Origin of the sequence: Bradyrhizobium sp. LHD-71 (assembly GCF_031157255.1) — a bacterium.
In the GTDB taxonomy this organism is placed as follows: Bacteria; Pseudomonadota; Alphaproteobacteria; order Rhizobiales; family Xanthobacteraceae; genus P52-10.
Map to the genome: position 1 here is coordinate 111,083 of NZ_JAVIFX010000017.1, position 56,721 is coordinate 167,803.

Below are 56,721 nucleotides of genomic sequence, written 5' to 3' on the forward strand. Positions count from 1 at the left end.
CGCACGGAAAACGGAACGAAATTCTGTACGCATGCTGGCCTCCTTTGCCGCTTAAAATTGACAATTCATACAAAACGGAATTATATTCCAATTTATGGCGCGCTGTCGAGCGCGCCCAGGCGAGCACCAGGTCGAATTTTCAATCGCAGGGGGCGAACGCCCTCATTTCATTCGCGGGAGCGCACACATGGCCTCAGCAATCGAGACCGACGAACTGACACGGGTTGGCCCCGGGACGATCATGGGCGATTTGATGCGCCAGTATTGGATCCCCGCCGCCAAATCGAGCGAGGTGAAGGCTGGAGGCGAACCGCTGAAGCTCTTGCTGCTCGGCGAGAAACTGGTCGCCTTCCGTGACGAAACCACGGGCCGCGTCGGCGTCATGGACCAGCGCTGTCCGCATCGCTGCGCGTCGCTGTTCCTCGGCCGCAACGAGCCTGGAGGGCTTCGCTGCATCTATCATGGCTGGAAGTTCGACGTGGACGGCAATTGTCTGGAGATGCCCAACGTCGCGCCGGCACAGCGCTTCGAGGACAAGGTCAAGGCGAAAGCCTACAAGGTGAACGAACGCGGCGGACTCATCTGGGTCTACATGGGGGCGCGCGCGGAAGCGCCGCCGATGCCGATGATCGAGGCGACGCTGCTGCCGGAAGAGGAGATCAACGCGCAGTTCGTGCAGCGCGAATGCAACTGGATGCAGGCGCTCGAAGGCGACATCGACACCTCGCACTTCAGCTTCCTGCACATCGGCAGCGTCACGGCCGACCAGGTGCCCGAAGACAGCATGCTGAAGTATCAGATCGCCTGCCGTTCGCCGGAATATCACGTGGCCGACACCGAGTGGGGCACAATGTACGCCGCCTATCGGCCGACCGAGGATGAGCGCATCTACTGGCGCTTCGCCCAGTTCGGCTTCCCGTTCTGGGCGCAAGTGCCGCAGGGCAACATCATCGACCGCGTTTCCGCGCGCGCATGGGTGCCGATGGACGATCACCACACCATGTCGGTCACACTGAACTGGACCAAGATGTCGCGCGCAACATCGTCGCTGAAGGACGGCAAGCCGATACCCGGCGCGATGCCGCAACTGGACATGCTGCCGAACGAAAATGAGTGGTACGGCCGCTTCCGCCCCAACGCGAACGACCGCAACAACTACTTCATCGACCGGGAAGCGCAGCGCAACGGCACCATCTACTCGGGCATCACCCACATCCACATGCAGGATCAGGCGGTGACCGAGAGCATGGGACCGATCACCGACCACGATTTCGAACATCTTGCGCCGTCCGACCAGATGATCGCCCGCACGCGACGTCGTCTCGTGCACGCCGCCCGCGCTCTGCGTGAGAAGGGTACCGTTCCGCCGGCCGTCGATAATCCGGAAGTGTTCCTGCGCGCCCGCTCGGGCGAATGCTTGGTGGCGACCAGCGACTGGCGCGAAGCCTATGCTGCGAAGCTGCAGGAGATCGTGCGTCCTGCCTATGCGGTCGCGGCCGAATAGGACGACGTGCATCGGCTCTCTTCTCGCTCTGCCCGCGATCGCTGTTGCGGGCAGGCTGAGAAGCACCCCTGACAAAGAACAAGAGGAAACGACAATGGCGAAGATCGTCCTGGGCATGGCCACCTCGCATGGACCCCTTCTGTCAACGCCGCCGGAACAGTGGGGCGAGCGCGTCAAGGCCGACCGGACCAATCCAGCGCTCTGGTTTCGGGGCACGCCCTACAAATTCGATGCGCTCGAGACGCTGCGTTCGGCGGAAAAGCTCGATCAGAAATCCGAGCTGGCTGAGCGCCAGACCCGCTACGCGCGCTGCCGCAAGGCGCTCGATGCTCTGGCGGCCACGTTCGAGACGGCCAATCCGGACGTCGTCGTGATTGTCGGTAACGACCAGCAGGAGATCTTCTGCGACAAGAACATGCCGGCATTCTCGGTCTACTGGGGCGAAAGCGTCACCAACCGTCCGCCGACCGAGGAGCAGATGGCGAAAATGCCGCCGGGCTCCTCGCTTGCAACCTTCGCGCACCGACCCGAGAAGGAGACGCATTATCCGTGCGCGCCGGACCTTGGACGCCACATCATTCAGACGATGATGGACAAGGAGTTCGACGTCGGCACCTCAAAGGCGTTGCCGAGCGACGGGCTCGAATGGTCACGAGACTCGTTGCCGCATGCGTTCGGTTTTATCCTGCGGCAGATCATGAAGGATCGGCCTGTTCCGCACGTGCCGGTCATGATCAACACCTTCTATCCGCCGAACCAGCCGACGGCGCAACGCTGCCACCGCTTCGGCCTCGCACTGAAAGAGGCGATCGAAGGCTTTCCCAAAGACGCGCGCGTCGCGGTGATCGCCTCGGGCGGCCTGTCGCATTTCGTCGTCGACGAGGATCTTGACCAGAAATTCCTCGGCTTTCTCAAGAAGGGCGACGTCAAGGGCATGACCACTATGCCCGAGACGTTTCTGCAGTCGGGCACGTCGGAGTTCAAGAACTGGATTCCCGTCGGCGCCATCGCCCACGGCGCCGGCCTCGCCATGGACGTGGTCGATTACGTTCCTTGTTACCGCTCGTCGGCGGGCACGGGCAACGCTATGGGGTTCGTCCGTTGGACGTGAGCACGCTGTCCACCGCGCGGAGCGAAGAAACGATGTCGGACAGGTCTGAGGACTTTCGACAGTCGGTACGCGCCGTGGCGCTCGCGCGGGCCGAGCGCGACCGCGAGACCGGGATCAGCCCTCCGGACGCGATGCTGCCGCGCCAGCGCCACTGGCAGGAGTTGCACCGCCTGTCGCGCAAGTTCGACATGGAGACGCGGCAGCTGATCGAGCAGGTGGTGGCAGCCGCCAACATCGAGCTCGGCCCGCACGGATTTCGTATCCAGCCCACGCGCATCATGCGTCGGCTGCCAGGCGAGGTGAACGGCGCCGCCTGGCTGATCGCGTCCGAGACCGGCATTGAGCCGAGCGGCACGCTGACGTTCAAGTTGCGCGATACGGGCCGGCTTTGCATCGAAGCGGAAGGCTTGCCGCTCGCGATCCGCTTCGACGGCGCCGATCGCAAGGAGCTCGAAATGCCGCTCGACGAGCTCACCCGCGCGCACGTGGAGGCGGCGTTCCTAAGCTTTATTCGCGAAGTCCTTGGCGGCGCCCAGCACGCGTTTGCGGACGATTGAAACGCACTGGTGCTCGATCTCGGGACTTCGATGCAACGGGGGGCCGGGGATGAGATCGGGTGCAATGATCCTCGCAGCATTGCTGTCGATGGGGACGACGGGCTCGTCGGCGGAGGAATATCCCACTCGGCCGATTACCATCATTGTGTCGGCCGGGGCGGGCACGACCGGCGACAACGGCATAAGAATTCTTGCACGTTTCATGGCCGCAAGGCTTGGGCAGCCGGTCGTCGTCGAGAATAAGCCGGGCGCTGCCGGAATTGTCGGAACAGAGGCCGGAGCCCGCGCGAAGCCGGATGGGTATACGCTGACTTTCACTTACTCGACGGCGATGGCCGTTTACCCGTGGCTGCACAAGAAGCTGACATACGATCCGGTCAAGTCGTTTGCTCCGGTGCATACGACCTCCCAAAGTGGGCTTGTGATGCTGGTCAATCCGCAAAGGCCGTACAAGTCCTTGTCCGAGCTGATCGAGTTTGGAAAAAACAATCCCGGCAAGATCAATTACGGGTCACTCGGTATCGGGACAGGTGCTCACCTGACTGCAGAACTGCTGCAGCTGCGCACCGGAATCAAGATGGAGCACATCGTCTACAAGCTGGGGACCGCTATGTTGGCGGACCTTTTGGCTGGCGTCATTGACGCTGCATTCGATCAACCGAATACACCTCGCCCACACATCGAGTCGGGGAGGTTGAGGGCGATTGCAATGACACACAAAGAGCGACTTCCGACGTTCCCCGATATTCCGACATTCGCCGAATTGGGATTACCGGACATAGACATGACCAATTGGGGAGTCATCGTCGCTCCGGCGGGCACGCCCCGTCACATTGTCGAGAAGCTCAGCGCTGTGATCGCCGACGCCAAGAAGGAGCGGGAGGTCGTTGATTACTATAAGCTCGGAGATTCCACGGTCATCGACTTGGATTACAATGCATTTCCGGCGTTTCACGCGGCTGAGCTGAAGAGCTACAAGGAGCTCATCGAAAAGGCCGGCATCACCCTTGACGGCCATTGAGCCCAAGCATGAACACCTGAGTTGGCCGATGCCCCTAGAACCGATCTTCGATGTCGCCCATCTTGGCCATGTCGAACTCCTGAGCGACAAGCCGGAAGCGAGCCTCCACTTCTTCGTCAATGTGCTGGGTCTCACCGAGAGCGGGCGCGAGGGCGACAGCGTCTATCTTCGCGCCTACGACGACTACGAGTTTCACACGCTGAAGCTGACCGCCTCAAACAGCACCGGCATGCGCCATGTCGGCTATCGCGCAGCCAGTCCGCAGGCGCTGGAGCGGCGCGTGAAGGCGATCGAACGGCTCGGCTGCGGTATCGGCTGGAGCGACGGCGACCTCGGCCACGGCCCGGCCTACCAGTTCCACGATCCGGACGATCACGTGTTCGAAATCTATTACGAGACCCGCCGCTACGAGGCACCGGAGGACCAGAAGCCCGCGCTGAAAAACCAACCGCAGCGTTTTCCTGCGCGCGGCGTCGCGACGCGGCGGCTCGACCATTTCAACCTGCTGGCGGTTGATGTCGATGCCATCCGCGATTTCCTGCCGAAAGCGCTCGGCAGCCGCGTCACCGAGCAGATCGTGCTGAACGACGGGTCGGTGGGCGGCTGCTGGTTCACGGTCAACAACAAGTCCTATGACGTCGCCTATACGCGCGATGCCACCGGCACGCGCGGACGCTTCCATCACATCACCTACGCGGTGGATCAGCGCGAGCACATCCTGCAGGCGGCCGACATCTTTCTCGAAAACGGCGTGCACATCGAGACCGGACCGCACAAGCACGCCATTCAGCAGACGTTCTTCCTCTATGTGTACGAGCCCGCCGGCAACCGCGTGGAAGTCGCCAATGCCGGCGCCCGGCTGATCCTCGCCCCCGACTGGCAAACGGTCACCTGGGGCGAGGAGGAACGCAAGAAGGGGCAGGCGTGGGGTTTGAAAACGATCGAGTCCTTTCACACCCACGGCACGCCGCCGGCAAAGCCGGGCTGACTGGTGCCGGGTCAACGAAGACCGGCCAACGTCTCAGTTGGACATCAACCTGTCGAAAACCGGATCGGGGTCGTCGACCTCGACCAGGCGTTTGCCCGTGATCACCCAGATCCGTGTTGCCAAAGCGCGCACAAAAGCACGGTCATGGCTGACCATGAGGCAAGCCGCACCATGCTCGATCAGCTCGCTCTGCAGCATGTCCTGCCCCTCGATATCGAGATGATTGGTCGGCTCGTCCAGCAGATAGAAATTCGGCTGTGCCAGCCGCAACAGCAGCATCGCCAGCCGCGCTCGCTGTCCTCCCGAAAGGCCAGCAATCGGCGCAGCCTGAGCATCGATGGCGATTCCCGCGCCGGCGAGCTGGGCGCGAGCATGATGCTCTGTCAGATCGCTTGACCGCGTAACCGCGTCCAGAGGCGTCGCAAAGCCATCAAGCTGGGATAGTGCCTGGTCGGAATGGCCGAGCCTGAGGCTGGCTGCGCCGCGGATATCCGGCTCCGATCCCGCAAGGGCCGCCTGCAGCCGCTTGACGAGCCGTGTCTTGCCGGCGCCGTTGGCCCCGAGCACGGCCAACCGATCCCCTTTCTCGATCCAGAAGCGCCCGGTGCGAAATAGAAGCCGCCCGTCCGGCGTCGTGATCGCTGCGTCATCGATTGTCACCAGCGCCTTCGCATGAGTGCCGCTATTGGTCAGGCGGATCGCACCGGCCGACCGCTCCTGATGCGCGGGTCGCGCCCGCTGTTCGAGCTTGTCGGCTCGCGCGGAAAGCTGTCTGGTCTTCACCACCAGCAGATCCGATCCGGAATTGATGCCGATGTTCTTGAGCTTCGCCGCCTGCTGTCGCAGCGCCTTCACCTTGCGCATGTCGTTGTCGAATTGCCTGTCCCGGGCGGCGTCCTGTTCTTCCAAGGCCCGCAGGGCGGGGGAGTAAGGCAGCGAGAAATCCGAGCTTTGCTCCGGGCGCAGGAACATGGTGCGGTTGGTGACATCGTCGAGAAAGGCGCGATCATGACTCGCTGCGATCACCGCGCAATCCCGCGGCAAGGCGGCGAGAAACCTCTGCAGCGCGCCGATCCGGCCGATATCGAGATGATTGGTCGGCTCGTCGAGCAGGAGCAAATCAGGTTCGACCACCGCGGCCCTCGCCAGAAGCATCGTCCGTTGCCAGCCTCCGGAGAGATTCTGAACGGCAGCGCCCCGTAAGGGCTCGTCCACGGCGAGATCATCGAGCAGGACATCGACCCGCCAGCCTTCGGTTGCAGCAACCTCCGGCGCGAGAGCGTCGCGCACAGCATCATGGAAGCTCAGGGACTGCAGACGTTCGGGCGGGTCCTGCGGGGCGAGCGCGACCACCAGCCCGCGCGCGCGGGTGATGCGTCCCGCCGTGGCTTCTTCCTCTCCCGCCATGACGCGCAACAGAGAAGACTTGCCCCGCCCATTGGCGGCCACAAGGCCGAGGCGGTCCCCTTTGGCGATTGCGAAGCTGAGCCCGGCAAAGAGGGGCTCGCGACGAGTGAGGGAAAGATCTTTGATGGCGATCAGGGACATTGCAGTCTCATCGAGTCAGGAAGGCGCTGCGATGCGCGCCGGAAAGGCTGACGATGAGACGGCGATGTGGTCCCTATGTCAGCCCCGCGAGATGAAGCGCGGGGCGGAGACAGGTCCGCGGGTTCGATTGTGGAAGCGATGACCGAGCACCGGCTTCCTCCTCTGGTTCAACTTGAAGATAAGGAATCTTATCAAGACCAATTCGTGCGGGCAAGGCTGCGGCTCTGTCGGCATTGCGAGCCTGTCGCATTCGAAGTTTCAGGACGAATGCCGTACAGCAAGTAGCTGACGTGCATGGCACGCACAGCGACCTTGCGAGCTTCCGCAATTCTCGGCGCTTCTGGTTCGCCGTCAGGCCGCGCACGGTCGTGCGCGGCCGTCTTGCGCTTGTCGGCCGGCCTTACGAACAGCCCGTCGTGCTTCCGCAGGTGTCGCACTTCATGCAGGTGCCATTTCGCACCAGCGTGAAGTTTCCGCACTCGCCGCACATTTCGCCCTCGTAGCCTTTGGCCTTCGCCTCCGCGCGACGTTCGGCTTTCGACGGCTGGGCTTGCGGCTTGCTCCAGTTCAGCGTCTCGATTTTCTCCGTCGGCGACAGCTCGGTGTCGGGCTCAGCTTTCCGCGCAGTTGCGCCTTCCACCGTGTCGCTGCCGCGACCGCCGGCGAGGGCGGTGACACGGGCGCCGCCGCCTTGCGCGCCGCTTTCTGCTGCGGACGGCGAGGGCGAAGCCACGCCGCGCATGACCACAAGATTATCGGTGCGCGAGCGGGTGAGGCCCTTCGACAGATACTTGGTTGCGGTCGTGCCGTCCGGGGTCTTGCCTTCCTCGACGCCCTTGCCGAGCGCATCGAAGTTCGACTCGGTCGGGTCGACATGGGCGAGGTCGAACCTCGACATGTAGGAGACGGCGAGCTCCCGGAACACGTAGTCCAGGATCGAGGTGGCGTATTTGATCGAGTCGTTGCCTTGCACGGGGCCTGCAGGTTCGAAGCGGGTGAAGGTGAAGGCGTCGACATACTCTTCCAGCGGCACGCCGTACTGCAGGCCGAGCGAGACGGCGATCGCGAAGTTGTTGATGAAGGAGCGGAGTGCCGCGCCCTCCTTGTGCATGTCGATGAAGATCTCGCCGAGCCGGCCGTCGTCGTATTCGCCGGTGCGGAGATAGACCTTGTGGCCGCCGACGACTGCCTTCTGGGTGTAGCCCTTGCGGCGGTCCGGCATCTTTTCGCGCTCGCGCAGCACCGTGACACGCTCGACGATCTTCTCGACCACACGCTCGGTGAGCTGGGTTGCACGCGCCGCCATCGGTTTCTCGAGGAACGCCTCGACGTCGTCCTCGTCATCCTCGTCGGCGATCAGTTGCGAATTCAGCGGCTGCGAGAGTTTGGAGCCGTCGCGATAGAGCGCGTTGGCCTTCAGTGCCAGCTTCCACGACAGCAGGTAGGCGGACTTGCAGTCCTCCACCGTGGCGTCGTTCGGCATGTTGATGGTCTTGGAGATCGCACCCGAGATGAACGGCTGCGACGCCGCCATCATGCGGATGTGGCTCTCCACCGACAGGTAGCGCTTGCCGATCTTGCCGCAGGGGTTGGCGCAGTCGAACACCGCGTAGTGCTCAGGCTTCATGTGGGGGGCACCTTCCACCGTCATCGCGCCGCAGACGTGCACGTTGGCGGCCTCGATCTCACGCTTGGTGAAGCCGAGCGCTGCAAGCAGGTCGAAGTTCGGCGCGGACGAAACGTCAGGCCCGATGCCGAGCGTATTCTGGATCACGTCCTCGCCGAGCGTCCACTTGTTGAAGGCGAACTTGATGTCGAACGCGGTCGGCAGCGCCTGTTCGACCTTGGCGATCAACTCGTCGGTGAAGCCTTTGGCCTTCAGCGTCGCGTGATTGATGCCGGGCGCGTTGGCGAGTGAGCCGTGGCCGACGGCATACGCCTCGATCTCGGCGATCTCGCTCTCGCGATAGCCGAGTCGGCGGAGCGCTTCGGGCACGGCGCGGTTGATGATCTTCCAGTAGCCGCCGCCGGCAAGCTTCTTGAACTTTACCAGCGCGAAGTCCGGCTCGATACCAGTGGTGTCGCAATCCATCACCAGGCCGATGGTGCCGGTCGGCGCGACGACGGTCGTCTGCGCGTTGCGGTAGCCGTTGCTCTGGCCGAGTTCCAGCGCCTTGTCCCAGGCTGCCTTTGCATGGGCGATCAGGTCTGGCTGCGGGCAGCTTGCGTGGTCGAGGGGCACCGGATTGACGGACAGCGCCTCATAACCCGTGAGGTGGCCATGCGCCGCCCTGCGGTGGTTACGGATCACGCGCAGCATGTGCTGGGCGTTCTTCTTGTGACCAGGGAAGGGGCCAAGCTCCTTCGCCATCTCGGCCGACGTGGCATAAGCGGTGCCGGTCATGATCGCGGTCAACGCGCCGCAAAGCGCGCGGCCTTCCTTGGAGTCGTAGGGGAGCCCCATGGTCATCAGGAGGCCGCCGATATTGGCGTAACCGAGACCGAGCGTGCGAAACTCATAGGAGAGCTCGGCGATCGCCTTCGACGGGAACTGCGCCATCATGACCGAGATCTCGAGGACGATGGTCCAGAGCCGGCAGAGGTGCTCATAGGCATCGACGTCGAACCGGCGCGAGGCCGTGTCGTAGAAGTTGAGCAGGTTGGCCGATGCCAGGTTGCATGCGGTATCGTCGAGGAACATGTACTCCGAGCAAGGGTTCGATGCGCGGATGTCGCCGGACGCCTTGCAGGTGTGCCAGTCGTTCATCGCCGTGTTGAAGTGCAGGCCGGGGTCGGCGGACGCCCAGGCGGCGTAGCCGATCTTGTCCCACAGGTCGCGGGCCTTCAGCGTCTTGGCGATCTTCTTGTTGGTGCGGTTGACGAGATTCCAGTCGCCGTCCGTTTCCACCGCGCGCAGGAAATCGTCGCGCAGCGACACCGAGTTGTTGGAGTTCTGGCCCGAGACAGTCAGATAGGCCTCGGAATCCCAATCGGTATCGTAGGTCGGGAAATCGATTTCCTTGTAGCCTTGCCTGGCGAACTGGATCACCCGCTTGATCATGTTGTCGCTGACGAGTGCCCGGCGCGCCAGCTTGATCTCGCGGCGCAGGGCCGGGTTCTTTTCGGGGTCGAAGCAGTCGTCGCCCGAGCCTTCGCAGTTCACGCAGGCCTTCAGGATCGCCTTCAGGTGCTTCTGGTTCAGTTTTGAGCCGGTGACGAGGGCCGCGACCTTCTGCTCCTCCTTCACCTTCCAGTCGATGTAGGTCTCGATGTCCGGGTGGTCGGCATCGACGACCACCATCTTGGCCGCCCGGCGGGTGGTGCCGCCGGACTTGATCGCGCCCGCGGCGCGGTCGCCGATCTTCAGGAAGCTCATCAGCCCGGACGAGCGGCCGCCGCCGGAGAGCCGCTCGCCCTCGCCACGCAGGCGCGAGAAGTTTGAGCCGGTGCCGGAGCCATACTTGAACAGCCGCGCCTCGCGTACCCAGAGGTCCATGATGCCGCCCTCGTTGACGAGGTCGTCTTCGATACCCTGGATGAAGCAGGCGTGCGGCTGCGGATGCTCGTAAGCCGACTTCGACTTGGTGAGTTTCCCGGTCTTGTAGTCGACGTAATAGTGGCCCTGGCCCGGGCCATCGACGCCATAGGCCCAATGCAGACCGGTGTTGAACCACTGCGGCGAATTCGGCGCGACCATCTGGTGGGCGAGCATGTAGCGCAATTCGTCATAGAAGGCGAAGGCGTCGTCTTCCGACGAGAAGTAGCCACCCTTCCAACCCCAGTAGGTCCAACAGCCGGCGAGCCGATCGAACACCTGCTTGGCGGAGCGCTCGCTGCCGAAACGCTCAGTCTCCGGCAGCGTCGCAAGCGCGTCGGTGTCGGCTACCGATCGCCACAGGAAGGAGGGGACGGTCTCCTCTTCGACTTTCTTCAGCGCCGCCGGCACTCCGGCCTTGCGGAAATACTTCTGCGCCAGCACGTCGGAGGCAACCTGCGACCAGAAATCCGGCACCTCGACATTGTCGAGATGAAACACGATCGAGCCGTCCGGATTCTTGATCTCGCTGGTGGCCAGCCGAAATTGAGTTCCGGCGTAAGGTGATTCCCCTGCCTTGGTGTAGCGCCGTTCAATCCGCATCGAAGTCGTGCCCCGTCCTTGCATCTGGCAATCCGTCCCGAGGGCGGACAACCGGCTATTTTCATTTACGACCCGTGTGCCGCTCGCTTCACGCCAGCCGGCAACGGGATCGTGGCTCTGCCGGTGGCCCGGCCTGTCCTTCGCAGGGCTTGATTGGCAAAAGCGGAAGCCGCTTTGCCAAAGGCCTTGCTCCGTCAACGCCCCTTAACTGTTTTTTGCGCCCTGAGAGCTTGCCGGTTCCGCATCCGAAAAGCCGTCGGGCCAACTCAGCGCACACCGGGAGCCCGGGTCTGAAAGAGGCAGACAAACCCTCATCCGCTGCCTCAACGGGCTCGGCGGAGTGGGTGGGTGCAGACCCGTTTCAGGAGAGCGCCCGGCGAACCTCAAAACCACTCGCGCCGAACAGGCCGAACCTACGACTATCCGTTTGCGCCCGTCAAGCAGTAGTGCGATTTCCTGAATCAAATACTAAATATGGTGGAACTTGGGGAAAACCAGGGGGCAAACCGCGTCCTGATTGGAGCCAAGTATCAGTGAGTCCTCATGGATTCGGAAGCGCAAAAATTGTTTGGATGCGATCCTTCCTTCGACTGCTCCCGCTCTTCACAGGCAAAGTTTTTATTGTTGGTGAGGGGTTGTCTTGGGGAGACTCAGGCGTGCTCCCGGCGCCACTGCCGCTGGGAGCTGTCTTTGCTTTCGGTGACCTCCGGGATCGCATCGTAAAGGCGCGGGCCCATCTGCATGTCTGCGCGTTCTTTGGGCAGAGCCTCCGGCATTTCGGAGCGCAGGAAGGCCACCAGTTTCTCGCGCACCTCGCAGCGCAAGTCCCAGGACCGCGAGGAATTGCGGGCGCTGGCCAGTGCCCTGAGCTCCATCGTTCGTGAATTCGTATCGGTGACCTGCAGGTTGACGACGATGCAGCTTCGATTCGCGCAGGATCTGCTTCAGCCGTTCGCGAATCTTTTCCACATCGGCGGAGTAGTCCACATGCAGGATGACGGAGCCGATCAGCGAGGTGCTCTCGCGAGTCCAGTTCTGAAACGGCTTTTCGATGAAATAGGCGAGGGGCACCACCATCCGCCGCCAATCCCAAAGCCGGATGACCACATAGGTTGAGGTGATTTCCTCGACCCAGCCCCACTCGTTCTCGACGATGACCGCATCTTCGATGCGGATCGGCTGGGTGACAGCGATCTGCACGCCGGCGATGAGGTTGCTCAGCACCGAGCGAGCGGCGAGACCGACGATGACACCCGCCGCGCCAGCCGATGCGAACAGGCTGAGGCCGTATTGCCGGACGGAATCGAACGTCATCAGTGCCGTCGCCACCGCAATGATGACGATCAGCGAGTCGGCCACGCGCTTGAACACGCGCACCTGTGTGACGTGCTTACGGGCCAGAAGGTTGTCATCGACGTCGACGCGATAGCGCTGCAGATACCGTCCGGCCCCCATGTCGACGGCGCGCGTCGCAATCCAGCCGACCAGCGCGATGCAGATCACGACCATCAACTGGATGAGACCGTTGCGGATTTGATCGTCGAGCGGCGCCAGCGGCAACACCATTGCCGCCGCCGCGACGCCCATGGCGATGCGGCTCGGCTCGCGTGTCCGCTCAAGAATCGTCAACCACAACGAGCGGCGCGGGCCGATAACTCGTCGCACAAAAGTGACGACGACATGATGCACGACCAGTGCCAGGCAGACGGCGAATGCGACCAGTCCGAGACCAACGATCCAGTGGGGAATCCAACTCAAGGCCCATTCGACATCCTCCAGCACATCCACCATCCGCAGTTCCGCTCGCTTGACAGTTCAACAAGCGGACGTAACGCCGTGCGCTGCAAAAGGATCGTGCGCGTCTTTGCAAGTCGTCGTTGCATGCACTGCGAAGCAGCGGACGTCGACACCCTTGTGGCAGACAGCGACGTGGGTTCGGGTGTGGCGCTCGTGACCACGCCGCTGCATGAGGGTCTTCGTTCAAGCGATTGAATTTATTGCGTTAAGCTCTTCATCCATTTGCCGATGGTCGAATGCCGAAATTGCGGTCATTGTAATTGCCGATTCTCACCCATTGTCCTCGCGAGTCGGGGATCAGTCTTCCGGAGCATCAGCGCTGATCCGCAAACGCTGCGGTCTCTGGATGTGTGGCTGTTTCGCGGCGGTCAGCGATGAACAATAAGATCTCCGCAAGCGGCCTTGCGTTCCTGCTCGTGACGTCGATCGGCTGGGGCGTGAACTGGCCGATCATGAAATACGTGCTGGCACAGTGGCCGCCGCTGTCGGCGCGCGGATGGACTGGCGTCGCGGGTGCGGTGGCTTTGGCGCTCTACGCGTTTGCACGGGGCATCTCCTTGCGGGTCCCGCGAGACCAGTGGCTGTGGCTCGTGATCTCCGCCGTGCTCAACGTGTCGCTGTGGATGGCGGTGATGGGCTATGCGCTCGTCTTCGTGACGGCGAGCGAAGGCGCCGTCATCGCCTACACCATGCCCGTGTGGACTGCGCTGCTGGCCTGGCCTTTGCTCGGTGAGCGGCTGACATGGACGCGCGTGATCGCGCTTGCGATGGCGTTCGCCGGTCTGGTATCGCTGCTGGGCGGCAACGAGATGTCGGCCGGCATCGCCAAGCTGCCCGGCGTGCTGCTGGCGCTGGGCGGCGCCATCGGATTTGCGCTCGGCACGATCCTGCTGAAGAAACGGCCTCTGCGATTGCCCGGGGCGACTGCCGCGGCTTGGCAGATTGGCATCGGCTGCGCGCCGGTAGCTCTCGCCGGGTTGATCTTTGAGCGTCCCGAGGCTTCGACGTTGACGAGCGGCGGCTGGGCCGCGCTGGCCTACATGACGTTCGGGCAGTTCTGTATCGCCTACGTCTGCTGGTTTGCAGCCCTTGAACGTCTGCCTGTGTCAATCGCGGCAATCGGTACGACGCTGGTGCCGGTGATCGGCGTCCTCGTGTCTGCCGTGGCTCTGCATGAGCCGCTCGGCCCGGCGCAGATCGCGGCGCTGTTGCTCACGGTGGGCGGCGTGGCGCTGGCGGCGCGGTCTTGATGACCAGAAATCAATTATGATGTTTTTGACATCAGTATGAGTGTCTTATATATGCATAATCACGTGAGGAAGGTAAGTTCTGCATGATTACGGCCGCCCAGATGCGAGCTGCCCGCGCGCTTCTCGGTATCGATCAAAAGAAGTTGGCCGAGCTTTCCGGCGTATCGCTGCCAACCATCCAGAGAATGGAGGCCAGCGAAGGCAATGTCCGCGGTGTGATCGACTCGCTCATCAAGGTGGTGGGGGCGCTCGAAGCCAGCGGGATCGAGCTCATCGGAGACAATGCCCGCAGCGAAGGCGGTGGGCGCGGGGTCAGGTTGAAGCAGGCGGCACCGCCCACTGAGAGCGCTCCGCCGGCGAAATGAGTGAACGATAGGCGGCACCAGGACGGTGGGTCAGAGATGGACGGCGTAGTTAGAAAGCAGGCCCTCGCCCCGACGTTCGGAGAACTCTTTGCGCCGAAGCTCCTCACCGTTCTGAAAGAAGGCTACGCGCGTTCGGATCTGCGCTCGGACATCGTCGCTGGGCTGACAGTTGCGATTGTCGCTTTGCCGCTCTCGATGGCGATCGCGATCGCGTCGGGAACGACGCCGGACCGTGGGCTGTACACGGCCATCGTCGGCGGTTTCCTGGTGTCCGCGCTTGGCGGAAGCCGTTTTCAGATCGGCGGACCCGCGGGTGCCTTCATCGTGCTGGTGTCGGCGACAGTTGCCCGCCACGGCATCGACGGGCTGATCCTCGCAACGATGCTGTCAGGGATCATCCTGATTGCAACCGGATATCTTCGGCTCGGCACCTACATCAAATTCATTCCGTATCCGGTGACGGTCGGCTTCACGGCGGGGATCGCAGTCATCATTTTTGCGAGCCAGCTTCGCGACCTGCTTGGCCTGACACTCAGCGGCAAGGAGCCCGGGGAACTGCTGCCGAAGCTTGTCGCGCTGACGCACGCATGGCCGACGATCAACATCGCTGCTGTCGCTGTCGCCGTCGCGACCGTTGCGATCATTCAGGGCTTCAAGAAGTTCCGGCCCGGATGGCCAGGCATGCTTATCGCGGTTGCCGTGGCAGCACTGGCGACCGCGCTCCTCAACTTGCCGGTTGAGACCATCGGAACACGTTTCGGCGGGATTCCGCGGACGCTGCCGGTGCCGATGCTGCCGGACATATCGCTGGCGAAGGTTCAGGCCGTACTGCCCGATGCAATCGCGTTCGCGCTGCTGGGTGCCATCGAGTCGCTCCTGTCGGCTGTTGTCGCGGACGGCATGACCGGGCGGCGCCATCGCTCGAACTGCGAGCTTGTCGGCCAGGGCTTTGCCAATATTGGCTCGGCGTTGTTCGGCGGCATCTGCGTCACCGGGACGATCGCGCGAACGGCCACCAACGTGCGCGCAGGCGCGCGCGGGCCGATGGCCGGCATGTTGCATTCGCTGTTTCTGCTGCTGTTCATGCTGGTGGCGGCACCCTTGGCCGGCTACATCCCGCTGGCGGCGCTCGCCGCGGTGCTGGCCGTCGTCGCCTGGAACATGGCCGAGCGGCGTGAGTTTGCTGTCCTGCTGCGCTCGTCGTGGGGCGACGCCGTCGTCTTGCTGTCGACCTTTCTGCTGACGATCTTCCGCGACCTGACCGAAGGCATTCTTGTCGGCTTTGCGCTCGGCGCGGTGCTTTTCATCAACCGGATGGCGCAGGCAACCAGCATCGAAGCTCACGCGCCGCTGGTGGCGGAGGACAAGCCGGACCTGCAGAACGGTGATCGTACCAACTATGATCCTTCGCTCGCGACAAATCCGGACGTTGTCGTCTATCGGATCACGGGCGCGTTCTTCTTTGGCGCGGCTTCGACCGTCGGCGCGGTGCTGGATCGCATCGCCGACCATCGAAGATCATTCGTCCTGGACTTCTCGGCGGTGCCTTTCCTGGATTCGACTGCGGCCAAGACGATTTTCGGTATGGCGCAATCGGCAAAGCGCCACGGCATGCGCGTCACGATCAGCGGCGCGAGCGTCGCCGTGCGACGCGAGCTCATCAACCATGGGGTAAAGCGTCCTCTGGTCACTTATGCGGCGAGCATCACGCATGCGATGAAGGATCTGCAGCCGCCGCAAGGTAGGGAAGACAAGTGACGTCAGAACAGGCCCACCTCTTTCCGATCGATTGACATGCGCTCGCGCAAAAAGAGGCCGGCGCCTTTCGGCGCCGGCGTGTCTTAATCGAAATCCCGGTTACGATTTACGGGCAGGGGTGACGCTGTCCGTCGTACCCTAGGAAAGTCCGGGTGCGGACATCGTACGAGCGATAGCGCTGCTGGCAGTACGCGATATCGTTGCCCGCAGGGGCCGCGGTGACCACGTAGTCCTCGTCGTCGTCATAGTAGTAGGGGTCGCTATAGCCGTAATAGTACGGGGAAGCCGCATAGCTGCCGAGCGCGAAGCCTGTGCCGAAACCGATGCCCGGACCCCACCATCGCCGGTGGTGATGCCGCCAGCCAGGTCGGCCGCCCCAGCCGGGCCGGCCGTTCCAACCAGGCCGCCCGCTCCAGCCGGGTCCGCCGGCAATAGGTCCGGGCGTGTCCGGGCGAGCCGCCACGCCGCCACCAAGTGCGCCGCCGTAACCGCCGCGGCCGCCACCAAGCATTGCGCCGCCACCACCGATCGGGCCACCGCCGCCGCCGCGGAAGGCGCCACCGCCGCCCATGGCTCCGCCGCCGCCACCGCCCATCGCACCGCCGAAACCTCCGCCACCGCCACCGATGGCGCCACCTCCACCACCGCCCGCAGGGGCCGCCGCGGCTCCGCCACCGCCACCGCCACCGCCCATGGCGCCGCCGTAACCTTGGGCGTCCGCGGTCACGGCCGTCATTAGGGGAACGGCGGCGGCAACGATGGCCGCTGCAGCGGTCAATCCGATCTTGTTCATGAGAGTCTCCCGCGATTTCGTCTGCCCCTCAAACCGCGAGAGGTCCGAGTGTTCCATCCTCTCACAGGCTTGTCATCCTGCTCAAAAACATAAGTTCCAGCGCATGTATATCAACTGAACGAATTGCGTCACAGGCGCGGACGGATTTAGCCGGTTTCAGGGCAGGACCGCGTTGGGCGGGCCGCTGGACAATGGCAGCCGCGGATGCCATCACCGTGAGCGGTTCGGCAAGCCTGGATTCCCGTGCACATGAAGCAGTTTTTCCTGAAAGTCTTCACTTGGTGGAACGGTCAGACGTTCGGCACGCAACTCTGGACGGCGCTTTACGGCGAGTTCGTGGGCGAGGATGAGGGCGGCAACCGCTACTACCGGACCAAAGGGGGCAAGATCGATCCATCGCTCGGCTTCGAGCGCCGTTGGGTCATCTACAATGGCTATGCGGAGGCCTCGCGGGTGCCGTCGTCTTGGCACGGCTGGCTGCATCATACCGTCGATGTGCCGCCGACCGAGGAGAACTACCAGCCGCGCCCATGGGAGAAGCCGCACCGGCCAAACATGACCGGCACCGCCGGCGCGTACCGTCCGTCCGGCTCGACGCTTGCCGCCGGCCGCCGCCCGAAGGCCACCGGCGACTACCAGGCCTGGACGCCAGGGCAGTAGGCTTCCCTGTTCTGGGCGGCTGGCGCACGCACGAACAGCGCCGCCGCCACCTTCAACTTCGCAAGATTTGCAAAGCCGTTTTGTGGTTGGGTGGTGTCACGTCCAACAGCACGAACGGCACGCCATGAACAAGGTCAAGGAGCGCATCGACTATCAGGCGCGGTTGAACCGGGTGATCGGTTTCATTCACGATCATCTCGATGAGGAGATTGATCTCAATCGCCTGGCCGATGTCGCATGCCTTTCGCCATATCATTGGCATCGCATCTATCATGCGATGCACGGCGAAACGATTGCAGCAACTGTCCGCCGTCTGCGGCTGCATCGCGCCGCCGGCCTTCTCGCCAACACGGTGATGCCGATCGAGATGGTGGCAGAGAAATCCGGCTATGCGAGTACCGCGGCATTCACGCGCGCCTTCAGTCTCGACTATGGCATGCCGCCGGCCCAGTATCGCAGGGAAGGCGGGCACGCAAAATTTCTCGCACAAAGTGGCGCCGGCGACGGCGCGGCGTTCGACGTGACGATCAAGACCATACCGTCCTTGCGTCTGGCCGCGATCTATCATCTCGGTTCGTACATGCAGATCGGCAAGGCGTTTGAACAGCTCTATGGCTGGTTCGCCGTGCGCGGGCTCTTAGGGACCGCAACACGCTCCATCGGCGTCTATTATGACGATCCGTTCTCGGTCGACGAGGATGCGCTACGTTCACGCGCAGGTTTGGTGGTCGATCCTGGGTTTGCTGTCCAAGCGCCGCTGATCGAGACCATGATTCCTGGCGGCCGGCATGCGGTGCTGCGTCACAAGGGGCCTTACGCGACAATGCGTGCGGCTTACCAATGGCTCTACGGCACCTGGCTTACGCAACACGACGAGGAGCCGGCCGATGCGCCGGTGTTCGAGGAGTACTTCAACAACCCGCGTGACACCGCACCGGCGGATCTTTTGACCGATATCTGTCTGCCGTTGCGATAATCGCGGGCAGCATTTTTGGGAACAAGACAATGCCCAAAACCTGGACGGAGAAGTTCAACTCGCCGTCAACGCATCAGATAAAGTCTGTGCCGGTCGATATCGCCGGCATGAAGAAAGGCGAGGTCATGCTGATCCCGACGCCGAAGATCATCGACGCCTTCATCGCAGGAATCCCGCGCGGTATCTGTTTGGACGTCAAGACGCTCCGCGCGAGGCTTGCGAAGAAATATAAGGCGGAGGTGACTTGCCCGATCACTACCGGTTTTCACCTGCGTGCCGTCGCCGAAGTGGCAATCGAAAAACTCAAGCGTGGCGCGAAGCCCTGCGAGGTCACGCCGTTTTGGCGCGTGCTCGATGAAAACGCGCCGACCACGGCGAAGCTGTCATGCGGCGCCGCCTTCGTGCAGAAGCAGCGCAAGGCGGAAGGGATCTAGCGGCGCAGTGGCAAACGGCGAGCAGGGTACAGTCACCCCGCGTTCCCTGTTCGCCATTCGTTCGTTACGTTGTCGCTTTGACGCGATGCGCTGCCTGGGCGACCTGCGCCTCCCGATCGCTGCCCGCGGCGCTCGCATAGCGCGTCCGTAATCGCTCCAGGACTTCCGCCGGCGCAGTCTCCGGCGATCCGGCGTTGAACGGTGGGGCCGGATTGTATTCGAGCATCAGCTGGATCATTTGCGCGGTGGTACGGTCGGACAGCTTTTCAGCGAGCGTCAGGCCGAAATCGATGCCGGCCGTTACGCCGCCGCCAGTGATGCGATTGCGATCGGTGCAGACCCGGGTCTTTTCAGGGATTGCGCCGAGGGCGCCGAGGTGGCCTATGGCCGACCAGTGCGTCGTCGCACGATAGCCCTGCAGCAATCCCGCAGCGGCCAACACCAGCGCGCCGGTGCAGACTGAGGTGACATAGCGCGCAGCTTCGGCCTGCTTGCGCAGGAAGCCGAGCGTCTCCTCGTCGTTCAGCAACGCGTCTGTGCCGAACCCGCCGGGCACGCAGATCACGTCGAGTTGCGGACAGGCGGCAAAGGTCGTCGTCGGGACGATCGTCAATACGGTGTCGCTCGCAAGCGGCTCCATGGTTTTTGCAACCAGATGGGTCTTTGCGCCGGGCACACGGCCCAGCACCTGCAGCGGGCCGGTGAAGTCGAGTTGAGTCACTTTCGGGAAAATCAGGAAGCCGATGTTGATGGTCTCAGTCATGCGACGCTCCTCGTGCTTGACGGCAATTGGATCGCATGTTTGGCTGAAGGCGCAAATGACATATTTCCCTCGATTTAAGACATCCGGGGTCAGGCGATGATCGGCGTTCTGGTGTTTCCCGATTTTCAGCTGCTCGACGCGACCGGGCCGATCTCAGCTTTCGAGATCGCGCATCGCCTGCAAGGCAGGCGCGCCCCGATCAGCGTGCTGGCGCTGAAGGCCGGTGCAGTGCGTTCGTCGTCGGGTGTGGAGCTGAACGCGCGCAGCTTCCGCAAGGCCTTGCCGGACACGCTGATTGTCGCCGGCGGCGAAGGGGTTCGCGCGGCGGCCGACTGCAAGGCGACGCTCGCATTCGTGCGCGCCGTCGCCCGTCGCGAGCAGCGCGTCGCCAGCGTATGCTCGGGCACTTTCATTCTCGCTGCGGCCGGCTTGCTCGATGGCAGGCGTGCCACCACGCACTGGCGCCAGACGCGCGATTTCATCGCCCGCTTTCCCAAGGTACGGCTCGAGGCGGACCGGATCCATGTACAGGACGGCAACATCTGGAGCTCCGCAGGGATCACGGCGGGCATCGATCTGGCGCTGGCGATGATCGCCGACGATTTTGGTGAGGACATCGCGCAGGCAACCGCACGACAGCTTGTCGTCTATCATCGCCGTTCCGGCGGCCAGTCGCAGTTTTCCGCACTGCTCGAGCTGAAATCGCCAAGCGGCCGTTTCAAGTCGCTGCTAGCCTGGGCGCGCGAGCATCTCGATCAGGATCTGACGGTGGAGCGTCTCGCTGAGAAAGCCAACATGAGCGCACGGCATTTCTCACGCAGCTTCACCGCGGAGACCGGCATCTCGCCATCGAAGGCCGTGGAGCGGCTCAGGATCGAGGTCGCGCAGGCCCGCGTGCAATCGGGCAGCGAGCCGATCGAGGCGATCGCCAAAGTGTCGGGCTTTGGTGACGCCGAGCGGATGCGCCGCGCCTTCATGCGGACCTTCGGTCACCCGCCACAGGCGTTGCGACGCGCCGCGAAGCAGCACGAGCATGGAATCGCGGGTTGACCTGAGTTCCGTTCGTCGCAGCAGCTCGTTTTCGCCGGCCTGACCGTGTGAGGGCTGCTACAGCGTCCTCTGCGTCAGGCTCTTGCTTTCAGCCACTGCGCCACTTCGCTGGTCAGCCGGTTCGCTTCCGGGATCAACTTCCCCATCGTCCAGAAGCCGTGGAACTGGCCGGGATACTCGCTGTAAGTCACGTCGACGCCGGCGGCTTTCAGCCGGTCCTTGTACTCCACGCCCTCGTCATGCAGTGGATCCGCGCCCGCGGTCATCACATAGGCCTGTGGCAGTCCCTTGAGGGCTTGTGCGCGCGCCGGCGATGCGCGCCAGTCGTCGATATCGGCCTTGCAGGTCAGGTAGTGATCGCTGAACCATCGGATCAGCGAATGAGTCAGCAATACGCTCGTCTCGGGATCGCTGTGCGAGCGATGCGTCATCGCGAAATCGGTGGCGGGATAGATCAGTACCTGTCCGGCGAATTTCGGCCCGCCGTTGTCGCGCGCGTTGAGCGTCACGACCGCGGTGAGGTTGCCGCCGGCGCTGTCGCCACCGACGAAGATGCGATTTTTGTCGATGCCGAATTTCGCCGAGTTGGCGACGATCCATTCGGTGGCGGCGATCGCGTCGACGGCTGCGGCGGGAAACTTGTGCTCGGGCGCGAGACGGTAGTCGACTGAGAGCACCACGAAGCCGGCTTGATCGGCGATCTGCCGACAGACGACATCGTGGCTGTCGAGGTCGCCGATGACCCAGCCACCGCCATGATAGAAAATGAACGCGGGCGCCGGGCCGCTTTTCGGCAATGTCAGCGGCTTGTAGACCCGAAGGGGAATTGGACCGTGCGGCGAGGGGGCGGTGACGTCATCGACCGACGCAAGTTTCGGAGGGTCGGGCTGCACGACCGCGCGGCCGAGCTTTGACGCTTCACGCGCTTCGGGGGCCGTCATCGTCTCGTATTTCGGCCGGTTCGCGGCGCGGAAAGCCTCCATTACGGCAGCTGCGGTGGGGTCGAGTACGATAGGCATGCGGGGTTCCTCCGGTTCGTTTTCTTGGCCCGCCTGGCGGGGTTGTTCCAACTATCTCATCAGAGTCGTTTCGTGACCAGCCCAGGCCGATTTGTTGTTTGGCTGCAATGCGATGGCTGGGTAGCGGGGAGTGACGCCCTTTCCATGCCGTATTCAGCGTGTTAACGGAGCCTTTGAGCGGCTTTGCAATCCTGCGAGCCCGATTCGCCATCTGGTTGATGCCGCGCCCAATGCACCGATCCTCTCAATTCATTGCAGCCATGGCATTTGCGGCCGTCGTGTTGTCGGCAGCGACGCCTGTTGTGCATGCACAGTTCGGCAATCAGCCGCCGCGTCCGCCGAGCAATGTCGGCCCGCCGGGTCAGGATTCGGATGCGGAAGAGGTGCCTGACATTCCGCAGGGACGCATACTTCCGGCACCGATCCGACCGCCCGGAGCGGCCATGCCACCCCCAGGTTCGGTGCAGACGCAACCGCTGCCGCCACCTGGTGCCGGGTCGCAAGGCTCCCAGCCACCAGCGACCGCGAATGCGCCCGCTCCGCTGCCCGGATTGCCGCCGGGACAACGTCAGCCGAAGGGACCACCGGGCGGTCCTGCAGCCGCCATTCAGCCTGGCGACGAGATCGTCACCGCACCGCCGGCTCAGAAGGTCGTCAATAAGCAGGCGGTGTTCGCCGGTCTCGACAAGATCACGGGCCGCATCATCAAGTTCGACGTCGACATGGCGGAAACGGTGCAATTCGGTGCGCTGCGGGTGAAGCCGCAAGCATGCTACACGCGGCCGGCGACAGAGGCCGCGAACACGGATGCGTTCGTTGAAGTCGACGAGATCACGCTGCAGGGCGAGGTGAAGCGGATTTTTTCGGGATGGATGTTCGCAGCGAGTCCTGGCCTGTCGGGTGTGGAGCACCCGATTTACGATGTGTGGCTGACGGACTGCAAAGGTCCCGAAGCAACGGTCGCCAGCGCCGAACCACCGCCGCCGCTGCGCGCACCACCAGCACAGCAGAAGAAGCAGTCCCAGCCGTCCAGGCGCCAGCCTGCGCCGCCGCCCCAGCCGGAGCAGCCGCTCCAGCCGTTGCCCGGGTTCAGGTAGCCGTCGTTTCGGCTAAAAGCGTTACGAGAACGTCGCCGCGAACTTCTGCTCGCCGGTCGGGGTAAACCGTACGACCCGGCCGTCGGCCTCGCGCCGCGCCCACTTCAAATCGAACATGCGATCGAGCAGGGCCGCGCCAAGCGAGCCGGCGAGATGGCTGCGGCGCTCGCTCCAATCAAGGCATTTCTTGCACAGCGGCCGACGCGAGCTTCGCACTGTTTCGAGGTCGACGCCGAAGTCCGTAACAAACTTCGCGCCGCGCGGGGCGATCTCGACGCTATCCTTATCGACAAGAAGCATCTTGCGCCCGACCAGCGAGTCGAACATGCGCACGCCGAACTCGCCGGCCAGATGGTCGTAGCACATCCGTGCACGTCGCATCGCGGGATCCTTCGGCCCCGGGCGCACGCGCAAATGGCCTGCGCGGGCGGCCAGTGCGCCGAGCCCTTCAAGCACGTCGGCGACATCGTTGCCGGCGAGGCGGAAGTAGCGGTGGCGGCCCTGCTGCTCCTGCTCGACCAGACAGGCCTGCTGAAGCTTTGACAGATGCGAGCTTGCGGTCTGCAGCGTCACGCCGGCCTCGGCGGCAAGTTCGCTCGCCGTAAGCGCGGTGCCGCCCAGGAGCGCGTTGAGCATGTTTGCGCGCGCGGGGTCGCCGACGAGCGCGGCGATGATGGCGATGTTCGGGCCTTCTTTCATACTTCGATCATAGTCGAAGCATCGACGCCGCGCAACGGGGTAGCAGAGTCGCATGCAAGACGGAGGTGCGCGGTGACGGTCACAGTTTTCATTCGCTATCAGCTCGATCCCTTCAAGCAGAACCAGTTCGAGGCGTATGCACGGCGCTGGCTAACGATCATTCCGGCTTGCGGCGGCAATTGTCTCGGCTACTGGATGCCCCACGAGGGCACCAACAACGTCGCCTTCGGCTTGATTTCATTCGAGAGTCTCGCGGCCTACGAGGCCTATCGCGCCCGCATCAAGGCCGACGGGGAGGGTGCGGCCAACTTTGAATTCGCCGCGCAGAACAGATTCATCCTCGCTGAGGAACGAACATTTCTGCGCCAGGTGGAGTAGAGTTGGGGGCTGAGCGGGGCCGTTCTTCAAGGGTGGTGGCTCCGCTCGCAACAGAAGGGCTGAGCGCTGCTGACAAAAATTGGCAATGCGTTTGGTGTAATGGAAGCCGGGGAGAGATCATCATGACCGTTTCCGTCGCGAAAAAGCGCAAAGAGTTCTTCGACTTGCACGAGTCCGGCTGTTTTGTGCTTCCCAATCCCTGGGATGTCGGTAGCGCCCGCGTGCTGCAATCGCTTGGCTACAAGGCGCTCGCTTCGACCAGCGCCGGTTTCGCCTGGTCGACCGGCCGCAGCGACTACGGGCTGAAGCTCAACGATTTGCTCGAGCATCTCACAGCGTTGTCCGCGGCCACCGATTTGCCCGTCAATGCGGACTTCGAGTCGGGCTTTGCTGACGATCCCGCCGGCGTCGCCGAGAATGTCCGTAAATGCGCGGCGACCGGCGTGTCCGGCCTGTCGATCGAGAACCGCAGCAGCGATCCAAAACAGCCGCTTTACGAATTCTCCTTGTCCGTCGAGCGCATTCGGGCGGCGCGCGCCGCCCTGGATGACGATGAAAGCGGCGTGTTGCTGGTGGCACGCTGCGAGGGTTTTCTGACCGGCGAGGCCGATCTCAATATGACGATCAAGCGTCTGGTTGCGTTTGCGGAAGCCGGCGCCGACTGCCTCTACGCGCCGGGCATCCGCACGCCGGAGCAGATCTCAGCCGTGGTCAAAGCGGTGGCACCCAAGCCCGTCAACGTGCTGGTGATGTCGCCGGATTTCAAGGTAGCGGAGCTGGCCGAACTCGGCGTCCGGCGCGTCAGTCTCGGCGGCCAACTCGCGGCGGCGGCGTGGGGCGGTTTCATGCGCGCGGCGCAGGAGATTGTCGAGAAAGGGACGTTCACCGAGCTCCGCAACAACTACTCCGGCCGCGACCTGCACAAAGTCTTCGCGCAATACGTGGCAAAGTAGAGCCTGGTTCGCTCCTAGCGGCGCGATGCGAGGATTGTCAGTGCGTCCGCGCCAGAGATCGGCCTGTCGGTCGCCAGCGCGCCGAAATCAGCCTCGTGCAGCAGCGCGAGGTCGAGGTGCGTACGATAGCGCCGGCGCGAAATCTCGATGGCACCAAGGCTGCGCAGGTGCTCGGTGACATATTGCGTGTCGAGCAGGGTGAAACCGCCAGCGACCAGTCGCGTGACGAGGTGGACCAGGGCCACTTTCGACGCGTCTCGCGCGCGATGGAACATGCTTTCGCCGAAGAAGGCGCCGCCGAGGTTGACGCCGTAGAGCCCGCCAACCAGGGCGTTCCGCTCCCACACCTCGACACTGTGGCAGTGGCCAAGCGCGTGCAGGCCGGTGTAGAGAACGCGGATGCGGCGGTTGATCCACGTGTTGTCGCGACCGGGTCGCGCCTCGGCGCAACCATCGATCACCTCGCCGAAAGCCTTGTCGACTGTCACACTGAAGCGGTCCGAACGCACCGTGCGCGCCAAACGAGAGGAGATCTTCAGGCCATCCAATGGAATGACGCCGCGCTCTTCCGGCTCGACCCAGAACAATGTTGGGTCATCGGCGCTCTCCGCCATCGGAAAAATGCCGCAGGCATAGGCGCGCAGCAGCACTTCGGGCGTGATTTCAGCACTCATGGTGTCGCGAGAGGCCATGGCCGAACCTATAGCAAAGCACGCGCCGATATGCACCGGCTTGATTTCCCGGGCGTTTCAGGCCGCGCTCTGCTTCTCGGGCTTCGGCTGCACCTGGAGGGGCAGGCTGAGCACGACCCGCGTCCCGGAATGTCCCTGATCAAACTCGATCTCGGCTTGGAGCTTCGCGGCCATGGCATTGACGATGCGGCGACCCATGCCGGTTGAGCCCGGCGCAGGCTTGCCGGCCAGCCCGATTCCCTGATCGGCCACCGCGATCTTGATCGTGTCGCCGGCGCGGCTCAGTTCCACATGGATTGGTCCCGAGCCATCGGGATAGGCGTATTTGACGGCGTTGATCACCAGTTCATTGACAATAATCCCGACCGCGACGGCACGATCGGGATCGATCTCGACAGGGGCGCCGGTCAGTGTCAGCTGGGTCAGTTTTTCGCCTTCAGCCGACCTGCGCAGATCTTCGAGCAGCGCCTCGAGATACTGGTCGAGCATCACGCCCTTCAGGTCGTGCGAGGTGTAGAGCCTGCGATGCACCTGGGCGACCGCCGCGACGCGGCCCATCGCGTTGGTGAGCGCCGCTTTGACGCTTTCGTCGTCCGTGGTCGACGCCTGCAGGTGCAGGAGTGATGCGATGATCTGCAGGCTGTTGCCAACACGGTGATTGACCTCGCGCAACAAGACTTCGCGCTCGGCGGCAAGCGCAGCATACCGATCGCGTGCGGCGCGTACCTCGGCTTCCGCCGCCTCTTTGGCCTGACGCATCCGCGCGCCGTTCAGCGCGCCTGCGACGGCGACAGAGAGCAGGGGGATGAAGTCGCCCTTGGCGTCCTTGACCAGATAGTCCGCCGCTCCTGCCTTCAGCGCGGTGACGGCCGTACGGCTGTCCAGCGAGGCGGTGACGAAAACCACCGGCGGCGCATTATCGATGGCGCGGATGCGTGCGAGCGTTTCGAGCCCATCCAGGCCCGGCATCTGTTGATCGAGCGCAATGACGTCAATGCCGCCGGCGCGAATGCGGGCGAGGCCGGTCTCGCCGTCCGGGGCATGCTCGACAAGGAATCCCTGCCGCTTCAGACCGCGCTGGACCAGCCGGGCAAGGTCGGCATCGTCGTCGATATAAAGCGCTATGGGCGTCTCGTTTGTCATGCGGCCGAGGGCACCTGAATCACGGAAAAGAATAAGCCGAGCTGGCGGATGGCGTTGGCAAATCTTTCGTAGTTGACCGGCTTGGTGATGTAGACATTGCAACCGAGCTCGTAACAGCGCTTGATCTCGTGCGCATCGTCGGTCGTGGTGAGCACCACCACCGGTGTACACTTCAGATGCGACGTCTCCTTCACCCGCCTCAGGATCTCGGTCCCGGTCATGTCGGGCAGGTTGAGGTCCAGCAGGATCAGCAGCGCATCGCCCTTGCGAGCCGCACCCGAAGGACCGTTGCCGAGCAGGTAGGCCATCGCGTCCATGCCGTTGGCGAAGTGGACGATTTCGTTGGTGGCGCCGGAGCGGCGGATATTACGCTCGATCAGGCGTGCGTGGCCCTCGTCGTCCTCGATCATGACGATGGTGACCGCCTTGCTCATGCTGTCTTTCCTTCCAGAGGCAGATTCCACCGGGAAGGCAGCATCACCGTGAAGGTGCTGCCTTCGCCAAGCTTCGACGAAACCGAAAGTGTCCCGCCCAACCGCCGCACCAGCGCGCGGGCATGGGCCAAGCCAATGCCCTGACCCGGACGATCCTGCACGCCAGCCCGGCGAAACAGGTCAAAAACTCGCTGATGATCCTTTTGATCGATCCCGCGACCGTTGTCTGCTACTTCGTAGACAATATAGCCGGATTTTTGGCGGCCGGAGACCCGAATCTCGCCGGCAACGTCGGGTCGCAGGTATTTCAGCGCATTGTCGATCAAATTCGAGAATATTTGCTCGAGCGCCAGACGGTCGCTGACCACGTCGGGCAAGGGGTCGATCAGGATCTTGGCATTCGCCTCGTCGGCCTGATGCGCGACGGTCTGGACGATGCCTTCGATCAGCTCGTGCACGTCGATGTGGTCGGGCTTGAATTCGCGGCGGCCCTCGCGGGTAAGGGTGAGAACGGCTGTAATCAGCCGATCCATCTTGCCGATCGACGACTTGATGAAGTTCAGGGATTCGTCGAAGTCTTTCACGAGCTCCTTGTCGTGATCGACAAGCCTCGCTTCGGCGGTCGCGCTATCGGGCGTCGCGGCAAGCGCTTCCGGTGCGGACAGTTCGGCGATCCGCCTGAAGATGCTGCCGCGCAACTCCTCCAGTTCGCTCGTGAAGCCCATGATGTTCACCAGCGGTGAGCGCAGGTCATGGCTGACGATATAGGCAAATCGCTGAATTTCTTCGTTCGCCTCCTGCAGGTCCTTTGTCCGCTCCTCGACAGCGGCTTCGAGGTTGGCGTTGAGCTTGCGCAAGCTCTCTTCCGCATCGTCGCGCAGCCGCTGCGAGCGGCGGACCAGCAGCAGCGAGGCGATGGCCAGCGCCAGCACCGTGCCTGAGCCTGCAGTCGTCGCGATTGCCGAGAGCGCCTGCGTCTCGTTGGTCTCGGCGATGCGGAGCCTCAGCAGCCGGTCTTCTTCGCTGCGCATTGCGTCGGCAATTTCGCGAATGCGCGTCGTGGTTCGTCGCGTGGCGTTCTGCTGGACGATCTTGTTGGCCTCTGCCTCCTGGCCATTCATCACGAAGCTTACGACCGTACTGAACTCCCGCAATCGCTGATCGACGAGCGGAAGCGCCTCGTTCAAGTGCCTGGCCTGAACGGCGTTGTCGCTGGTGAGTTGCTTGAGGCGGTCAAAGGCGGGACGGATGGCCGCCGTCGCTTCCGTGAATTCGGCGAGGAATTCCGGCTGGGAGGTGATGAGATAGCCGCGCTCGGCGCTCTCGGCGCGACTGACCTGCAACAAGGCGACGTAGATCTGATTTTCGACCTCCAACGTACGGGCTATCTTGTCTGCGTCTTGGCGCAGCGAATAGACGAGATAGATCGAGCTCGCGCTGATCCCGAGCAGGATCAGCAGTCCTGCCAGCAGGAGCGCAATCTGGACAATCGGCGGTCGCTTGTGCTCGCGGCTCATGGAAAAGTCAGGACATTCAGTTCGGCAGAACGGCGAGCGCAATTTGCGACGCGAAACAACATCCGTCCCGCAAGCCGGTTCCCCGCGCCTTCGACAGAATAGCTCCAAATGCAGGCGTTATACGGGCGCTCTTTGACCTGGCCTTGTGCATGGGTGACTTGCGATCCTTTGCTCCAGCCAGACCTTGAACGCGCCGAAGCGCAGCGGCGTCGAGAAATGCCAGCCCTGTCCCTCCTGGATGTCAAGCGATTTGACCAGTTCGAGTTGCTTGGCGTTCTCTATGCCTTCGGCAATCACGGTCACGTTCAGATACTTGCCCATTTCGGCGATGATTTTGACAAGTCCGGAAGATACGGATTCCGTGCCGAGCGTGGCGATAAACTGCTTTTCGATCTTCAAGTAGTCGATGTCGAAGCTTTGGAGATACGCAAGATTGGAAGATCCGGTACCAAAGTCATCGAGCGCAATTCTTACGCCCAGTTGCCGCAGTCGTTTGATGGACTCCCGAACCGGCTCTTCCGCATGATCGATGAGTCCACGTTCGCTCAATTCGAACATGACGCGCGACAATGCGACCTTGCGAGCGTCGAAAATGCGTTGCGTGATCGGAATTATTTCGTCGGAAAGAGTCTGCGAGGCGATGTTGACGCCGATGTGGAAGTCAGCGGGTAAGGCCAGCCCTGATATCTTTTGCAGGTCGATTGCCACCGTGGACAGAATCCACTCGGTGATCGGCAGAATCAGACCGCTCGACTCGGCAATTGGAATGAAGGTATCCGGCTGCATGAGCCCGTGATCGGGATGATCCCAGCGGATAAGCGCCTCGGCGCCGACACATCGTCCACTGGACAGGTCGATGGTTGGCAAATACTCGATATGAAATTCGCGCCGCGACAGCGCGGTTTTCAGCTGGGCGGGAATTGATCGACTGTGCAAGAGGCTGATTGCGATCAGGAAGCTGGAGGACAGCCCGAGCAACAAGCCCGCGGCCAACGCATAGGGTAAGGCTTGGTGCCAGTGCAGACGATCATCTTGTGCATCGCTGCGAACGGCAATGGATATGGGAAAACGCGTCGAGGTCGCGATCGCAAGGTGGCGATGGCTTGTTGTCTTAGCCAAGCCAGGACGATTGGCGCCGGCAAGCGACGTGTCGCCAGCGTAGACTTCACCGTTCGGCCCGAGTAGCGCAGCTTTTAATCTGCTTCCCTCCGGGATGAAGCCCAGTGGTAGAAGGAAATATTTGGGTTCAATCAAGGCCACCCCCACCGCGTCGGCGTCGAGACGTCGCGCGACGACTATCGCCGGCATGCGGTAGGTGGCATCCTTCGGTGTGAAAGCGACGACCGTTTTGTCGGCAGGAATGCCTGCTATTTCGGGAACGAGGAGCGACTCCGCGCGCAATTGGCGGTGTGCGCAGATCACTTTGCCATTTCGGACGATGCCAAGCGCGCTGACGTTTTCGTTAGCGAAGACTGTGCCGGCCAGCTCGTTGGAATAAGATGAGGGACAGCCCTGCGGATATGCCGAAAGGCGCTGACGAATGATGGCATCGGCCCGCTCTATGGTTTCATCGCCCCAGAGCACGAGGCGATCAGCAACACTTTGCCAATTGCGTGTATACTGCAGATCAACGAGCGTGCTTGCCAGATAAAGAGTGACGAGAAGCGGAAGTGCGAAGGCGAGGGCGCAGACAGCGAGAACGGCAGGCTCCCGCAAGATTCCACTCGTGAGGATCCTGTTGATCATTGGAACGCTGTTGTTCTTGATTTGAACCGGATCGACATTTTCGTTCGCACCAAGCGCGTCGATATGCAGCCTCTCAAGGGCCGGCAGGTGTGCCGACGTCCTTGCCGGTTGGCTCGCATTGCAATGGAGAATGCGGTGGTATGACGCCACGCTCGCAATGAGGGCTGCGCGTGCTTCTCGCGCTCAACAGGTTGCTGTTGTGCCGGTAAAAATAAGAGAAAAAACGACGAGGGAATTTTCAGAAAGTTTAAATTGTCGTCACGATTTCACGTCGCCGGCGGCCAGGTAATGCTCCAGCCAATGGATGTGATAATCGCCATCGATGATGGCGGCCTCGCGCACCAAGGCACGAAAGAGCGGCAGCGTGGTCTCGACGCCGTCGACGACCATTTCGTCGAGGGCACGGCGCAGCCGCATCAGGCACTCCGCGCGGGTTTTGCCGTGGACGATCAGCTTGCCGACCAGCGAGTCGTAATAGGGTGGGATCACGTAGCCCTGATAGACGGCGGAGTCGATCCGCACGCCCATCCCGCCAGGCGGATGATAATGTAGGATCTTTCCGGGCGACGGCCGGAAGGTGACCGGGTTCTCGGCGTTGATGCGGCACTCGATGGCGTGGCCGTTGATGACGATATCGGCCTGGCGAGCCGGCAGGTCGCCGCCGGCGGCGACGCGGATTTGTTCGAGCACGAGATCAATGCCCGTGATCATCTCGGTCACGGGATGCTCGACCTGGATGCGCGTGTTCATTTCGATGAAGTAGAACTCGCCGTCCTCGTACAGGAATTCAACAGTACCGACCCCGAGATACTGCAGCTCGCGCATGGCCGCTGCCACTGTTTCGCCGATCTTCGCGCGTTGGGCGGCGCTGAGCGCGGGCGAGGGGCCTTCTTCCCATATCTTCTGATGCCGCCGTTGCAACGAACAGTCGCGTTCGCCGAGGTGGATCGTCCCGCCACGGCCGTCGCCGAGGATCTGAATCTCGATGTGGCGGGGCTGCTCAAGGTATTTTTCCAGATAAACGGCGTCGTCGCCGAACGCCGCCTTGGCTTCGGTGCGCGCCGTCGCGAGCGCCAGCGCCAGATCGTCAGCGGTGCGTGCGACCTTCATGCCGCGGCCACCGCCACCCGCGGCGGCCTTCACCAGGATCGGAAAGCCGATCTCCCGGGCGATCGCCATCGCCTCGTCGTCCGAGGTGACCCCGCCTTCGGAGCCGGGCACCACGGGAATGCCGAGGCGCTTTGCTGTCTTCTTGGCTTCGATCTTGTCGCCCATCATGCGGATGTGCTCCGCCTTCGGGCCGATGAAGTGCAAATTGTGGTCGGCGAGAATTTCGGCAAATCGAGCGTTCTCGGACAGAAAGCCATAGCCGGGATGCACGGCGTCGGCGCCAGTGATCTCGCATGCTGCGAGTAGCGCTGGAATGTTGAGATAGCTGTCCTTGGATGGCGGCGGACCGATGCAGACGCTTTCGTCGGCGAGGCGGACGTGCATCGCGTCGGCGTCGGCGGTCGAGTGCACGGCGACCGTCGCGATGCCGAGTTCCTTGCAAGCGCGCAGCACGCGCAGCGCAATTTCACCGCGATTGGCTATGAGGATTTTATCGAACATCGCGGGGCGCTCTTCGCAAGTATTCCTACTCGATGACCATCAGCGGTTCGCCGAATTCGACCGGCTGGCCGTCCTCGAACAGGATCTGAGTGACCGTGCCCGCTCGTGGCGCCGGGATCTGGTTCATCGTCTTCATCGCTTCGATGATCAAGAGCGTGTCGCCGGTCGCGACCTTGCTGCCGACGTCGACAAAAGGTCGGGCGCCGGGCTCAGACGCCACGTAGGCGGTACCGACCATCGGGGAGGGCACGGTGCCCGGATGCTTGGCGATATCGGCGACTGCTGACGCGGCGGCAGGCACCGCATGGGTCGGCGCCGGTCCGGCGGCCGCAATAGGCGCAGTGACCATGACGTTGCGCGCAACACGTACACGCAAGCCTTCACGCTCCACCTCGATCTCGGTGAGGTTGGTGCTATCGAGCAGCGCCGCGAGTTCGCGGATCAGCTCGCGTTCGTCGGTGGGGTTGGCGGTTGCGCCTTTTGCCTTTGCGGCCATGCGTTCGGTCCGGAACTTTCCTTTTGGAAGAGAGCGCGTCAGGCTTTCGCCTTCGCGCCGATTTTTGCGGCGAGGCCGGCGATCGCCAGCCGGTAACCCTCGATGCCAAAGCCCGTCAACGAAGCGAATGTGGCCTTGGAAATGAAGGAGTGATGGCGGAAGTGCTCGCGCGCGTAGACGTTGCTGACATGCACTTCGACCGACGGGAGATTCACCGCCTTCAGTGCATCATGCAGCGCGATCGACGTGTGCGAGTAGCCGCCGCCGTTGATGACAATGCCGGCAGCGTTGTTCGCGCCCGCTTCGTGGATGAAGTCGATCAGTTCGCCTTCGCGATTGGACTGCCGGCACTCGGCCTCGAGGCCGTAGGCACTGGCCGCCTTTCGGCAAAGCGTTTCGACGTCGGCGAGCGTATCAGCGCCGTACGTCTCGGGCTCGCGTGTCCCGAGCAGGTTCAGATTCGGCCCGTTCAGGACATAGATCGTCTTGGATGCGGTTTTAGCCATCCGGAGCCCGGCTTGTGTGGATCGGCATCGCCGGGAGCGGCGGCCGCGGGCCGTTTATAGGTAAGCTGGCCTGAGAGGGGAAGCCTGAACGATCCCCTTTGCCCCTGCAAAACGTTCAAAGGTCTTATGAAAAAGCCCGGGGCGGCGCCAGAATCCGACGGTTAACCATCGCTCCCGGCGTATCAGGTCAGCGCTCGACCGACCGTCGTGCCGCGGCGATCTTCTCCTTCAGCGTATCGAGGCCGACGGCGCCGACCACGACCTGCTGGCCGATCACATAGCTCGGCGTGCCGTTCAGGCCGATATCCTCAGCCATCCGGAAGTTCTCCTCGATCGTCGCCTTGATCTCGGAGCTTGCCATGTCCTTCTCCAGCCGGGCCATGTCCACGCCGGCGTCCTTGGCGGCCGCGACCGCCTTCGCCTTGTCGGCCTGGCCGCGTGAGTTCAGAAGCTTCTGGTGGAAGTCGAGGTATTTCTTGCCGCTTGGGTCCTGCATACGAACTGCGATGCCGACCTGCGCCGCTTCCACCGAGCCCTGGCCCAGGACCGGAAATTCCTTCAGCACAACGCGCACCTTCGGGTCAGCCTTCATCAGATCCATCATGTCAGTCATAGCGCGCTTGCAGTAACCGCAGTTGTAGTCGAAGAACTCGACGAAATTCACATCGCCCTCGCGGTTGCCGACCACGACGCTGCGCGGTGAATTGAACAGCGCGTCCGAATGCTTCTTGACCGCGGAGGCCTGTTTAGCAGCCTCAGCGACGGCCTGCCGCTTGTTCAACTCGGCGGAAACCTCCTCCAGCACGTCCGGATTGGCGAGCAGGTACTCGCGAATGATCTTCTGGATCTCGGTGCGCTGCGCCTCCGAGAAATTCTGCGCGGCGGCAGGTTGCGGCAGGATCAGCGCTGCTGCCGCAACGGCGGGCGCGAGGTAGCGAAGCAAAAGCATCATGCAATCCTTGTCGAGGCTACGGAACCCGAGCGAAACCAAGTATTCGCGGCGAAACTACCGTTTTTCTGTGAGTTTTGTGTTCACAATGTCGTCGGCCTTGACCCAGCCCGGCGAGCCGACCGCAAAGCGCGTTTTGGCGCGCGAGGCGAGGTCGCGCGCGGTCTTCATATCGCCGCGCAGGAACGCGGCCTGTGCCGAGGCGAGATCGGCCTCCGCGTAGTTGCCCTTGCGGCCGTAGGCCATTGCCAACTGCATGTAGCCGCTCGGGGCTTCGGGCTCGCGCGCGAGGGCCGTTCGCAGGATCCGAATCGCCTCGTCCGCGTAGGCCGGATTGTTGGATGCAACGAGTGCCTGGCCGAGCATCATGGCGATCAGTGGCGAGTTGTTCGACAGCTGCAGCGCGCGCCGCAGCGGCGCGATCGCCTCGTTCGGCCGGGCGCCCTCGAGCAGTGCCTGACCGCGCAGCTCGTGGAAATACGGATTGTTTGGCTGAACCTGCAGCAATGAATCGATCTGGGCGACGGCGGCGCGCAGATCGCCGTGCTTGTAGCCGGCGATGGCGCGGGCATAGCGTGCGGGAAGGCTATCGTTTGACATCGGATAGCGGCGCAGCACGGTATCGGGCCGTTCCATGAAGCCGGAAATCTTTGCGCGCATCAGGTCATGCCGCAATTGCAGGGCCGGATCGTCCTTCTTGTCCCAATAAGGGCTGGTGCGGGCGAATTCGGCGAGAGCGGCGACGCGTTCCGCTGGCATAGGATGCGACTGCGAATAGGGGTCGGCGCCGCGCGCTATGAAAAGCAGCTGCTCCGAGAACCGCCGGAAGGTGTCATACATTCCTTTCGGCGATTGGCCCGTCTCGTTGAGATAGCGCACGGCTGCCCGGTCCGCGCTCTCCTCCTGCTGACGCTGATAGGAGAGAACCGTGCGGCGGATGACTTCCTGCGGAGCGCTGAGAGCCGCGGCGCCGGCGCTGCCGAGGCCGTTGTTCGAACCGCTGCTGGCGCCTGCGACCATTGCGCCAACGCCAAGGATCGTCGCGAGAATCATCTGCGTCTGCGCGCGGGCCAACTGTTCGCGAAGCTTTGCAAGATGGCCGCCTGCGATATGCCCGGTTTCGTGGGCAAGCACGCCGATGATCTGGTTCGGCGTCTGCGCTTCCATGAGCGCTCCGGAATTGATGAAGATGCGACGGCCGTCGATGACGAAGGCGTTAAACGTCGGTTCGTTGATGATGACGACCTGGACGTTCTGCTTGGTGAGGCCTGCGGCGCGCAATACCGGCGCGGTATAGTCGCGCAGCAGCTGCTCGATTTCAGCGTCGCGGATAATCGGCGGGCCGCGCTTCTCAGACGCCTGTGCCAGCGACGGCTGCGGCGCGAGCATCAACACCGCCGCGGTGATGAGCGCGGTCGCGCGGTGCATGGTTTTCGTCAGCGAAAAGCGCGGCGGAATATCGAACGCCGAAACAGTCATGACGGTCTTTCTGGCAGTCCCCATCGCCCGCAACCGGGGCGCCCGCGTTAGCGGCAAGTTGACCCGATACATTGCAGGATTTGGCAGTTGAGCCAACACCTTGGATGCGCTGATTTCGCGTTCATACCAAGCTTTCGGAATGCGGCAACATGGCGGCGCCGCGCGCCTGTGCCTCTTCAAGCACACAAGACATTGCTTTAAGACGTGGCAAAACGTCCGCCACCTGACCTGAAGACGCAATGCTCGACGACACCCTCAGCGCCCGCGCTCGCAAGCTGCTGGTTCCCTCGCATCGCAGCGAGGTTCCACCGTTCATGGTGATGGACGTGATGGCGGCTGCTGCGCGAATCGAGGCGGCGGGCGCTCACGTCGTCCATCTCGAGGTCGGCCAGCCAGCCGAGCCTGCGCCGCGCACGGCGATTGCAGCAGCACACGCCGCGCTCGACACGATGCGGATCGATTATACCGCGGCACTCGGAATTCCATCGCTGCGAGGCCGAATTTCGCAACATTATCGCGACGCCTATGGTTACGACTTGGATCCGGAACGGGTCATCGTCACCACGGGCTCATCCGGGGGGTTCATTCTGGCATTCCTGTCGATGTTCGAGCCGGGAGATCGCGTCGCGGTCACCGTGCCTGGCTACCCGCCATACCGGCACATCCTTACGGCGCTTGGTTGCGAGCCGGTGCTGATCGAAACGACCGGCGACACGCGGCATGCGCTCTCGGCCGATGCATTGCTGGCGGAACATCGCAAGAAGCCGTTGCAGGGCGTGCTGGTTGCAAGCCCGGGCAACCCGACCGGCACGATGATGACCCGCGAGGCGCTTGCTGCGCTGATTGCAGCGGCAGCAGACGCCGGAATTCGTTTTGTTTCCGACGAGATCTATCACGGGCTGGACTATGCGTTTCCGGCGGTGACTGCGGCAGCATTGTCGGACGATACGCTCGTCATCAATTCGTTCTCGAAGTATTTCTGCATGACGGGCTGGCGCGTCGGCTGGATCGTTGCGCCTGAATCGCTGGTGCGTCCTATTGAGCGACTGCAGCAGAACCTGTCGATTTCGGTGCCGACGCTGTCACAGATCGCCGCCGAAGCCGCGTTTGAGGGCCGTGCGGAAATGGAGCAGATCAAGCACGGCTATCAGGAAAACCGGCGCATCCTGATTGAAGGACTGCCGCAAGCCGGCCTCGACTCGTTTCTACCGGCGGATGGCGCCTTCTATCTCTATGCGGACGTTTCGAAGTTCACGACCGACAGCCTCGACTTCACGAGGCAAATGCTCGAAGAAGCGCACGTCGCCGCGACGTCCGGAATCGATTTCGATCCTCTCCATGGCCGCTCCTACGTGCGTTTCTCCTACGCCCGTTCGGCCGATGACATGCGCGAGGCGGTGGCGCGCATCACGCGCTGGCTGAAACGCTAAAACATTTTCCGGAAAGGTGGATGCGACCACCGAAGGATCGAGAGTATCCTGCGCAAACTGAAGGGGATACGCTGCCGTCACAGGGACAGGAGGGGGCGATGTTCTTTCCGGACTTTTCGCTGGAGCAGATCGAGGTCACTGACGGTCCGATCAAATTGCGCCGTGGCGGCTCCGGGCCGCCCCTGCTTCTGCTGCACGGCAACCCGCAGACCCACGCGATGTGGCACGCTGTCGCCCCGGTCCTGGCCCGGCGGTTCACCGTGATCTGTCCGGATCTTCGCGGCTATGGACAGTCGTTGAAACCACCTGCCACCTCCGATCATGCGCCCTACGCCAAGAAGGTGATGGCAAAGGACATGGTGGAGGTCATGGCGCATTTCGGGCATACGCGCTTTCGGGTCGGCAGCCATGATCGCGGCGCCCGGGTGGCCCACCGACTGGCGATTGACCATCCTGATCGCGTGGAAAGACTGGCGGTGCTCGATATCGTCCCGACGATCGAGCATTTTGAGCGTGCCGATATGAAGTTCGCGATGGGCTACTATCACTGGTTCTGGTTTGCCCAGCCGCATCCTTTTCCCGAGACGCTGATCAATGGCGCACCCGAGGCCTGGTTTCGTGCGCACACCTCGCGTGGAGCAAGCTCGGAAGATTTTTTCCAGCCAGACGCTCTGGCCGACTACCTGCAGAGCGCCCGCAACCCCGACATGATCCGTGGAATGTGCGAGGACTACCGTGCGGCGGCGACCATCGATCTGGAGCATGATCGAGAATCGCGTGCAGCAGGTGCGAAAATTCAATGTCCGCTCCTCGTCTTGTGGGGTTCAAAAGGCGCGATCGGCCGCTGGTACGATCCCTTGTCGATCTGGCGGCAGTACTGTGCGGCAGAAGTAAGTGGCGGCTCCGTCAACAGCGGCCACTATCTCGCTGAGGAGGCGCCGTCTGAGGTGCTCGCACACTTCGAGGCGTTCTTCGCGTAGCTCGTGCATTCCGGTGCCTTTGATAACGGCGACCATTCGTCAAGCCAGACATGGTTTCGGCGCGCATGGCTGTTGCGCGTCATGGCAGGTCGCTTGTTGTGAACCTCGCGAATAGTTTGCGCGCCGCAATTGTCGTTTTACCGAAGGAGACTGATCCCGATGACTGTGCCGCTTGCATCCGCTACGGCTGCTGTGCAGCCCCGCCCAAGGCTGGCCGATCACCTATGGCCGGATCGCACTGGTGGCGTGCCGGCTGCAATGCGCGCCGGCATCCTGATCGTGGCGGGGACGGCGCTGCTGACCTTCTCGGCGAAGGTCAATGTGCCGTTGCCATATGTGCCGATGACGATGCAGACCCTCGTGGTGCTGATGATCGGCGCCGCCTACGGCGCAAGGCTCGGGCTAGCAACCGTGCTGGCTTATCTCGCCGAGGGCGCGCTCGGGCTGCCGGTCTTCGCGGGGCCGGTCGGCGGTGTCGCCTACATGATGGGTGGAACCGGTGGATTCCTTGCGGCATTCGCCATCGCCGCTTTCGGCGCCGGCTGGTTCTGCGAACGGGGCTGGGATCGCTCGGTGTCACGCATGCTCGTGGTGATGACCGCGGGCCACGTCGTCATTTTGACGCTCGGTTTTGCGTGGCTTGCTTTCGGCATCAACCTTGGTCCGCACAAGGCCTGGCTCGTCGGCATCATGCCATTCATTGCAGGAACTGTCGTCAAGAGCCTGCTGGGAGCGCTGCTGATGCCTGTGCTCTGGCGCGCCGCTGATCGCAAGCGCGATCGCTGAAGCTCAGAATCCCTGCGTGCAATGAGAAACGCCCGGCGCGAAAGCGCCGGGCGTTTTGCATCGATAACTCAGATCTTGCTGCGGAGCTTACGATCCACCAAACCGTCGTGACCACCAGCCGGCCCGTCGCGGCGACTCGGCCGCAGGCTCGGCTGCTGCCTGCTCAGGAGCGACGCTCACCGGCGCGGCAGGAGCCGGTTCAGGTTGCGGTGTCGGGTCCGCCGACTCGGCGCCGGTAAAGCTGAACGAGACTTTCTCGCGTACTGTCGAGCGCCTCCGTTTTGCTTCCGCCGCCTCAGCCGCGCTTTCGGGCAGGGGCTCCGCCGCGGTGCTTGTCACCGACGCAACGCTTGCTTCCGGCGCGGTCTCCACTGGTTCGGGTGCGGGTGCCTCGGGTGCAGCTTCATCGGAAGCCGAAACGTCGCCCGTGTGCGTGAGCGGCTCATCGAGATCGGCGACCGCGCTCGTAACCTCCGGTTCGGGCGTGCCCTCGAGATCGTCCGTGATCACTGCGACAGAGCCTTCCTCGTGCGCTTCAAGCGCCTCGTGCGGCTCGCCACCTCGGCGGCGCCGACCGCCACGACGGCCGCGCCGCCGGCGCCGGCCGCCGCCGTCGTCCGCGCCGCGCTCGCCGTCCAAATCGACCACATCCTCGCCGTCGCGCGCAGGTTCGCCGTCTTCACCCTCGTCGGATGCAAGCGGCGGAGAGAGCGCTTCTGCGGGAGCTTCGCGTGGCTCACCGCTCCGAGAGCCACGTCGGCGGCGACGCCGCTTGCGCCGGCGTCCGTCGCCTTCGCCGGCCCCATCGGCGCCTTGCGCATCGGCCGCTTCGTCGGAATCCACACCTTCAGCTTCATCGTCGATGAAGTCGTCGTCCTCATCCTCGGCTTCGGCGATCGGCTGCTTCGTGGTCGCCGCTTGTGTAGCGAGCAGCGCCTTGGCTGCTTCCAGCGTGTGGACCTGATCGCCATGGTCGATCACGAACGATTGCTGAGTCGCATCGGCGATGACCGAAATCGTTACCTTGAAAGCGTTCTCCAGATCGCGCAGGTGGCCGCGCTTGTGGTTCAGCACGTAGAGCGCGACCTCGGTGCGGGTGCGCACGACGAGGTTGTGCGTCGCACCCTTCATCAGAATTTCCTCGACGCTGCGCAAGAGTTGTAGTGCGACGGAGGAGACGGAGCGGACATGGCCGGTGCCGCCGCAATGCGGGCACGGCTCGGTAGAGCTTTCCAGAACACTGGCGCGGATGCGCTGGCGTGACATCTCCAGTAGGCCGAAATGCGAGATGCGCCCGACCTGGATGCGTGCACGATCGTGCCTCAGACAATCGCTCAGCTTGCGTTCCACGGCGCGGTTATTGCGCTTCTCATCCATGTCGATGAAGTCGATCACGATGAGGCCGGCGAGATCGCGCAGGCGGAGCTGGCGTGCGACCTCTTCGGCTGCCTCGAGATTGGTCTTCAGTGCGGTGTCTTCGATGTGATGCTCGCGGGTCGAGCGGCCAGAGTTCACGTCGATCGACACCAGCGCCTCGGTCTGGTTGATGACGATGTAGCCGCCGGAGCGAAGCTGCACAGTCGGCGAGAACATTGCGTCGAGCTGACTCTCCACGCCCATGCGCGAGAACAGCGGCTGGCCTTCGCGATACGGCTTAACCGCGCGCGTCGCGTTCGGCATCAGCATCTTCATGAAATCGCGCGCTTCGTGATAGCCGGTATCGCCCGCGACGATGACTTCGTCGATTTCCTTGTTGAACAGGTCGCGGATCGAACGCTTGATCAACGAGCCTTCCTCGTAGACCAGCGTCGGCGCGGTCGATTTGAGCGTCAGGTCGCGCACCTGCTCCCACGCCCGCAGCAGGTATTCGAAGTCACGCTTGATCTCGGGCTGGGTGCGCGCCGCACCTGCGGTGCGCAGAATAACGCCCATGCCCTCCGGCACGTCGAGATCCTGCACGACTTCCTTCAGGCGGTTTCGGTCCTGCGCCGAGGTGATCTTGCGGCTGATGCCTCCGCCGCGCGCGGTGTTCGGCATCAGCACGGCATAACGTCCCGCAAGCGAGAGATAGGTCGTCAGCGCGGCGCCCTTGTTGCCGCGCTCTTCCTTCACCACCTGGATCAGCATCACCTGCCGACGCTTGATGACTTCCTGAATCTTGTACTGCCGGCGCGGACGGAACGGCCGCTCGGGCACTTCCTCCATCGCATCGTCGCCGCCGACGGATTCGACCTGCTCGTCTTCGGTGGTCTCCTCGTCGTCGTCTTCATCGTCATCGTCCTGCGCGTCGGTATGGTCGGACGAATCCGCATCTACGCCGATTGCCGCGGGCGCGACTGGTTCGGAACCCTCGCTCTCGGGCGCAGTGCCGGCCTCGGGGAGTTCGGCCTCACTGGGCAAAACCTGTCCCGAGGCGGTCGCGGGGTCGGATACCGCATCGATACTGGTCTCGTGAGCGGACGGAATGTCCGATGCATCGGTCTCGATCGCCTGCACCGGCTCGGCTGTCGTTGCGACATCCGCCCCAGGTTCTTCGAGTTCCTTTGGCGGCTGATAGCGGTAGTAACCATGCTCGATGTGAGCACGCGCCACGGGATCATCACCCGCGGCGGAAAGCGAGTGGGCTTCGTCGGCGTGTTCGATCGCCCGGCTGCGCACGCGATCACCGCCACGTCGGCGCGAGCTGCGGTGACGGCGGCGGCGGTGCTGCCGGTTTTCCGATTCCTCTTCGGCTTCCCGCTGGGCGCGTTCCTCGTCCTCGATCAGCGCCTGGCGATCGGCGACGGGGATCTGGTAGTAGTCGGGGTGGATTTCGCTGAAGGCCAGGAAACCATGCCGGTTGCCGCCGTATTCGACAAATGCGGCCTGCAATGACGGTTCGACGCGTGTGACTTTTGCGAGATAGATGTTGCCGCGTAGCTGTTTTCGCTGCGCCGACTCGAAATCAAATTCTTCGACGCGGTTGCCGCGGACGACCACGACCCTGGTCTCTTCCGGGTGGGTCGCATCGATAAGCATTTTGTTGGGCATTGGAGCACTCTTGCCGGCTGACCCTGCGCAAAGCGCCGCGCGTTAGTCGCGCGGAAGGGTGGCGGAACGGTCTGCCTGATTCGGGGGTGATGGGAAGGCCGAAGGCGTATCGGAGGCGCCGCAGCCCGGACCGCCGACGCGTCGAGCAGGGCACACGGTGTTGGTGTCCCGGCTGCGAGAGCGTCGAATGGCGGATGGGCGTGGTAGCGAGGCGCATCGAGCGTCGGCCCGTTTTTTCAGTCTTGGCGGCGTGTGACGGCCGCGAAACGATCAAATGCGGCGGTGACGCCGCGGGAACTGTCGCTGATGGTCTGCTGCTCCCTTGCCGCGAAGGCGTTCGGTTGAACGTCATCCGCTCTGGCCCGGGCTGGCCCTCAGATCGACCGCGCTCTTCAGCGCTTGGCCCTGATCGGAAGACCGGAACGCGGCAACTCTGGGACGTTCGAGCAAATTTTTTGATCGATCGCGGCCCGATACCGCACCGGGAGGCTGAGGTTGGCACAACTTTAAGTTTTGGCCATCAACACCAATTACATACGTTGATTGCGTGGTCCTGGCAAGCCAACCGTCACGCGGTTGCAACAGGGCGACGGAAACATTCGTTCGGCACTTAAGCTTCAATTAACCGTCGGGTCCTATTGCGATAAGAACGTGCCCAAAGGTTGGGGATTCATTGCGATTCCACGCGAACCATAGGTTCCGGCGGTGCGCTGCAGGCGCCTGTGCGGTGCTGGCTGCCTGCCTCATGGTTCCGTCCGCGAGGGCGGAAGAGAAAGCTGAACTGCGTCCGGCGGTTGCATCTCCTCATCCGACAGCCACTGATGTCCGGGTCGCTGGTGATGAGAAGCGCGCCCGTTTCATCCTGCAGCTTGACCGGAAGATCGATCTGCACGCGTTTGCGCTCGCCAATCCGTATCGGATTGTCGTGGATGTCCCGCAGGTCACTTTCCTGTTGCCGGAGGGTGTCGGCGATGCGAGCCGGGGTCTGGTCAAGGCGTTTCGTTACGGTCTCGTGATGCCGGGCGGTTCGCGCATTGTCATGGACCTGAAGCGTCCGGCGAAGATCGACAAAGCGTATGTGCTGGAAGCGGAGAACGGCCAGCTGCCGAAGCTGATCGTCGAGCTAAGTGCAACCGATCGCGCAACCTTTATGCAAGGCGTCGCCGCCGAGAACCGCAAGACGGCAGCGGCGCCGTCGGATACCACCGCAACAACATCCACGGTGGCCGCGAACGCCGACGCTGGCGATACGCGTCCCGTGGTCGTGATCGACCCGGGCCATGGCGGCATCGATCACGGAGCGCAGACCCAGAGCGGTGAGAACGAAAAGGAGATCGTTCTCGACTTTGCCAAAGCGCTGCGCGAGCGGATCGAGAAGGGTGGCAAATATCGCGTGGTGATGACCCGCGACGATGACACCTTCATTCCGCTTGCCGAGCGCGTGCGGATCGCACGGCAGCACAAGGCCGCGCTGTTTCTTTCCATTCATGCCGATTCGCTACCGCGCGGCGAGGGGGATGCCCAGGGAGCGACGGTCTACACGCTTTCGGACACGGCCTCTGACGCGGAAGCGGCCAAACTCGCCGAATCCGAGAACCGTGCGGATCTGATCGCCGGCATCAACCTGACCGAGGAACCGGCCGACGTCGCGGATATCCTGATCGATCTGGCGCGGCGGGAAACCAAAACGTTTTCAAATCGCTTTGCCCGATCGCTCGTCAAGGAAATGAAGACCGTCGCGCGCCTGCACAAGAATCCGTTGAAGTCGGCAGGCTTTCGGGTCCTGAAGGCACCCGACGTGCCCTCGGTTTTGCTCGAACTTGGCTACGTGTCCAACAAGGAAGATCTGCAGCTCCTGGTCTCCGACAGCTGGCGCTCACGCACGGTCGGATCGGTGGCGCAGGCTGTGGAACTGTTTTTTGGCAAGCGCTTGATGACCACCGAAGCTAAAAAAGACGAGCATTAGTATGATTGAGCGGTGAAGGTCGGTTTTTGGCACAGGATCAGGCGCAAAGATGCTGGCTAAGCCATTGTAAGCCCTAGTTTAGCCACAGCCGGAGCCGTATAGATTGAAGTGAATCGTCTCGTCACTTGCCGGTCGCGCAGGTTCCGGGGCCACTGCGTTGAACTTGAAGTTCCTGTCGCGTTTTGCGAGCGAGTTCGTCGGCTGTTTGCGAACTTCCGGAATCGGGCGCCTTAAAGGCTGGGTGGACGTTAGACGATGCGACTGCTGTTGCGATTCTTTGGCTTCCTCTTCGCCTTCGGAACGATCCTGTTCCTGGTCGGTGTCGGCGCCGTCGCGGGCTTGGTTTGGCATTTCTCTCGCGACCTGCCGGACTATTCGCAGTTGCAGGACTACGAGCCGCCGGTGATGACGCGCGTGCACGCGTCGGACGGATCGCTGCTGGGTGAATACGCAAAGGAGCGTCGGCTTTACCTGCCGATCCAGGCGGTTCCGAAGTCGGTCATCAACGCCTTCCTGGCTGCGGAAGACAAGAACTTCTACGAGCACGGCGGACTGGATTTTTACGGTATGGCGCGCGCCGCCATGCTGTACGCCCAGAACTTTGGTACGAACCGCCGCCCGCAGGGCGCGTCCACGATCACGCAGCAGGTCGCAAAGAACTTCCTTCTGACCAACGAGGTGTCGTTCACCCGCAAGATCAAGGAAGCACTTCTGGCGATGCGGATCGAGCGCACCTATTCGAAGGACAAGATCCTCGAGCTCTATCTGAACGAAATCTTTCTCGGTCTGAATACGTACGGCATCGCTGCGGCAGCACTCGTCTACTTCGACAAATCGGTGAACGAGCTGACGCTCTCGGAAGCAGCTTATCTTGCGGCGTTGCCGAAGGCGCCGTCGTCGCTGCATCCGGTGCGTAATCGTGAGCGGGCGATCGAACGCCGCAACTACGTGATCGACCGCCTTCTCGAAAACGGCTGGATCAAGCAGGCGGATGCGGACAAAGCGCGCAAGGAGCCGCTGATCGTCGGCAAGCAGAACGTCGCGCACACTTTCGCCGGCGAGTATTTCGCCGAGGAAGTGCGTCGGGAAATCTTTGAGCGCTACGGCGAGAAGAAGCTTTATGAGGGCGGGTTGTCGGTGCGAACCACGCTCGACCCGAAGCTGCAGGTGGTTGCGCGCAAGGCTTTGTCTGATGGCCTGGTCCGGTTCGACGAATTGCAGGGCTATCGTGGCGGGATCCAGAAGCTGGATCTGTCGGGCGACTGGGGGGTGAAACTCGCCGACATCAAGTCGTTATCGGATATCGGCTGGAAAATGGCCGTCGTGCTGGAGAGTCACGACCAGTCGGCGCGCATCGGTTTCCAGCCACCGCGTGAGCTTGGCGGCGCCGTTTCCAAGGAACGTCAGACCGGTATCATCACGCTCGACGGTGTGCGCTGGGCGAAGGCCGCATCGGGTCCGACCCGGGGCAAGGCGCCTGCCAAAGTCAGCCAGGTTCTGGAGCCCGGCGACGTCATTTATGCGGAGCCGCTCACGAAGGACGGCAACAAGGTCGACGGTCAATACCGCCTGCGACAGGTCCCCGAGGTTTCCGGCGGCCTTGTTGCGATGGATCCGTGGACCGGCCGCGTGCTGGCAATGTCTGGCGGCTTCTCCTTCGACCAGAGCCAGTTCAACCGCGCGACGCAGGCGTGGCGTCAGCCGGGATCGTCATTCAAGCCGTTGGTCTACTCGGCGGCCCTCGACAACGGCTATACGCCATCGACCGTGGTTGTGGACGCGCCGATCGAAATCCAGATGGGTAACGGTCAGGTCTGGCGCCCGGAAAACTATTCGACCGGCAAGTATTATGGTCCTCGGACCTTACGCTACGGGATCGAGCAGTCGCGCAACACGATGACCGTCCGCCTGGCCGAAGACATCGGCATGCCGTTGATCGGCGAATACGCCAAGCGTTTCGGCGTCTATGACGAGTTGCCGAACTACCTTTCGTATTCGCTCGGAGCCGGCGAGACGACGGTGATGCGTATGGTGACGGCGTATTCGATGTTTGCCAATGGCGGCCGACGCATCAAGGCAACGCTGATCGACCGAATCCAGGATCGTTACGGCCATACGATCTTCAAGCACGACCAGCGCGAATGCCGCGGCTGCACTGCGGCCGAGGGCTGGAAGAGCCAGCCGGAGCCGACGCTCGTCGACCGTCGTGAGCAGGTGATGGATCCGATGACCGCGTACCAGATCACCTCGATGATGGAAGGTGTGATCCAACGCGGCACCGCAACGAGCCTGAAGGAAGTCGGTAAGCCGCTCGCCGGCAAGACCGGCACCACCAACGACGAGAAGGACGTCTGGTTCGTCGGCTTCTCCCCGGACATCGCGATCGGCGTCTACATCGGTTACGACAAGCCGCGCCATCTCGGCCGCGGCGTCGCTGGTGGCAATACCGCTGCGCCGATCGTCCGCGATTTCATGAAGGTGGCGCTGGCTGATAAGCCAGCGGTGCCGTTCCGCGTGCCGGCCGGCATCAAGCTGATCCGCGTTGATGCCTCGACTGGGATGCGGGCCGGACCTGGCGAGGGGGGGCGGACCATCCTTGAGGCCTTTAAACCTGGCACGGCTCCGCCGGACAACTATTCGGTGATCGGTGTCGCTGATGCCGACGGGCGCGGTGGTTGGGGTGGCGGCGACGGCTACCAGCAGCAGGATATGGGGCGCTCGATCATGCGCCCGGGCACGGGCGGACTTTACTGACACACTTGGCGCGCCTATCTCCAGGGATATGGCCGTCTGACAATCGTCCGGTGGCGGCACATCGAGCCGACCGGAAAATGATGTAGGCGCCATCCACTGGAGAGTGGCCCATGCTCTATGTCGACCTTCCTGCCAAGCGGGATTTGCAGTCTTTGGCGCTGACAAGATCGGACGCCTGTGTGTCGATCTATCTTGCGACAACACCTGTCAGCCAGAATATCGAGCGGAGCCGGATCAATCTGGCGAATCTGATCAAGGCGGCCATCGTGCAGCTGGATCAGAAGGGATTCGACAAGCGCCGGGCGGCGATGCTGCGGGAGCAGCTTGACGATTTGCTGGACGATGACGAGTTCTGGCGTCATCAGGCCCACAGCCTTGCGATTCTCGCCACTCCGGACTCAATTCGAACCTGGCGGCTCGCCAACAGGCTTGTGGATTTGTTTGAAGTCGCTGATCGCTTTCATCTCAAGCCGTTGCTGCGGGCGATCGCGTTTCCGCATTCGGCGTACGTGCTGGCGCTGTCTGAAAATGCGGTTCGACTGGTGGAGGTCTCGCCGGATATCCCCGCGGCCGATGTGCATGTGCCGCGGTTGCCGAAGGATGCTGCAAGCGCAGTCGGCAAATCCACGATCAACGATCGATCGCCCAGCGGACGTGTGCACGGTTCGGAGGGCCAGAAGGTCCGCCTGGCGCAGTTTGTTCGACAGATCGATGCCGCGCTTCGTCCGATTCTCGCGGCCTCCGATGCTCCACTGATTTTGGCCGCGGCCGAGCCGCTTGCATCGCTCTTCAGGACGGTCAGTACGTTGCACGTGATCAATGGAACAATCGGCGGGAGCCCCGATCGGACGACGAACGCGGAGCTGGCCTCCGCTGCCCGGCCCGTCCTCGATGCGGCTTATGCGCGCGAGATTGAGAATCTGAAGAAGCTCTTTGAGCAGCGCGCCGGCCAGAGACGCACGACCACGGACGTGTCCGACGCAGCTCGTGCAGCAACTTTCGGCGGCATCGATACGATCCTTGTCGATATGGATACCCTTGTACCCGGAACTGTCGATGAGGCGACAGGGGCAGTGACCTTCGCTGCGGAAAACGACGCGGCCGCCTATGGTGTCGTCGACGAGATCGCCCTCAGGGCTATGCTGTCGGGAGCACGCGTGATGGCAGTGAGAAAGGACGATATCCCGGGCGGCAAGGAGCTTGCCGCGATCCTACGCTCGCCAATCTGAATTTGAACATGTTGGCTCGCTCACCGAGCCGTGGCGACCGCGCTGCACGAAGCTGAGATCGCCACTTTACGACGCCAGGCGCCATCCGAACTCAGCCGCCGCAGGCCGCCGCTCGCTTGAGGAGGAAGGCTTTCTCGCGCTCATTGCGGGTGAGTTCAGCGGCGCGCTCGAATTCAATCCTGGCTTCGGCGAGCCGGCCTGCGCGGAACAGGAAATCCCCCTTTGCGGCGGGCAGGGGAGCGTAGTTGCGCAGGGCTGCGGCTTGCGCGATCTCGTCTATGAGCTTTAGGCCGGCCTCTGGGCCGAACGCCATGCTGACGGCGATGGCGCGATTGAGATCGACCACTGGTGACGGCATGACCTTGCTCAGGGTGCCGTAGAGATATGCGATCTTCTTCCAATCCGTCTCCACCGCCTTGCGTGCCCTTGCATGACAAGCGGCGAGCGCAGCCTGCAGGGCGTAGGGGCCGTTCCCACCTCCCAAGCTTTCGGCACGTTCCAGAGCGGCGAGACCTCGGCGGATCAGAAGCTGGTTCCAGCGTGCGCGGTTCTGTTCGGTCAACGACACCAGCGAGCCGTCGGGCGCAGTGCGGGTGGCCAGACGCGAGGCCTGGATTTCCATCAGCGCGAGAAGGCCAAAGACCTCGGGCTCGTTGGGCGCAAGGCTGGCGAGGATGCGGCCCAGACGCTGCGCCTCGGCACATAGGGCCGGACGGATCAGGTCTTCGCCGGCTGTCGCCGCATAGCCCTCGTTGAAAATCAGGTAGATGACCTCCAGGACGGAGGCCATGCGCTCGTTTCGTTCGTTGCCGCGCGGCACCTCGAAGGTCAGTCCGGCGCCGCCGAGCGTTGCTTTGGCGCGGACGATACGCTGGGCAATGGTCGCTTCGTTGGAAAGAAAGGCGCGGGCGATCTCGTCCGTCGTCAACCCGCCGATAAGGCGCAGGGTCAGGGCCGCGCGCGCCTCTTTGGACAAGACCGGATGACATGCGACGAAGAGCAGGCTCAGAAGCTCGTCTCCGACGTCGTCGTCTATAGCCTCTTCAATCTGTTCGACGCTGCTATCGCGTTCGTCATCAAGGTCTCGCGCGATCTCCGTGTGCTTGCGCTCGAGCATCTTGTTACGACGCATGCCGTCGATCGCGCGGCGTTTCGCCGCCGCCATCAGCCAGGCGCCCGGGTTGTTCGGAACGCCGCTTTTCGGCCATTCGGACAGGGCGGAAACGAGAGCATCCTGCGCGAGCTCTTCGGCAAGGCCCACGTCGCGCACGAAGCGGGCCAGGCCCGCGATGAGCCTGGCCTGTTCGATCCGGAAGACCGTCTCGATTGTCTGGTGCGTTTGCCTTGTGGCCACCCATCCCGCTTAAAGGACAGGCAGGGGACGAGGCAAGTCACGGCGGCGACAGAATGAGCCTTAGTGGCCCTCCGTCTTGTCGCGGTTCCGCTGATGCAGTTCGGCGAGCTCCGGCGTCAGCACTTCGCCAAAATCGGTGTCAAACTCGACCACCTCGCGGATCTCGATCTCGCTCGGTCCCGGCATTGGATTGGGGCAGCGTTTCACCCACTCGATCGCCTCGGCCATGTCCTTGACCTGCCACAGCCAGAAGCCGGCGACGAGTTCCCGCGTCTCGGCGAAAGGTCCGTCGATCACGGTGCGGCTTGCTCCGTCGAAGGCGACGCGCTTTCCTTTTGCCGACGAGCGCAGGCCTTCGCCGGCGAGCATAATGCCGGCGTTGATCAGTTCCTCGTTGTACTTGCCCATAGCCCCGATGAGTTCGGTCGAGGGCATGATGCCCGCTTCGCTGTCCTTCGTCGCCTTAACCATCACCATTACGCGCATCGTCATATCTCCTCTGATCTGGAGGCCAAGATGGCCTTCCTGCTCACACGACGAACGGGGATCGGTGCGATCGACATTCCCGCTGAAATTTTTTCAAAATCTGGAGCGACGAGCCGGGGGCCTTAAGGGATGCCCTCAGGAAATTGCGGCAACTCGTCGGTGATCCTCACCCAATCGAGCTTTTCGCTGACCCAGATGTGGTCGGTCGGCGAGAATGCGTTGCGATCATCGAACAACGCCAGCGCGAGGCCCGCCGCAGTCCCGTTGACTCGCCAGGAACCGATCCGGGTGCCGCACTGGCTGCAAAAGACACGCTCGATCCGCTCCGAGGTTGGATAACGCGCCGTCGGCCCCCTCAGCGTGATGGCCTCCTGCGCGAACTGGGCGCGGGCAAAGAATGGCGCGGCGAACGATTTCTGGCACAGGCGGCAATGGCAGATGCGGACGTTGATCGGCTCGCCTTCTGCCTTGAATCGCACCGCGCCGCAGAGACAGCCGCCTTCGTGCATCATGGCTCGTGCCTTTTGTGTAATCGTGACATGGGCATAGTTGTTTCGAAATAAACCATACCCCTCAGGCGCGTTCCAGATCGATCCGCAAGGGGAAGCGCCTGACAATGCACGCCAATTGAGCATTGCGCAGGCCGGTGAGGGCGGCTACATCGGACGCTGTTGTCATGGCCGGGCTCGTCCTGGCCATCCTCGTCTTTATATTGTTACTAGGCCTAGGGTTGCATGCGCGCGGAAATCGAGAGACTTGTTGAAGAGATCAAGCAGTCGGTCGGGCTGCTGAGGAGGCATCTTTGACGTCGATGCATCGACGGCGCGGCTGGCTGAGCTGAACAAGCTCGCCGAGGATCCCGATCTCTGGAACGACCCCCAGAAGGCACAGAAGCTGATGCAGGAGCGCACCTCGCTCGAGGAGCAGCTCACCGGCATTGGCAAGGTCGAGCGCGAGCTCGAAGACCAGATCGGCATGATCGAGCTCGGCGAGGCTGAAGATGACGCCGGTGTGGTGGCGGAGGCCGAACAGGCGCTGCGAGCGCTGAAGAAGGAGGTCGCGCGCCGCGAACTCGAGGCGCTGCTCGCGGGCGAGGCCGACGCCAACGACAGCTATCTCGAAGTCCATGCGGGTGCTGGCGGCACCGAGAGCCAGGACTGGGCCGCGATGTTGCTGCGCATGTATTCGCGCTGGGCCGAACAGCACGGTTACAAGATCGAGCTCCTGGAAGAGACCGAGGGGGAAGAGGCGGGCATCAAGTCCGCGACGCTGCAGATCAAGGGTCACAACGCCTATGGCTGGCTGAAGACGGAGGGTGGGGTGCATCGCCTTGTGCGCATCTCGCCGTTCGATTCCAATGCCCGGCGGCACACGTCCTTTTCTTCCGTGGCGGTGTTTCCGGTGATCGACGATCGCATCCAGATCGACATCAAGGAATCGGATGTGCGTACCGATACGATGCGCTCGGGCGGCGCCGGCGGTCAGCACGTCAACAAAACCGAGTCCGCGGTGCGGCTGACACACATGCCGACAGGCATTGCGGTCGTCTGCCAGGCCGGCCGTTCGCAGCATAAGAACCGCGCGCAAGCGTGGGACATGCTGCGCTCGCGGCTTTATGAGCTCGAACTGAAGAAGCGCGAGGCGCAAGCCGCCGCTGACCAGGCAGCGAAGACCGACATCGGTTGGGGGCACCAGATCAGGTCGTATGTGCTGCAGCCGTACCAGATGGTGAAGGACCTGCGCACCGGCGTGCAGACCTCCGACACGCAGGGCGTGCTCGACGGTGACCTTGACGAGTTCATGGCGGCGACGCTCGCGCAAAAGGCCTTCGGCGGCGGGCCCGGTGAAGTCGAAGACGTGGACTAGGTCGCATGAGCAAGACGACGACGGTCACGTTTGAAGATGTTCGCAAAGCGGCGGATCGGATCGCGTCGAGCGTCATCCACACGCCTTTCATTCATTCCCAGACGTTATCGGAAATCGCTGGCGCAGAGATCTGGATCAAGCTCGAAAATCTGCAGTTTACCGCGTCGTTCAAGGAACGCGGCGCTGCCAACAAGCTCAGCACACTTTCGGCGGCGGAGGCCAAGCGCGGCGTCATCGCCATGTCGGCGGGTAATCATGCGCAGGCCGTCGCCTATCATGCGCAGCGGCTCGGCATCAGCGCGACCATCGTCATGCCGAAGTCGACGCCGTTTGTGAAGGTATCGCGCACCAGGCATCACGGCGCTCGCGTTCTTCTCGAGGGCGAAACACTTGCGGATGCGGCCGCCTTCGCCCACGCGCTGGCTGCAAAAGAAAATCTGATCTTCGTTCATCCCTATGACGACGCGGCCGTGATTGCCGGACAAGGAACGGTCGCCCTCGAAATGCTGGGCGAAAGGCCGGCACTCGACTGCATTGTCGTGCCGGTCGGCGGCGGCGGACTTGCCGCCGGTGCCGCCGTCGCGGCCGATGGGCTCGGCCGGCCGACCAAGATCGTCGGCGTCGAGGTGGAGTCCTACGCCGCCGCGGCGCAGACTCTCGCAGGGGCCGCAATTTCGGTGGGCGGCGCCACCATCGCCGAGGGAATCGCGGTTCGGGACGTCGGCGCATTGCCGATGTCGATGCTCAGGGCGCACGGCGTGGATGTCGTGACGGTATCCGAACGCCAGATCGAACGCGCGGTCATTCTGCTGGTCGAAATCGAGAAGACCGTTGCGGAGGGCGCAGGCGCTGCGCCGCTTGCAGCCGTGCTTGCCCACCGCGATCGCTTCGCCGGCAAGCGGGTCGGATTGGTCATCTCAGGCGGCAATATCGATACGCGCATCCTTGCAAACGTTCTGATGCGCGGTCTCGTTCGCGACGGCCGCCTGATACGTCTGACGGTCGAAGTGCAGGACAGGCCGGGCGCGCTTGCAAAAATCACGGAGTCGGTCGCGCGCACCGGCGGCAACATCGTCGAAGTCCAGCACCAGCGCTTTTTCGGCGTGCTGTCTGCAAACATCGCCGAAATCGAACTTCTGATCGAAGCGCAGGATGCACGCCATGCTGACGCGATTGTCGAGGACTTGAGGGCCGGGGGTGCGCATGTGCGGCAACGCGAATTTGCCGCCGACGTGCCGGTGCTCGATACGCTGGCCTGATCAGTCCGACGCAACAGCCAGCGACTTCAGGATAAAGTCGGCGCGCTCTCCGACACTAACTTTCGGCAGCACCAGAGGCTCATAGCCCAACGCCGGATAGGCCTTGAGCAGGCGCCGGTATTCTTCGACGGCCGCTTCGTAGGCGTGGGGCCGCTCTGCATCCGTCACGTAAATTTCGGGCCAGGGCGGCGTCAGGAAAGCCTGGCGGTGAAAACGATGGGCGCTGATTGTACCCGCTGCGGGCTCGCCACTCGAATGTTCGAGGGCGACAGCCGCATCGATCAGACCTCTGTCGAAGAACACCCATCCTTGAAGCAGGGCCGCCGCCGAAAGGTCCGCCTGCGCCATCGCCACGGCGCGGCGCGCAAAGGCAGTGCCATTCACCCACGGCAGCGCTGCGCCATCGCCCTCAAGTTCTTGCTTGACGATGCGTCGGCCAGGTTCATCGACCGTCGCAAAACCTCGCCGGCTCAGCTCGGCGAGCAGCGTCGATTTGCCACCACTCGAACAGCCGGAAATCAGCACAAATCGTTCGATCGTTGCCTCCATCAGGTCGTGATGAGATGTTGTCGGATCGACACTTCATTGGTCGTGTCGCACACCGGAACGATGATTCTGGTTGGCATGAAGTTGTTGTTGGCTCGTGAGATCGAGCGCGGCGATGAGACACCTGGCGTGGCGCGCTCAAGCCGATTGTGACCAGCCCAGCCGTTCGGACGGTCCGAGCACCGATCGCGATGCCGGCAGAATTCGTCCGCAGAGTGTAACGTTCACTTCCTTCTCGAAGTACTCAACGATGTTGTGCCGATCGAAAGTCCCTTCAAGGCTCACCACCTGCAAGGACGCAAGAATGTGTGTAACCTTGGCGGCGCCGTCGCCGAACGGCAGCAGCAGTCGTTCGCACTCGACCCGATGGCCCTCCGGATCCGAAGTGGCGATCGACATGTAGATCATGCTGGCCGACGTCACGCAGGCGTCCAGTCCCGACCTGAAGATGCCGCGCAGCGGCTCGGGAATCGATTCAGCGGAGGCGCCGGGGCCGAATGCCTCGAAGAGGTATGCTCCGCCATAGAGGGGCCGATAACAGCGTTCGCCATCCTTTTCGTCGATTGCCCAGACCAGCATTTTTCGGGGATCGTGCGCGCGCTCGCCCGGCGAGAAATCCGCAAACCGCGGCAAGCCGGTCTTCGCATGCAGCGCCTGCCAGTGAAATGCAAAGTTTCGCTGGCTGATCGCCTTGATAGCGTCAATGGGAATGACGTTGAACTGCATGCTGCCCGTCGACGCGAAGCAATAGGACTACGAATAACGGCCGGAAATTAGAGTGACTGTTGCGCCTGGCCGCATTCCTTGCAGGTAAACTTCACCCGCACGGCGTTCTTCTCTGCCGCCAATCGGTTCGGTGCACCGCACTTTCCGCACTTGGCTTCGATTCGCGTCTTGCCTTGCTTGATCGCGACGGTTTTGCGCTCGAGCGCTTCGCGAACAAGTCGTTCGGTTTCCTCGCGCATTGCTTGCTTGGACATGAACTACCTGGGGCCCCGTTCGTGTTGCGTGCGGGTTAGTGCGGTGAATTTGAGTTTCCTGTCAACTTCGCGGCAAGCCCGGCGCAGGAATTCAGATTCGAAACCGCTCTGGAAACATAACGTTGCTAGTGCTCCTGAAGTTTCCGTGCCGCAAGGGATGCGAACTGCGGAAACGGAGCACTAGTCCTAAATGGCTGGCGCTGCTCCGTCCAGCCGGGCGCCAGCCGTATAGGCTCGCCATCCAGAGATATCGATGGAACGTGGCTACGCTGTGACGCCCGCGGCCAGTCGCAAATCGGGTGGCGCCACGTTGCGGGATACCGTTCTCTCCGGACCTCACCGGAGCTGCTCATGTCCCGTTCTGTTTCAATCGATTCGTCCAGTTGGTGGCGGCTTGTGGCCCTGGCGGTGCTGTGGAGCGGCGTCTTCTTCTTCGTCGAGGTGGCGCTGCGCGAGTTGCCGCCGTTTACCATCGTCTGCGCGCGGATCGTGCTCGGCGCGCTCGTGCTCGTGCCGGTGCTGAACTGGTTCGGCATGCGTCTGCCGCGTACGATAGGTGACTGGATTCCGCTTGCCGGCATGGGACTGCTCAACAATGTGGTGCCGATGTCACTGATCGTCATCGGCCAGACGACTGTTTCGTCGGGCCTGGCCTCGGTGCTCAATGCGACCACGCCCTTCTTTACGACGCTCGTTCTGGCGGCTGCCGGCGACGAGCAGTTGACGGCCCGCCGACTGCTCGGCGTGCTGTGTGGCATTGCCGGCGTGGCTGTACTTCAAGTGCCCGACATGATTGGCGGAGCTGCGTCGTCGACCGGCGTGCTGCTCTGCCTCGGCGCCGCCTTCAGTTACGGCCTGTCGGGCCTTTGGGCCCGCCGGCGCTTGTCGGGCGTTCCGCCGCTCATGGCGGCCACGGGGCAGTTGGTCGCCTCAGCCGTTGTCACCGCGCTGATCGCATCCGTAATCGAGCGCCCGTGGACATTGCCGATGCCGGGTCCCACCACATGGCTCGCGTTGCTCGGCCTCGGCATTCTGTCGACTGCGGTCGCATATATCCTGTTTTTCCAGATTATCGCTCGATCAGGACCATCGAACGTCATGCTGGTAACGTTGCTTGTCCCGGCGCCAGCCATATTGCTCGGCCGCAGCGTTCTCGGCGAAAGCCTTGAGGCCCACCAGATTGCCGGCGCAGCGATCATTGCCGCTGCGCTGGTTATCATCGATGGTCGTCTCGCCAACTGGATGGAGGGACGATGGCGAACGGTATGACGTCTTATCCCGCCGCGACACCGACCAGCGGCGACGGCTTGACGCCGAGCTCCTCGAGGAACGGTCCGGCATTGTCGATGCGTCCGGTCATCTTCTTCGGATCGCCGGTGACGAGGATATGCACGGCTTCGGCAATGTTCTCGATCGGCGAGACGCGATGCTTGGTCTTTTCGGTGATCAGGCCGTGCACGGCGACGCCTGGCGTCGCCACCAGGCCGGGCGCGATGACGTTGACGGAGATGTTGTCGTTGTAGACTTCGGAGGCTAGCCCCGTGGAGAAGCGCTCGAGCGCTGCCTTACACATGCCGTAGACAGTGCCGCCCGCGCGCAGGTTCTCGTAAGGCAGCTTCGGATGCCATGCCGCTCCGGACGAGATCGTGACGATCGCGCCCTGCTTGCGTTCGCGCATGGATGGCAGAACCATCTGCGACAGGTGCAGCGCGGCCCAGACCTGCACCTCGATCATCAGCTTGAACCGCTTTTCCGCGAAGGTCTCGATCGGCGAATAGAATGTCACCGCGCCGTTATTGATCAGAATGTCGATCGGCCCATAAAGGCCGGTGGCGTCCTTCACCAGCTGCTCGCGCTCATTCGCCTTGGACAGGTCGCAGGTCAGGTAGTTGGCTTCGCCACCAGCATCGCGGATGCGCTTGGCCGTGTGTTTCAACGTTCCGGGTAGGGTGCTTTGGCCATCGTCGGCAGTGCGCGCCGTGCAGATTACCTTTGCGCCTTCCATCGCCAGACGCGTCGAGATCGCCTCGCCGATGCCGCGGCTGGCGCCCGTGACGAGCGCGACCCGTCCCTTCAGCTTTCCGTTGGGGTTGATCTTTGCGTCCGCCATGATGCTCCTCCCGGTAACGTTTCCATTTGCGGCGCGCACTTTAGGGCGCGTTCGGAAAGAGGCAACGGCTAGAGGCAAGCATCGCCGCAGAAGAGGTCTTCGGCAGGGGCATTGCAGGGCAAAAACAAAGACCAGTCAGCTCGCGCCGAGCCGCACGCCCGCGCGCAGGAATTTCTGTGGATCAACGGCTTCGCCGTCGATCCGGGTCTCGTAATGCAAGTGGGGGCCTGTCGAGCGGCCGGTCGAGCCAAGGGCGCCGACCACCTGGCCGATACGGACGACTTCGCCGACCTTGACGTTGATCTGCGACAGGTGGCCGTAGCGTGTCGTAAGCGCATTGCCGTGATCGATCTCGACCATCTTGCCGTAACCGCCCTGCCAACCGGCGGTGACGACTTTGCCATTGGCGGTGGCGCGCACCGGGTCGCCGGTGGACCCGCGGAAATCAAGACCCGTGTGCATCGCCGGCCGACCGAGGAACGGATCGTTGCGAATGCCGAAGCCCGACGTGAA

At 62.7% G+C, this 56,721-nt stretch carries 49 protein-coding genes and 1 pseudogene (1 of these 50 running past the window's edge); 24 read left to right on the plus strand and 26 right to left on the minus strand.

The window, feature by feature from the left end:
• Positions 1-187 precede the first annotated feature (187 nt).
• From RCO31_RS19685 to RCO31_RS19705, 5 genes are all read left to right on the plus strand, one after another.
• Complete coding sequence (locus tag RCO31_RS19685; RefSeq protein WP_308970141.1) at positions 188-1,504, plus strand: Rieske 2Fe-2S domain-containing protein; 1,317 nt, start codon at positions 188-190, stop codon at positions 1,502-1,504.
• 94 nt (positions 1,505-1,598) lie between these two features.
• Positions 1,599-2,615 carry a hypothetical protein gene (locus RCO31_RS19690; RefSeq protein ID WP_308970142.1) on the plus strand — a complete coding sequence of 339 codons (1,017 nt, stop codon included), beginning with the start codon at positions 1,599-1,601 and terminating at the stop codon, positions 2,613-2,615.
• A 32-nt stretch (positions 2,616-2,647) separates the two neighbouring features.
• Positions 2,648-3,172 (plus strand): hypothetical protein, encoded by a 525-nt coding sequence (locus tag RCO31_RS19695; RefSeq protein ID WP_308970143.1) that lies wholly within the window; start codon positions 2,648-2,650, stop codon positions 3,170-3,172.
• 49 nt (positions 3,173-3,221) lie between these two features.
• Positions 3,222-4,193, plus strand: a complete 972-nt coding sequence (locus RCO31_RS19700; RefSeq protein ID WP_308970144.1) for a tripartite tricarboxylate transporter substrate binding protein — start codon at positions 3,222-3,224, stop codon at positions 4,191-4,193.
• A gap of 28 nt (positions 4,194-4,221) precedes the next feature.
• A complete protein-coding gene (locus tag RCO31_RS19705; protein ID WP_308970145.1) occupies positions 4,222-5,181 on the plus strand; it encodes a catechol 2,3-dioxygenase in 960 nt (319 codons plus the stop codon).
• Between the two features lie 33 nt (positions 5,182-5,214).
• On the opposite strand, the gene RCO31_RS19710 is transcribed toward RCO31_RS19705, so the two are convergent.
• The 3 genes and pseudogenes from RCO31_RS19710 to RCO31_RS19720 all read right to left on the minus strand — a co-directional run bounded on the left by RCO31_RS19710 (position 5,215) and on the right by RCO31_RS19720 (position 12,658).
• Positions 5,215-6,729, minus strand: a complete 1,515-nt coding sequence (locus RCO31_RS19710) for an ABC-F family ATP-binding cassette domain-containing protein (RefSeq protein ID WP_308970146.1) — start codon at positions 6,727-6,729, stop codon at positions 5,215-5,217.
• Positions 6,730-7,129: 400 nt separating this feature from the next.
• Positions 7,130-10,867 carry a vitamin B12-dependent ribonucleotide reductase gene (locus RCO31_RS19715; protein WP_308970211.1) on the minus strand — a complete coding sequence of 1,246 codons (3,738 nt, stop codon included), beginning with the start codon at positions 10,865-10,867 and terminating at the stop codon, positions 7,130-7,132.
• Positions 10,868-11,517: 650 nt separating this feature from the next.
• A pseudogene (locus RCO31_RS19720) lies at positions 11,518-12,658 on the minus strand (mechanosensitive ion channel family protein).
• A 380-nt stretch (positions 12,659-13,038) separates the two neighbouring features.
• Between RCO31_RS19720 and RCO31_RS19725 the strand changes: the two are divergent.
• The 3 genes from RCO31_RS19725 to RCO31_RS19735 all read left to right on the plus strand — a co-directional run bounded on the left by RCO31_RS19725 (position 13,039) and on the right by RCO31_RS19735 (position 16,037).
• Complete coding sequence (locus RCO31_RS19725) at positions 13,039-13,914, plus strand: DMT family transporter (protein ID WP_308970147.1); 876 nt, start codon at positions 13,039-13,041, stop codon at positions 13,912-13,914.
• 83 nt (positions 13,915-13,997) lie between these two features.
• On the plus strand, positions 13,998-14,279 hold the full coding sequence (locus RCO31_RS19730) for a helix-turn-helix domain-containing protein (protein ID WP_308970149.1): 282 nt from the start codon (positions 13,998-14,000) through the stop codon (positions 14,277-14,279).
• 36 nt (positions 14,280-14,315) lie between these two features.
• A complete protein-coding gene (locus RCO31_RS19735; RefSeq protein WP_308970150.1) occupies positions 14,316-16,037 on the plus strand; it encodes a SulP family inorganic anion transporter in 1,722 nt (573 codons plus the stop codon).
• A gap of 106 nt (positions 16,038-16,143) precedes the next feature.
• Here RCO31_RS19735 and RCO31_RS19740 read toward each other — a convergent pair whose 3' ends face one another.
• A complete protein-coding gene (locus RCO31_RS19740; protein ID WP_308970151.1) occupies positions 16,144-16,830 on the minus strand; it encodes a BA14K family protein in 687 nt (228 codons plus the stop codon).
• Positions 16,831-17,079: 249 nt separating this feature from the next.
• Here RCO31_RS19740 and RCO31_RS19745 point away from each other — a divergent pair, with 249 nt between their 5' ends.
• The 3 genes from RCO31_RS19745 (at position 17,080) to RCO31_RS19755 (ending at position 18,900) form a co-directional block, all read left to right on the plus strand.
• Entirely contained in the window at positions 17,080-17,490 is a 411-nt protein-coding gene (locus tag RCO31_RS19745; RefSeq protein WP_308970152.1) for an NADH:ubiquinone oxidoreductase subunit NDUFA12, read from the plus strand.
• Positions 17,491-17,614: 124 nt separating this feature from the next.
• Positions 17,615-18,466 carry an AraC family transcriptional regulator gene (locus tag RCO31_RS19750; RefSeq protein ID WP_308970153.1) on the plus strand — a complete coding sequence of 284 codons (852 nt, stop codon included), beginning with the start codon at positions 17,615-17,617 and terminating at the stop codon, positions 18,464-18,466.
• Positions 18,467-18,495: 29 nt separating this feature from the next.
• Positions 18,496-18,900 carry a hypothetical protein gene (locus RCO31_RS19755; RefSeq protein WP_308970154.1) on the plus strand — a complete coding sequence of 135 codons (405 nt, stop codon included), beginning with the start codon at positions 18,496-18,498 and terminating at the stop codon, positions 18,898-18,900.
• A 64-nt stretch (positions 18,901-18,964) separates the two neighbouring features.
• Here RCO31_RS19755 and RCO31_RS19760 read toward each other — a convergent pair whose 3' ends face one another.
• Positions 18,965-19,663, minus strand: a complete 699-nt coding sequence (locus RCO31_RS19760; RefSeq protein ID WP_308970155.1) for a DJ-1/PfpI family protein — start codon at positions 19,661-19,663, stop codon at positions 18,965-18,967.
• A gap of 96 nt (positions 19,664-19,759) precedes the next feature.
• Between RCO31_RS19760 and RCO31_RS19765 the strand changes: the two genes are divergently transcribed.
• Positions 19,760-20,713 carry a GlxA family transcriptional regulator gene (locus RCO31_RS19765; protein ID WP_308970157.1) on the plus strand — a complete coding sequence of 318 codons (954 nt, stop codon included), beginning with the start codon at positions 19,760-19,762 and terminating at the stop codon, positions 20,711-20,713.
• Positions 20,714-20,787: 74 nt separating this feature from the next.
• Here the strand turns inward: RCO31_RS19765 and RCO31_RS19770 are convergent, their stop codons facing one another.
• Positions 20,788-21,732 carry an alpha/beta hydrolase gene (locus tag RCO31_RS19770; RefSeq protein ID WP_308970158.1) on the minus strand — a complete coding sequence of 315 codons (945 nt, stop codon included), beginning with the start codon at positions 21,730-21,732 and terminating at the stop codon, positions 20,788-20,790.
• Between the two features lie 230 nt (positions 21,733-21,962).
• Here RCO31_RS19770 and RCO31_RS19775 point away from each other — a divergent pair, with 230 nt between their 5' ends.
• Positions 21,963-22,829 (plus strand): DUF2155 domain-containing protein, encoded by an 867-nt coding sequence (locus RCO31_RS19775; protein ID WP_374991509.1) that lies wholly within the window; start codon positions 21,963-21,965, stop codon positions 22,827-22,829.
• 21 nt (positions 22,830-22,850) lie between these two features.
• Here the strand turns inward: RCO31_RS19775 and RCO31_RS19780 are convergent, their stop codons facing one another.
• Positions 22,851-23,528, minus strand: a complete 678-nt coding sequence (locus RCO31_RS19780) for a winged helix-turn-helix domain-containing protein (protein WP_308970160.1) — start codon at positions 23,526-23,528, stop codon at positions 22,851-22,853.
• A gap of 72 nt (positions 23,529-23,600) precedes the next feature.
• Here RCO31_RS19780 and RCO31_RS19785 point away from each other — a divergent pair, with 72 nt between their 5' ends.
• Together RCO31_RS19785 and RCO31_RS19790 are read left to right on the plus strand one after the other, a co-directional pair.
• Positions 23,601-23,906 (plus strand): NIPSNAP family protein, encoded by a 306-nt coding sequence (locus RCO31_RS19785; RefSeq protein ID WP_308970162.1) that lies wholly within the window; start codon positions 23,601-23,603, stop codon positions 23,904-23,906.
• A 122-nt stretch (positions 23,907-24,028) separates the two neighbouring features.
• The gene (locus RCO31_RS19790) at positions 24,029-24,859 is read left to right on the plus strand and encodes an isocitrate lyase/phosphoenolpyruvate mutase family protein (protein WP_308970163.1); all 831 of its coding nucleotides are present in this window, start codon (positions 24,029-24,031) and stop codon (positions 24,857-24,859) included.
• A gap of 14 nt (positions 24,860-24,873) precedes the next feature.
• On the opposite strand, the gene aat is transcribed toward RCO31_RS19790, so the two are convergent.
• The 10 genes from aat to RCO31_RS19840 all read right to left on the minus strand — a co-directional run bounded on the left by aat (position 24,874) and on the right by RCO31_RS19840 (position 35,381).
• Positions 24,874-25,551, minus strand: a complete 678-nt coding sequence (gene aat, locus RCO31_RS19795) for a leucyl/phenylalanyl-tRNA--protein transferase (RefSeq protein WP_308970164.1) — start codon at positions 25,549-25,551, stop codon at positions 24,874-24,876.
• A gap of 57 nt (positions 25,552-25,608) precedes the next feature.
• Positions 25,609-26,694 (minus strand): response regulator, encoded by a 1,086-nt coding sequence (locus RCO31_RS19800; RefSeq protein ID WP_308970166.1) that lies wholly within the window; start codon positions 26,692-26,694, stop codon positions 25,609-25,611.
• A complete protein-coding gene (locus tag RCO31_RS19805) occupies positions 26,691-27,128 on the minus strand; it encodes a response regulator (protein WP_308970167.1) in 438 nt (145 codons plus the stop codon). The genes RCO31_RS19800 and RCO31_RS19805 overlap by 4 nt, the downstream gene beginning before the upstream one ends.
• Positions 27,125-28,645 (minus strand): CHASE3 domain-containing protein, encoded by a 1,521-nt coding sequence (locus RCO31_RS19810; RefSeq protein WP_308970168.1) that lies wholly within the window; start codon positions 28,643-28,645, stop codon positions 27,125-27,127. The genes RCO31_RS19805 and RCO31_RS19810 overlap by 4 nt, the downstream gene beginning before the upstream one ends.
• A gap of 117 nt (positions 28,646-28,762) precedes the next feature.
• Positions 28,763-30,541: an EAL domain-containing protein gene (locus tag RCO31_RS19815; protein ID WP_308970169.1), complete on the minus strand. Its 1,779-nt coding sequence runs from the start codon at positions 30,539-30,541 to the stop codon at positions 28,763-28,765.
• 108 nt (positions 30,542-30,649) lie between these two features.
• Complete coding sequence (accC, locus tag RCO31_RS19820) at positions 30,650-32,002, minus strand: acetyl-CoA carboxylase biotin carboxylase subunit (protein WP_308970171.1); 1,353 nt, start codon at positions 32,000-32,002, stop codon at positions 30,650-30,652.
• Between the two features lie 25 nt (positions 32,003-32,027).
• Entirely contained in the window at positions 32,028-32,498 is a 471-nt protein-coding gene (gene accB, locus RCO31_RS19825) for an acetyl-CoA carboxylase biotin carboxyl carrier protein (RefSeq protein ID WP_308970172.1), read from the minus strand.
• Positions 32,499-32,536: 38 nt separating this feature from the next.
• Positions 32,537-33,004, minus strand: a complete 468-nt coding sequence (aroQ, locus tag RCO31_RS19830) for a type II 3-dehydroquinate dehydratase (RefSeq protein WP_308970173.1) — start codon at positions 33,002-33,004, stop codon at positions 32,537-32,539.
• A 187-nt stretch (positions 33,005-33,191) separates the two neighbouring features.
• On the minus strand, positions 33,192-33,953 hold the full coding sequence (locus RCO31_RS19835; RefSeq protein ID WP_308970212.1) for a DsbA family protein: 762 nt from the start codon (positions 33,951-33,953) through the stop codon (positions 33,192-33,194).
• 57 nt (positions 33,954-34,010) lie between these two features.
• Positions 34,011-35,381, minus strand: coding sequence for a M48 family metalloprotease (locus tag RCO31_RS19840; protein ID WP_308970213.1), 1,371 nt, complete (start codon positions 35,379-35,381; stop codon positions 34,011-34,013).
• A 290-nt stretch (positions 35,382-35,671) separates the two neighbouring features.
• On the opposite strand from RCO31_RS19840, the gene RCO31_RS19845 reads away from it, so the two are divergent.
• The 3 genes from RCO31_RS19845 to RCO31_RS19855 all read left to right on the plus strand — a co-directional run bounded on the left by RCO31_RS19845 (position 35,672) and on the right by RCO31_RS19855 (position 38,628).
• Positions 35,672-36,862, plus strand: coding sequence for an aminotransferase class I/II-fold pyridoxal phosphate-dependent enzyme (locus RCO31_RS19845; protein ID WP_308970174.1), 1,191 nt, complete (start codon positions 35,672-35,674; stop codon positions 36,860-36,862).
• 20 nt (positions 36,863-36,882) lie between these two features.
• On the plus strand, positions 36,883-37,842 hold the full coding sequence (locus RCO31_RS19850) for an alpha/beta hydrolase (protein WP_308970175.1): 960 nt from the start codon (positions 36,883-36,885) through the stop codon (positions 37,840-37,842).
• 258 nt (positions 37,843-38,100) lie between these two features.
• On the plus strand, positions 38,101-38,628 hold the full coding sequence (locus RCO31_RS19855; RefSeq protein ID WP_308970214.1) for a biotin transporter BioY: 528 nt from the start codon (positions 38,101-38,103) through the stop codon (positions 38,626-38,628).
• An 87-nt stretch (positions 38,629-38,715) separates the two neighbouring features.
• Here RCO31_RS19855 and RCO31_RS19860 read toward each other — a convergent pair whose 3' ends face one another.
• Positions 38,716-41,658: an Rne/Rng family ribonuclease gene (locus RCO31_RS19860; RefSeq protein WP_308970177.1), complete on the minus strand. Its 2,943-nt coding sequence runs from the start codon at positions 41,656-41,658 to the stop codon at positions 38,716-38,718.
• Positions 41,659-42,403: 745 nt separating this feature from the next.
• Here RCO31_RS19860 and RCO31_RS19865 point away from each other — a divergent pair.
• From RCO31_RS19865 to RCO31_RS19875, 3 genes are all read left to right on the plus strand, one after another.
• Positions 42,404-43,624 carry an N-acetylmuramoyl-L-alanine amidase gene (locus tag RCO31_RS19865; RefSeq protein ID WP_308970178.1) on the plus strand — a complete coding sequence of 407 codons (1,221 nt, stop codon included), beginning with the start codon at positions 42,404-42,406 and terminating at the stop codon, positions 43,622-43,624.
• A 255-nt stretch (positions 43,625-43,879) separates the two neighbouring features.
• On the plus strand, positions 43,880-46,378 hold the full coding sequence (locus RCO31_RS19870; RefSeq protein WP_308970179.1) for a penicillin-binding protein 1A: 2,499 nt from the start codon (positions 43,880-43,882) through the stop codon (positions 46,376-46,378).
• Between the two features lie 110 nt (positions 46,379-46,488).
• Positions 46,489-47,607, plus strand: coding sequence for a hypothetical protein (locus tag RCO31_RS19875; RefSeq protein ID WP_308970180.1), 1,119 nt, complete (start codon positions 46,489-46,491; stop codon positions 47,605-47,607).
• 91 nt (positions 47,608-47,698) lie between these two features.
• Here the strand turns inward: RCO31_RS19875 and RCO31_RS19880 are convergent, their stop codons facing one another.
• From RCO31_RS19880 to RCO31_RS19890, 3 genes are all read right to left on the minus strand, one after another.
• Positions 47,699-48,961 (minus strand): RNA polymerase sigma factor, encoded by a 1,263-nt coding sequence (locus tag RCO31_RS19880; protein WP_308970181.1) that lies wholly within the window; start codon positions 48,959-48,961, stop codon positions 47,699-47,701.
• A 60-nt stretch (positions 48,962-49,021) separates the two neighbouring features.
• Positions 49,022-49,447: a YciI family protein gene (locus RCO31_RS19885; RefSeq protein ID WP_308970182.1), complete on the minus strand. Its 426-nt coding sequence runs from the start codon at positions 49,445-49,447 to the stop codon at positions 49,022-49,024.
• A 122-nt stretch (positions 49,448-49,569) separates the two neighbouring features.
• Positions 49,570-49,959 (minus strand): GFA family protein, encoded by a 390-nt coding sequence (locus RCO31_RS19890; protein WP_308970184.1) that lies wholly within the window; start codon positions 49,957-49,959, stop codon positions 49,570-49,572.
• A 222-nt stretch (positions 49,960-50,181) separates the two neighbouring features.
• On the opposite strand from RCO31_RS19890, the gene prfB reads away from it, so the two are divergent.
• Positions 50,182-51,313 (plus strand): peptide chain release factor 2 gene (prfB, locus tag RCO31_RS19895; protein ID WP_308970185.1). Its coding sequence is split into 2 segments (ribosomal slippage): positions 50,182-50,250 and positions 50,252-51,313, totalling 1,131 coding nucleotides; the frame shifts between segments, so codons are not numbered across the junction.
• Between the two features lie 5 nt (positions 51,314-51,318).
• Entirely contained in the window at positions 51,319-52,572 is a 1,254-nt protein-coding gene (locus RCO31_RS19900; RefSeq protein ID WP_308970186.1) for a threonine ammonia-lyase, read from the plus strand.
• Here the strand turns inward: RCO31_RS19900 and RCO31_RS19905 are convergent, their stop codons facing one another.
• The 3 genes from RCO31_RS19905 to RCO31_RS19915 form a co-directional block, all read right to left on the minus strand.
• Positions 52,573-53,109 (minus strand): AAA family ATPase, encoded by a 537-nt coding sequence (locus tag RCO31_RS19905; protein WP_308970215.1) that lies wholly within the window; start codon positions 53,107-53,109, stop codon positions 52,573-52,575.
• Between the two features lie 147 nt (positions 53,110-53,256).
• The gene (locus RCO31_RS19910; RefSeq protein ID WP_308970187.1) at positions 53,257-53,844 is read right to left on the minus strand and encodes a hypothetical protein; all 588 of its coding nucleotides are present in this window, start codon (positions 53,842-53,844) and stop codon (positions 53,257-53,259) included.
• A 47-nt stretch (positions 53,845-53,891) separates the two neighbouring features.
• Positions 53,892-54,098 (minus strand): hypothetical protein, encoded by a 207-nt coding sequence (locus tag RCO31_RS19915; RefSeq protein WP_308970188.1) that lies wholly within the window; start codon positions 54,096-54,098, stop codon positions 53,892-53,894.
• A gap of 351 nt (positions 54,099-54,449) precedes the next feature.
• Between RCO31_RS19915 and RCO31_RS19920 the strand changes: the two genes are divergently transcribed.
• The gene (locus RCO31_RS19920; protein WP_308970189.1) at positions 54,450-55,367 is read left to right on the plus strand and encodes a DMT family transporter; all 918 of its coding nucleotides are present in this window, start codon (positions 54,450-54,452) and stop codon (positions 55,365-55,367) included.
• Positions 55,368-55,371: 4 nt separating this feature from the next.
• Here the strand turns inward: RCO31_RS19920 and RCO31_RS19925 are convergent, their stop codons facing one another.
• Both RCO31_RS19925 and RCO31_RS19930 read right to left on the minus strand, forming a co-directional pair.
• On the minus strand, positions 55,372-56,208 hold the full coding sequence (locus RCO31_RS19925) for an SDR family NAD(P)-dependent oxidoreductase (RefSeq protein ID WP_308970190.1): 837 nt from the start codon (positions 56,206-56,208) through the stop codon (positions 55,372-55,374).
• A 135-nt stretch (positions 56,209-56,343) separates the two neighbouring features.
• On the minus strand, positions 56,344-56,721 hold the 3' portion of the coding sequence (locus tag RCO31_RS19930; protein ID WP_308970192.1) for a peptidoglycan DD-metalloendopeptidase family protein. Its footprint extends 987 nt past the window's final position; the window shows 378 of its 1,365 coding nt (coding positions 988-1,365); its start codon lies beyond the right edge, outside the window; its stop codon occupies positions 56,344-56,346.

Excerpts from the sequence above, each read along its gene's own strand:
- RCO31_RS19685 (WP_308970141.1), top strand. The coding sequence starts at position 188 with ATGGCCTCAGCAATCGAGACCGACGAACTGACACGGGTTGGCCCCGGG.
- RCO31_RS19690 (WP_308970142.1), top strand. The coding sequence starts at position 1,599 with ATGGCGAAGATCGTCCTGGGCATGGCCACCTCGCATGGACCCCTTCTG.
- RCO31_RS19695 (WP_308970143.1), top strand. The coding sequence starts at position 2,648 with ATGTCGGACAGGTCTGAGGACTTTCGACAGTCGGTACGCGCCGTGGCG.
- RCO31_RS19700 (WP_308970144.1), top strand. The coding sequence starts at position 3,222 with ATGAGATCGGGTGCAATGATCCTCGCAGCATTGCTGTCGATGGGGACG.
- RCO31_RS19705 (WP_308970145.1), top strand. The coding sequence starts at position 4,222 with ATGCCCCTAGAACCGATCTTCGATGTCGCCCATCTTGGCCATGTCGAA.
- RCO31_RS19710 (WP_308970146.1), bottom strand. The coding sequence starts at position 6,729 with ATGTCCCTGATCGCCATCAAAGATCTTTCCCTCACTCGTCGCGAGCCC.
- RCO31_RS19715 (WP_308970211.1), bottom strand. The coding sequence starts at position 10,867 with ATGCGGATTGAACGGCGCTACACCAAGGCAGGGGAATCACCTTACGCC.
- RCO31_RS19725 (WP_308970147.1), top strand. The coding sequence starts at position 13,039 with ATGAACAATAAGATCTCCGCAAGCGGCCTTGCGTTCCTGCTCGTGACG.
- RCO31_RS19730 (WP_308970149.1), top strand. The coding sequence starts at position 13,998 with ATGATTACGGCCGCCCAGATGCGAGCTGCCCGCGCGCTTCTCGGTATC.
- RCO31_RS19735 (WP_308970150.1), top strand. The coding sequence starts at position 14,316 with ATGGACGGCGTAGTTAGAAAGCAGGCCCTCGCCCCGACGTTCGGAGAA.
- RCO31_RS19740 (WP_308970151.1), bottom strand. The coding sequence starts at position 16,830 with ATGAACAAGATCGGATTGACCGCTGCAGCGGCCATCGTTGCCGCCGCC.
- RCO31_RS19745 (WP_308970152.1), top strand. The coding sequence starts at position 17,080 with ATGAAGCAGTTTTTCCTGAAAGTCTTCACTTGGTGGAACGGTCAGACG.
- RCO31_RS19750 (WP_308970153.1), top strand. The coding sequence starts at position 17,615 with ATGAACAAGGTCAAGGAGCGCATCGACTATCAGGCGCGGTTGAACCGG.
- RCO31_RS19755 (WP_308970154.1), top strand. The coding sequence starts at position 18,496 with ATGCCCAAAACCTGGACGGAGAAGTTCAACTCGCCGTCAACGCATCAG.
- RCO31_RS19760 (WP_308970155.1), bottom strand. The coding sequence starts at position 19,663 with ATGACTGAGACCATCAACATCGGCTTCCTGATTTTCCCGAAAGTGACT.
- RCO31_RS19765 (WP_308970157.1), top strand. The coding sequence starts at position 19,760 with ATGATCGGCGTTCTGGTGTTTCCCGATTTTCAGCTGCTCGACGCGACC.
- RCO31_RS19770 (WP_308970158.1), bottom strand. The coding sequence starts at position 21,732 with ATGCCTATCGTACTCGACCCCACCGCAGCTGCCGTAATGGAGGCTTTC.
- RCO31_RS19775 (WP_374991509.1), top strand. The coding sequence starts at position 21,963 with ATGCACCGATCCTCTCAATTCATTGCAGCCATGGCATTTGCGGCCGTC.
- RCO31_RS19780 (WP_308970160.1), bottom strand. The coding sequence starts at position 23,528 with ATGAAAGAAGGCCCGAACATCGCCATCATCGCCGCGCTCGTCGGCGAC.
- RCO31_RS19790 (WP_308970163.1), top strand. The coding sequence starts at position 24,029 with ATGACCGTTTCCGTCGCGAAAAAGCGCAAAGAGTTCTTCGACTTGCAC.
- aat (WP_308970164.1), bottom strand. The coding sequence starts at position 25,551 with ATGGCCTCTCGCGACACCATGAGTGCTGAAATCACGCCCGAAGTGCTG.
- RCO31_RS19800 (WP_308970166.1), bottom strand. The coding sequence starts at position 26,694 with ATGACAAACGAGACGCCCATAGCGCTTTATATCGACGACGATGCCGAC.
- RCO31_RS19805 (WP_308970167.1), bottom strand. The coding sequence starts at position 27,128 with ATGAGCAAGGCGGTCACCATCGTCATGATCGAGGACGACGAGGGCCAC.
- RCO31_RS19810 (WP_308970168.1), bottom strand. The coding sequence starts at position 28,645 with ATGAGCCGCGAGCACAAGCGACCGCCGATTGTCCAGATTGCGCTCCTG.
- accC (WP_308970171.1), bottom strand. The coding sequence starts at position 32,002 with ATGTTCGATAAAATCCTCATAGCCAATCGCGGTGAAATTGCGCTGCGC.
- accB (WP_308970172.1), bottom strand. The coding sequence starts at position 32,498 with ATGGCCGCAAAGGCAAAAGGCGCAACCGCCAACCCCACCGACGAACGC.
- aroQ (WP_308970173.1), bottom strand. The coding sequence starts at position 33,004 with ATGGCTAAAACCGCATCCAAGACGATCTATGTCCTGAACGGGCCGAAT.
- RCO31_RS19835 (WP_308970212.1), bottom strand. The coding sequence starts at position 33,953 with ATGCTTTTGCTTCGCTACCTCGCGCCCGCCGTTGCGGCAGCAGCGCTG.
- RCO31_RS19840 (WP_308970213.1), bottom strand. The coding sequence starts at position 35,381 with ATGCACCGCGCGACCGCGCTCATCACCGCGGCGGTGTTGATGCTCGCG.
- RCO31_RS19845 (WP_308970174.1), top strand. The coding sequence starts at position 35,672 with ATGCTCGACGACACCCTCAGCGCCCGCGCTCGCAAGCTGCTGGTTCCC.
- RCO31_RS19850 (WP_308970175.1), top strand. The coding sequence starts at position 36,883 with ATGCGACCACCGAAGGATCGAGAGTATCCTGCGCAAACTGAAGGGGAT.
- RCO31_RS19855 (WP_308970214.1), top strand. The coding sequence starts at position 38,101 with ATGCGCGCCGGCATCCTGATCGTGGCGGGGACGGCGCTGCTGACCTTC.
- RCO31_RS19860 (WP_308970177.1), bottom strand. The coding sequence starts at position 41,658 with ATGCCCAACAAAATGCTTATCGATGCGACCCACCCGGAAGAGACCAGG.
- RCO31_RS19865 (WP_308970178.1), top strand. The coding sequence starts at position 42,404 with ATGGTTCCGTCCGCGAGGGCGGAAGAGAAAGCTGAACTGCGTCCGGCG.
- RCO31_RS19870 (WP_308970179.1), top strand. The coding sequence starts at position 43,880 with ATGCGACTGCTGTTGCGATTCTTTGGCTTCCTCTTCGCCTTCGGAACG.
- RCO31_RS19875 (WP_308970180.1), top strand. The coding sequence starts at position 46,489 with ATGCTCTATGTCGACCTTCCTGCCAAGCGGGATTTGCAGTCTTTGGCG.
- RCO31_RS19885 (WP_308970182.1), bottom strand. The coding sequence starts at position 49,447 with ATGCGCGTAATGGTGATGGTTAAGGCGACGAAGGACAGCGAAGCGGGC.
- RCO31_RS19890 (WP_308970184.1), bottom strand. The coding sequence starts at position 49,959 with ATGATGCACGAAGGCGGCTGTCTCTGCGGCGCGGTGCGATTCAAGGCA.
- RCO31_RS19900 (WP_308970186.1), top strand. The coding sequence starts at position 51,319 with ATGAGCAAGACGACGACGGTCACGTTTGAAGATGTTCGCAAAGCGGCG.
- RCO31_RS19910 (WP_308970187.1), bottom strand. The coding sequence starts at position 53,844 with ATGCAGTTCAACGTCATTCCCATTGACGCTATCAAGGCGATCAGCCAG.
- RCO31_RS19915 (WP_308970188.1), bottom strand. The coding sequence starts at position 54,098 with ATGTCCAAGCAAGCAATGCGCGAGGAAACCGAACGACTTGTTCGCGAA.
- RCO31_RS19920 (WP_308970189.1), top strand. The coding sequence starts at position 54,450 with ATGTCCCGTTCTGTTTCAATCGATTCGTCCAGTTGGTGGCGGCTTGTG.
- RCO31_RS19925 (WP_308970190.1), bottom strand. The coding sequence starts at position 56,208 with ATGGCGGACGCAAAGATCAACCCCAACGGAAAGCTGAAGGGACGGGTC.